Here is a 53187-nt window from a genome sequence, read left to right on the forward strand (position 1 = left end):
CGAGCCCCGGTCGGTGCTGGAGCTGGCCACGGTGTGGCTGCTGGTCGTGGCGCTCGCGCTGGTGGTGCTGAGCCTGCGGCGGGGGCCGGAGTGGCCGCTGGTCGTGTACGGCGTGGGCGTGCTCGCCATGGACCTCGGCTCGAACGGGCTGATGAACTCCAAGGCGCGGCTGCTGCTGCCCGCGTTCACCCTGCTCCTGCCCGTCGCGCTGGCGCTGGCCCGGCGGCGGACGGGCACCGCGGTGGCGGTGCTGGCCGGGGTTTCGGTGTTCAGCGCGTGGTTCGGGGCGTACGCCATCACGGCTTGGCAGTATGCGATCTGATGGAACCCCACGACCTGATCATGCGACGCTGGAGCCCCCGTGCGTTCGACGGCACGGCCGAGGTCTCCCCGGACACCGTGCGCGTGCTGCTGGAGGCGGCCCGCTGGGCGGCCTCGCACGGCAACACCCAACCCGCCCGCTTCCTGGTCGGCCACCGCGGCGACGACACGTTCGAGCGGATCTTCGCCGCGCTGCGGCCCGGCAACCGGTCCTGGGCCGGGCGGGCGTCCGTGCTGCTGGTGGGCGCGGTCGCCGAGGCCGACGAGCGCGGCCCGGTGCCGAACACCGAGTTCGGGCTGGGCCTCGCGGTGCAGAACCTGGTGCTGCAGGCCGTGGACCTGGGGCTGGTCACGCACCAGATGGGCGGCTTCGACCCGGACGCCGTGCGCGTCGCGTTCGGGCTGCCCGACCACGTGCGGCCGGTCGTGGTGATCGCGGTCGGCGTGCTCGGCGACGACGCGGACCTGCCCGAGGAGCTGCGGGCGCGGGAACGGCGGCCGCGGACGCGCAAACCGCTGAGCGAGACGGTGTTCACCGGCCGGTGGGGGCGGCCCGCCTTCGCGGACGACCCCGGCGAGGGCTGAGCGCGCCGGTTCCCCGCCGCGGGAGGAGGAGGTCGCGACGGGGAACCGAAGGGGGGTCAGCGGGCCACGACACGGGCCAGCAGACCGGCGACGACGAGCCAGAACACCGCCGCGAGGCCGTAGTTCAGGAGCACGTCGACGTTGTAGTTGCCCGTCTTGAACAACCCCGGGAAGAACAGCGCCAGCGGCTCGGCGAGCTGCTGGATGAAGCGGAAGAACGCGTTGCCGGCGTTCACCCCGATCAGGATCATGAGGATGTACAGCACCTCGATGGCCGCGAAAGCGGCACCGACACCGCGGATCACCCGGGCAGCGGTGTAGTTCCCGCTGCGCGTTGAGGTTCGCCATCTGGACATGTCAAGAAGGTGCCCGCCCCACGATCGAGTGAAACTCGAGCGGGTGAAGTTCCACCATCTGGGCGGTCGGTTCCACCTCGGCGCGGAATGTGGTTAACCTGTCCGACGTGGCACGTGCCCTCCTGCTTCGCCGCCGTGACGGGGTCTGATCAGACCGGCCCCCCGTCGCGGGATCGAGCGTTGCCGCCGGTCGTCCGATCCCCGGCAGCAGCAGGAGCACTCCCGATCATGAGCACCAGTCACGACGCGTACACCTCCGGCACGAGCCGCATCCGGCCCCCGGCCCGCCCCGTGCCCGGCCAGCCCGCGTGGAACCCCCAGCGCGGCACGTCCATGCCCGTGCACCGCTACCGGCCCTTCCACGAGCAGGTGGAGACCATCGACCTGCCGGACCGCACCTGGCCCGGCAAGCGGATCACCCAGGCGCCCCTGTGGTGCGCCGTCGACCTGCGCGACGGCAACCAGGCGCTGATCGACCCCATGTCGCCCGCGCGCAAGCGCAAGATGTTCGACCTGCTGGTCCGGATGGGCTACAAGGAGATCGAGGTCGGCTTCCCGGCCGCCTCGCAGACCGACTTCGACTTCGTCCGCGAGATCATCGAGGACGGCGCGATCCCGCCCGACGTGACCATCCAGGTGCTGACCCAGTGCCGCCCCGAGCTGATCACCCGCACGTTCGAGGCGCTGCGCGGCGCGGCCAAGGCGATCGTGCACTTCTACAACTCGACGTCCGTCCTGCAGCGGCGGGTCGTGTTCAAGTCCGACCGCGAGGGCATCAAGAAGATCGCCACCGACGCCGCCGCGTTCGCGCTGGAGCAGGAGAAGCTCTACCCGGAGACCGAGTTCCGCTACGAGTACTCCCCCGAGTCCTACACCGGCACCGAGCTGTCCTACGCGCTGGAGGTCTGCGACGCCGTGTCGGCGGTCATCCGGCCGACGCCGGAGAAGCCGCTGATCATCAACCTGCCGGCGACCGTCGAGATGGCCACCCCGAACGTGTACGCCGACTCGATCGAGTGGATGTCGCGCAACCTGGCGCGCCGCGACTCGATCATCCTGTCGCTGCACCCGCACAACGACCGCGGCACCGGCGTGGCGGCGGCCGAGCTGGGCTACCTGGCGGGCGCGGACCGGATCGAGGGCTGCCTGTTCGGCAACGGCGAGCGCACCGGCAACGTGTGCCTGGTGACGCTGGGCATGAACCTGTTCAGCCAGGGCGTCGACCCGCAGATCGACTTCTCCGACATCGACGAGATCCGGCGCACGGTCGAGTACTGCAACCAGCTGCCCGTGCCCGAGCGGCACCCCTACGGCGGCGACCTGGTGTTCACCGCGTTCTCCGGCTCGCACCAGGACGCGATCAAGAAGGGCTTCGAGGCCCTGGAGGACGCCGCCAAGGCCGCCGGGCAGCACGTGGACGAGTACCAGTGGGACGTGCCGTACCTGCCGATCGACCCCAAGGACGTCGGCCGCAACTACGAGGCCGTGATCCGGGTCAACTCGCAGTCCGGCAAGGGCGGCGTGGCGTACCTGATGAAGACCGAGCACCACCTGGACCTGCCGCGCCGGCTCCAGGTCGAGTTCTCCAAGGTCATCCAGGAGGTCACCGACACCCGGGGCGGCGAGATCGGCCCCAAGGACATGTGGGACGCCTTCGCCGAGGAGTACCTGAACGGAACGGTGCCGCTGAAGCTGCTGCGGCAGGAGGTGTCCGGCGACGGCAGCGGCCACGAGCGGATCACGGCCGTCGTCGTGGTGGACGGCGAGACGCAGGAGATCACCGGCAGCGGCAACGGCCCGATCGCCGCGTTCGTCGACGCGCTGGCCACCGTCGGCTACGACGTGCGGGTGCTGGACTACGTCGAGCACGCGCTGTCGTCGGGCGACGACGCCCGTGCGGCGGCGTACCTGGAGTGCGCCGTGTCGGACCGCGTGCTGTGGGGCGTGGGCATCGACAGCTCGACCGTGGTGGCCTCGCTGCGCGCCCTGGTCTCCGCGATCAACCGCGCCAACCGCTAGTGCCCGACGGGCCGCCTCGCCGCCGGACGGTCGGCGAGGCGGCCCCGGTCACCGCCCGGCGAAGAACCCGCGCACGTCCGCGACCAGCAGGTCCGGCCGCTCCAGGGCCAGGAAGTGGCCGCCCCGGTCCAGCTCGGTCCAGCGCACGACGCGGTGGTCGCGCTCGGCCCACCGCCGGACCGTCACGTCGCGCGCCGAGACCAGCACCCCGGTCGGCACGGTCGCCGGCGGCCGCTCGTCCCAGCCCTTGGCGGAGATCTCCTCGTAGTAGACCTGCGCCGCGGACGCGGACGTGCCGGTCAGCCAGTACAGCGACACGTCGGTCAGCACCCGGTCGCGGCTCACGCTGTCCTCGGGCAGGCCGTCCTCCGGGTCGGTCAGCTCCTTGAACTTCTCCACGATCCAGGCGAGCTGCCCCACCGGCGAGTCGTGCAACGCGTAGGCCACGGTCTGCGGGCGCTTGGCGTTGCACCGGAGGTAGCCGTCGTTGAAGTCCCGCATGGCCGCCCAGCGCCGCTGCTCGACCTCCGTGAGGCCGTCCAGCTCGCCCTCCTCGCCGACGGGGAACGCCAGCAGGGCGTTGAGGTGGATGCCGACCACGCGGTCCGGCGCGCGCCGGCCCATCTCGGGGGCGACCCACGACCCGGTGTCGTAGCCCTGCACGCCGTACCGCTCGTACCCGAGCGCCGCCATCAGCTCCACCAGCACGCCCGCCATCCGCGCCGCGCCCATGCCGGGTCCGGCCAGCGGGGTGGAGAAGCCGAACCCGGGCAGCGACGGGACGACCAGGTGGAACGCGCGGGACGGGTCGCCGCCGTGCGCGCGCGGGTCGGACAGGGGGCCGATCACGTCGAGGAAGTCCGTCACGCCGCCCGGCCAGCCGTGCAGCAGGACCAGCGGCAGGGCGTCCGGCTCGGGCGAGCGCACGTGCAGGAAGTGCACGGTCTGGCCGGCGACGTCGGCCAGGAACTGCGGGTGCCGGTTGATCTCCGCCTCGTGCGCGCGCCAGTCGTAGCGGGTGCGCCAGTGCTCGGCGAGGTCCTTCAGGTAGCCCACCGGCACGCCCCGGCTCCAGCCCACGCCGGGCAGCTCGTCCGGCCAGCGGGTGTTCGCCAGGCGCGCCTTCAGGTCGTCGAGCAGCTCCTCGGGGACGTCGACGCGGAACGGGCGGATGTCGTGCTCTGTCATGGCCGCGACGCTAGGGACCCGTTGGGACGGTGCCGGTCCTAACGATCGGGCAGGCTCGACGCCATGGTGGACACGTCCTCGCGGCTGCTCCGGCTGCTGTCGCTGTTGCAGACCCGGTGCGACCGGTCCGGCGCCGAGCTGGCCGACCGGCTGGGCGTCACCCCGCGCACCGTCCGCCGGGACGTCGAACGGCTGCGCGACCTCGGCTACCCGGTGCACGCCACCCGCGGCACGGCCGGGTACCGGCTCGGCGGCGGGGCCGCGCTGCCGCCGCTGCCGCTGGAGGACGACGAGGCGGTCGCCGTGGCGGTCGGGCTGCGCACGGCGGCGGGCGGCTCGGTCGCCGGGATCGAGGAGACGTCGCTGCGGGCGCTGGCCAAGCTGGAGCAGGTGCTGCCCGCGCGGCTGCGGCACCGGGTCGGCGCGCTGCACTCGGCGACCGTCCGGGTCGGCGCGGGAGGCCCCCGGGTGGACCCGGACGTGCTCGTGGCCATCGCCGACGCGTGCCGGCGGTGCGAGTCGCTGCGGTTCGACTACACCGGCGCCGGCGGCGTCCGCACCACCCGGTCCGCCCAGCCGCACCGCCTGGTCAGCCTCGGCCGGCACTGGTACCTCGTCGCCTGGGACACCGACCGCGACGACTGGCGCAGCTTCCGCGTCGACCGGCTCGCGCTGCGCACGCCGAACGGCCCGCGCTTCGCGCAACGCGAGCCGCCCGACGGCGACGTGGCCGCCTACCTGGAGCACCGGCTGTCGTCACGGGCCTGGCCGGTGCGGGCGACCGTCGCGCTGCACGAGCCGGCCGCCGCCGTGGCCGACCGGGTCTGGCCCGGCACGGGCGTGGTCGAGGCCGTGGACGACCGGAGCTGCCTGCTGCACGTCGGCGCGGAGAACGCCCGCGACCTCGTGTGGATGATCACCTCCGTGGACGCGGACTTCACCCTCCTCGACGGTCCGCCGGCCCTGGTCGACGCGCTGCGCGAGCACGCCGACCGCTGCCGGCGCGCGATCAGTCGAACCAGAGCGACCTGATCGTGTAATTCCCGGCCAGGTTTCCCTGGTCGCCCGCCACGGTGCTGCCGATCCGGCCCTCGTAGTTGTGCTCCCGGTAATAGTGCACCCGGTCGTTGGACCGGTTCCGCACCGATTTCGGGTTCACCAGGCCCCACGAGCAGATCTCGTTCGCCCGGGCGTTGCTCTGCGAGTACTGGCACCGGTCGCCCCGGCCGTCGCTGTCCCGGTAGAAGCAGATGTAGTGGTCGCTGCAGTCCCACGCGGCGGGCGCCGGGGCCGCCGCGGCTGCGGGCGTGGAGGCCGACGCGGCGCACAGGCCGATCGCGCAGAGCAGTTTCGCCGCGTGCGCGGCCGATCGGGGAACACGCATGGAGATCACCCTCCCGATGATCGCGAAAAGCATTTCCCACGAAATGTGGAATGCCCCGCGACCGCACCCCCGGGCGAGGAACGGGAACCAGTCGCACAAAAGCATGAAGAACGAAAAGCACTTACCACGGAATTCGGCGGAATCACCACCGCCACCGGAACGGGACCGGATTCGCACCCGGCCGGGTGGCGGGTGGTGGACGGCGCGTGGTCACCCGCGGAACGCCGAGGGCGCCGACGGGCCGGAGACGGTCGGGAGGGCCGCGCGGGCGGCTCAGCGCCGGGCGGGGGGCGCCGCGGCCACCTGGTCCAGCCGGGCCCGGACCGCCGCCCTGGCCCGCTCGTACGCGTGCGGGTCGTCGTGCAGCACCGACCGGGCGTTGGCCAGCTCCAGGAACGCGATCAGCTCGAACGCCAGCTGGTCGGGGTCGGCGACCGACCCGGTCGCGGCGATCGTGTCGCGGACGTAGGCGTGCCACTCGGCGCCGTACCGGGCGATCGAGTCGCGCACCCGACCGGGCCGGGCGTCGAACTCGGCCTGCACGGCGTAGAAGAAGCACCCGCCCGGGAACGTGCGCCGCTCCGAGTACGCGAGCCAGCCGTCCAGCAGCCGCTCCAGCCGGTCCAGCCCCGGCGGCGCGACCAGCGCGGGCTCGACGACCTCGGCCGCGAAGATCGCCGCCGCCGCGCGCACGGTCGCGAGCTGCAGCTCCTCCTTCGAGCCGAAGTGCGCGAACACCCCGCTCTTGCTGACCCGCAGCTCGGTGGCCAGCCGCCCGATCGACAGGCCCTCCAGCCCCTCGACCGAGGCGATCTCCGCCGCGCGCCGCAGGATCTGCCGCCGCGTCTGCTCGCCGCGCTCCACCCGTCCGTCGACCTTCACGGCCCCCACGCTAGCCCCCTTGACCCGACCCGAACTAATTGTACGATCGTTCGTACAACTTGAGGGGCGGAGGAACCGTGGATCTCCTGGACCTGAACCGGCAGTCGCTCGACCTGAACCTGGAGCTGATGGCCGGCCTGGACGAGTCGCACCTGGACCTGGCCACGCCGTGCGCCGGGTGGACGGTGTACGAGCTGCTGCGCCACCAGGTCGAGACGACGCTGTCGTTCGCCGCGGCGATCACCCGCACCGCCGTGGCCGAGCCGGCGAGCGACGACATGCCCACCGCCTACCGGGCGGCGGCCGACGCGGCCACCGAGGCGTTCCGCGCGGACGGGGTGCTGGAGCGCGACGCCGAGTTCCCCGGCTACGGCCGCCGGCCGGGCCGCGACCTGGTGGCCGCGCACTTCGTGGACGGCCTGGTGCACTCCTGGGACCTGCGCCGCGCGATCGGCGCGGACAGCGCGCTCGACCCGGAGCTGGCCACCGCCGCCTTCCGGATGGCCCGCCGCTACCCGACCACGCCGGACGTGCGCGGGCCCGGCGCGGCGTTCGCGCTGCCGGTCCCCGTGCCGGACGACGCGCCGATCACCGACCGCCTGGTCGGGCTGCTGGGCCGTTCGCCGCGCTGGCCGGCGTGACGGCCCCGGGCCGGGGGCGCGACCGCAGGGGGAGGCGCCCCCGGCCCGTACCACCCCGGTATGACGTCGGGGTCGGCACCGCGGACCGACGACCCGCGACCCGATCGCGCCTAGCGTTCGGTGCGTGAGAACGCCATTCGCCCGTCTCGGGATCCACCCGCGGCCCGGTGTCGCCCGGGCCGTCGTCGCGGCCGTGCCCGCGCTGCTCGCCCTGTACCTGGCCGCCCGCGGCTGGCTCTACCCGCTCTGGCCGGACACCGCCGGCGCCCTCGGCCACCCGTTCACCGCCGACCCCGGCCTCGGCGGCGCGTGGGGCGGTCCCACCCTCGCCGGGGCGTGGCTCGTGCACGCCCTGATCGCGCTCGGCGGCCAGGTGCTCTGCCTCGCCGCGCTGCGCGCCCTCTACCGGCCGCGGAACCGCTAGGCCGGCTCGGACCGCACGTCGCCGTCCGGCACGACCGCGCCTTCGTCGTCCACGAACCGCACCCGCACCGGGCGTCCGTCGACCGACCGGTACGCGACCCCCGTCGCGGTGCGCGGCAGGTGCTCGTCGCCCCACTGCTGGAGGGCGCACAGCACCAGGTTCAACCGCCGGCCCGCCTCGGTGAGGCGGTAGCCGTCGCGCGGGCGCTGCCCCGGCTCCCGGTAGCCCTGCCGGGCCAGCAGACCGGCGTCGACCAGCTTCGCGAGCCTGGCCGCGAGCACGTCGGACGCGATGCCGAGCCGCGCGCGGAACTCCGAGAAGCGGGTCGCGCCCACGAACGCCTCGCGCAGCACGAGGAGGGTCCAGCGCTCGCCGACCACGTCCACCGCCCTGGCCAGCGAGCAGGTCGACCCGTCGGGTTCCGTCACGTTCCCCAGTATGGCCCGGTCACGCGCCCGGAGCCGGTCCCGGCTAAGTTGGAAATACCAACTCACCTGGGAGACAGACCCATGAAGATCGCCAACTCGGTCGCGCTGGTCACCGGGTCCAACCGCGGCCTGGGCCGGCACTTCGCCCGCCAGCTGGTGGAGCGGGGCGCGGCGAAGGTCTACGCGACCGCGCGCGACGCCGGCGCGGTGGACCTGCCGGGCGTCGAGGCGCTGCCGCTGGACATCACCGACCCGGCGGCCGTGGCCGCCGCCGCGGCCCTCGCGCGCGACGTGACCCTGCTGGTCAACAACGCGGGCATCATCACCGGGGCGAACCTGGTCACCGGCGACCCGGCCGAGATCAGGCGGGAGATGGACACGCACTTCTACGGCACCCTGGAGGTGATCCGCGCGTTCGCGCCGGTCCTCGCGGCCAACGGCGGCGGCGCGATCCTGAACGTGCTGTCCTCGATGTCGTGGGTGTCCTACGACCGCGCCACCGCCTACAGCGCGGCCAAGGCGGCGCAGTGGAGCCTCACCAACGGCGTCCGGGTGGAGCTGGCGGCGCAGGGCACGCTGGTCACCGGCCTGCACCTCGGGCCGACCGACACGGACATGACGGCGGGCCTCGACGTGCCGAAGAACGACCCGGCCGACGTCGTCCGCGCCGCCCTGGACGGCATCGAGGCCGATCGGGTCGAGGTGCTGGCCGACCAGGGCGTCGTGGAGCTGAAGGCCGCGCTGTCCGCCGACCCGCGCGTGCTCTACCCGCAGGTCGTCTGACCGCGGGTCCGGGGGCGCCGGCGCGCGCCCCCGGACACCGGGCTCACGGGTTCAGCGCCTCCGTCACCGAGGCCGGGCCGCCCAGGGGGACGTCCGGCGAGATGCCGTCCTCCTCCACCAGCACGGTCTCCACCTCGTGCGGCCGCAGCGCGCCGGAGCGGATGTCCTCCGCCCAGTGGCACGCCACCTTGTGCCCCGGCAGCACCTCGCGCAGCTCGGGCCGCTCGGTGTCGCACCGGGTCGCCTGCCGCCACGGGCAGCGGGTGTGGAACCGGCAGCCCTTCGGCGGGTTCGCGGGCGACGGCAGGTCGCCGGTCAGCAGGATCCGCTCCCGCCGGTCCTCGACCAGCGGGTCCGGCACGGGGATCGCCGACAGCAGCGCCCGGGTGTACGGGTGCAGCGGCTCGGTGTAGAGGTCGTCCGAGGTCGCCTCCTCCACCAGGCCGCCCAGGTACATGACGCCGACCCGGTCGGAGATGTGCCGCACCACGGCGAGGTCGTGCGCGATCACCAGGTAGGTCAGCCCGAACTCGTCCTGCAGCTCCTCCAGCAGGTTCACGACCTGCGCCTGCACCGACACGTCCAGCGCGGACACCGGCTCGTCGGCGATGATCAGGTCCGGCTCGACCGCCAGCGCCCGCGCGATGCCGATGCGCTGCCGCTGGCCGCCGGAGAACTCGTGCGGGTACTTGCGCAGCGACGTGGACGGCAGCCCGACCGCGGCCAGCAGCTCGCGCAGCCGCTTGCCGGTCGCCTCGCGGCCCTTGTCCAGGCCGTGCGCCCGCAGGCCCTCGACCAGGATCGACTCCACCGACTGCCGCGGGTCCAGGGACGACATGGGGTCCTGGAACACCATCTGCATCCGGCGCCGCATCCGGCGCAGGCCCTCGCCCTTCAGCGTCGACAGGTCCGTGCCGTCGAACACCACGCGGCCCGCCGTCGGCTCGGTCAGCCGCAGCACCGCCCGCCCGAGGGTGGACTTGCCGCAGCCGGACTCGCCGACCAGGCCGTAGGTCTCGCCGCGGCGCACCGACAGGTCCACGCCGTCCACCGCGTAGACGTGGCCGACCGTGCGGTCGAGGACCACGCCGCGCTTGATCGGGAAGTGCACCTTGATGCCCTCGACCGAGACGAGCGTGTCCGTCGCCGTTCCCGGCTGGGGGGTCACGGCAGTGCTCACACCGACACCTCCTCGACCACCGGGGGCCGCACCGGGTTGTGGCAGCGCAGCAGCCGGCCGCCGCCGATGTCCTCCTGCTCCGGCGTCACCTGGACGCACACGTCCAGCTTGTTGGGGCACCGGGGCGCGAACGCGCACCCCTGCGACCACGGGATGTTGTCCGACACCGAGCCCCGGATGGGGTTCAGCTTCTCGCCGCGCGGCGCGTCCAGCCGCGGGATCGACGACAGCAGGCCGTGCGTGTACGGGTGGCGCGGCGCGGCGAACAGCTCGTGCCGGTGCGCCTTCTCCACCACGCGCCCGGCGTAGAGCACGTTCACCTCGTCGCACAGGCCCGCGACCACGCCCAGGTCGTGCGTGATCATCACCAGCGCGGTGCCCAGATCCCGCACCAGCTCCTTGAGCAGCGCCAGGATCTGCGCCTGGATGGTCACGTCCAGCGCCGTGGTCGGCTCGTCCGCGATCAGCAGCCGCGGCCGGCAGGCCAGCGCGATCGCGATCAGCGCGCGCTGCCGCATGCCGCCGGAGAGCTGGTGCGGGTACTCCGACAACCGCCGGGTCGGGTCGGGGATGCCGACCTTGTCCAGCAGCTCCGCCGCCTCCACCATCGCCTTCTTGCGCGGCATGTCCCGGTGCCGCTCCAGCACCTCGGTCACCTGGATGCCGATCGGGATCACCGGGTTCAGCGAGGACAGCGGGTCCTGGAACACCATGGCCAGGTCGCGGCCGCGCCGGTCGCGCATCTCCCGGTCCGACAGCGACAGCAGGTCCGCGCCCTCGTACCGCACCGAACCGGTCACCCGCGCGCCGCGCTTGGGCAGCAGCCCCATGATCGCGAGCGACGTCACGGACTTGCCGCACCCCGACTCGCCGACCAGGCCGACGGTCTGGCCCGGCTCCACGTCGAAGCTCACGTGGTCCACGGCGGTGAAGGGCTTCTCCCCCTTGCGCTCGAACACCACGGTGAGGTCACGCACTTCCAGTAGCGCCACCGCCGCTACCTCCGGTTCTTCGGGTCGAGGGCCTCGCGCAGCGACTCGCCGAGCAGCGTGAAGCCCAGCGCGACGACGATGATGGCCAGCGCCGGGTACAGGGCCAGCTCGAACTTCACGTCGATGTACGCCTGCGACTTGCTCAGCATCAGGCCCCACTCGGCCCGGTTCGGGTCGGGGTCGCCCAGGCCCAGGAACGACAGCGACGCGGCCTCGATGATCGAGGTCGCGAGGGTCAGCGTGGCCTGCACGATCACCGGCCCCAGCGAGTTCGGCAGCATGTGCCGGAACACGATGGTCCGCCGCTTCACGCCCAGGGACGTCGCGGCCAGCACGTGGTCGCTGTGCCGCTGGCTGAGCATCGACCCGCGCAGCAGGCGGGCGAAGATCGGCACGCTGACCACGGCCACCGCGATGATCACCGTGGTCTGGCTGCCGCGGCTGGCCAGCGCGGCGATGGAGATCGCCAGCAGCAGGCTCGGCACGGACAGCAGGATGTCGGTCACCCGCATCAGCAGGGTGTCCACCCAGCCGCCGAGCGCGCCCGCGAGGCCGCCGATCAGCATGCCGATCGCGGCGCCCACCAGCGTCGCCACCACGCCGACGATGAGCGACTGCTGCGAGGCGACCAGCAGCCGGCTGAAGAAGTCGCGGCCGAACTCGTCGCTGCCGAGCAGGAAGCCCGGCTGGGGGCCGGGGATCGAGTCGGCCCGCAGGTTCTCCAGCAGCTCCGGGTACCGGACGAACGGGTCCTTGGGCGCCAGGAACGGCGCGAAGATCGACAGCAGCACGAACGCCAGCACGATGACCGCGCCGGTGATGGCGACCGGGTTGCGCGCCATCCGCTTGAAGGCGTCCGCCGCCAGGCTGGTGCCCGCCGACTCGGCCAGGGCGTCGACCTTCTTCTTCTTGCGGTCCAGCAAGGAGGTCATGACGTCCGCACCCTCGGGTCGATGATGGCGTAGGAGATGTCGACCAGGAGGTTCACCAGCACGTACACCGCCGCGGCCAGCAGGATCAGCGCCTGCAGCCGGGGGTAGTCGCGGCGCTGGATGCCCTCGCTGAGCAGCGAGCCGAGCCCGCCCCACGCGAACACCTTCTCGGTCAGCACCGCGCCGCCGAGCAGCAACCCGGTCTGCAGGCCGATCGTGGTCGACACCGGCAGCAGGGCGTTGCGCAGCACGTGCCGGGTGCGCACCACGGTCGCCTGCAGGCCCTTGGCGTTGGCGGTGCGGATGAAGTCCTCGTTCAGCACGTCCAGCACGGACGCGCGGGTGATCCGGACGATCACCGCCAGCGGGATGCTGCTCAGCGCGATCGCCGGGAGCACGAGGTGCCACAGCGCGTTCGCGGTGGCGTCCCACTCGCCGGTGAGCATCCCGTCGAGGGTGGCGAACCCGGTGACCCGGGTGGCGTCGATGTCCGCGTCCTGGCGGCTGGACGGCGGCAGCAGCCCCAGCTCCTGCGCGAACACGTACTTGAGCACGATGCCCAGGAAGAACACCGGGACGGCGATGCCGGTCAGGGTGCCGACGATGGTCAGGTTGTCGAAGAACTTGCCCCGGTGGCTCGCCGCCAGGTAGCCGAGGGGGATGCCGAGCGCGATCGCGAACAGCAGGGCCACCACGGACAGCTCGATGGTGGCGGGCAGCGCGCGGCCGATCTCCTCCAGCACCGGGTCGGCCGAGATGATCGAGTTGCCCATGTCGCCGGTCAGCATCCGACCGAGGAACTTGAAGTACTGGAGGTACACGGGCTGGTCGAGCCCCATGACCTGCTCCAGCGCGGCGACTTTCTCGGGGGTGGCCTTGTCGCCGAGCAACGCCGTGGCCGGGCCACCGGGCAGTGACCGCAACCAGGCGAACACCAGCACCGACAGGACGAAAAGCGTGGGTATCGCTTGCAACAGGCGGCGAATGGTGAATCGCAGCATGGGGGAATCCTCGGAACAGCACGAGTGGTGGCGCCCGGGGTTCGAGCGCCACCACTCATGGGCTTGGACGGGTCAGTCCTTGGTCACCGTGTCGAAGCGCTCGTCGGTCAGCGGGCTCGGGATCAGGCCCTTGATCTTCTTGTTCACCACGATGCCGGGCGGCGAGTGCGAGATCGGCACGGCGGGCAGGTACTTGCTCAGCAGGTTGCGGTTGACCTGCTTCCACGCGTCGGCGTGCTGGTCCGGGTCGACCACGGCGTCGGCCGCGGCGATCTCGCCGAACAGGGCCGGGTCGTCGAAGCCGAACTCGGGCTTCGACCGGCCGAAGAACGTGCCCGCGAAGTTGCCGGCGTCGTTGTAGTCACCGGTCCAGCCGAGCAGGTGCAGGTCGTGCTTGCCGAACTTCTGCACGTCGTCCTTGTAGCCGCCGTTCCACGGGCGGGGCACCGTCTCGACGTTGATGCCGACGGCCTTGAGGTCCTCGGCCATCGCCGCGGCGTAGTCCACCGGGTTCGGCATGTACGGCCGGCTGACCTCGGTCGGCACGTAGAACTTCAGCGTCAGGTTCTCCGCGCCGGCCTGCTTGAGCAGGTCCTTCGCCTTGGCCGGGTCGTAGGCGTACTTCGTCACGTCGTCGGCGTAGCCCGCGACCGTCTTGGGCTGGTACTGCGTGGCGACCTCGGCGCCCTCGGGCAGCTTGGTCTTGACGAGCTGCTCGCGGTTGACCGCGTAGGCGATGGCCTGGCGCACCCGCAGGTCCTTCAGGGCCGGCGTGTTCGCCTGGTTGATGCCCAGGTACATGATGTTGAACGCGGGGCGGATCAGCACGTCGAAGCCGTCGCCCTCCAGGGACTTGAAGTCCGCCGGGCTCGGGTAGTCGTAGGCGTCGATCGTGCCCGCCTTCAGCTCCTGCTTGCGGGCGTTCTCGTCCTCGATGATCTTGAAGATCACCTTGTCGAGCTTGGCCTTCTCCCCGTAGTAGTCCTCGTTGCGGACCAGGGTGATGGTGTTGTTGGCCTTGTCGTAGCTCTCGAACTTGAACGCGCCGGTGCCGGTCGGGTGGTCGGTCGCGTACGCCGGGTAGCTGAACGACTCGCCGGACTGCGTGACCGCGTCCGCGTCGTACTTCTTCAGCGCCTCGGGGCTGGAGATCGAGAACGAGGTGAGGCCGAACGCGGCGGGCAGCGCGCTGCTGTAGGCGTTCAGGTTCAGGACGGCGGTGCTCTCGTCCTTGGCCTCGCACGACTTGTACAGCGGGTCGCCGGACGCGTCGCCCTCGTTCTTCGCGAAGCCCTTGAAGATGTCCGCGTAGTAGATCATCTGGCTCTGGGCGGCGGCGCCCTTCATGTTGAACCAGCGGTCGAAGTTGAAGCAGACGGCTTCGGCGTTGAACGGCGTGCCGTCGTGGAACTTCACGCCCTTGCGGAGGCTGAACGTGACCGTCTTGCCGTCCGGGGACAGCTCCCACTTCTCCGCGAGGCCGGGCGCCAGGTCGGCGGTGCCGCGCTTGTAGGTGATGAGCGTGTCGTAGATCTGCCGGGCCGGGCGGAGGCTCTCACCGTCGTCGTTGAAGATCGGGTCGAAGTTCTTCGGCTTGCCCGCCGCGCCGAAGATCAGCGTGCCCCCGGTCTTGCCGGCCGCGTCGTCCCCACCCCGCTGTGATTCAGCGCAGGCGGACAGTGCGAGCACGGCGACGCCGGTCAGGCCGATCGCGGCCGTCCATCGGCGTCGCGCCGTTCGGGAAAGAGCCATCAAACACCCCTAGTGGAAATCCGGGATCTCACGGTGTGGTCACGGACGATAACCGGTCCCCACGACCCTTCCGACGTAACAGAGGTCACGATCCGGCCACGTGGATCGGCCTTCGCCTGCGTCCGGCGCACCGCCGCTGACCCAACGTGACCACGGAAGATCGGGCGAACGCGCTCCGACGCTGTACAACGGACAACGGAAACCTGCACACGTGCGGAGGGAGGTCGCCGGTGAGCCCTGTGGTCGAGTTCCGCGTCCTCGGCCCGTTGCAGGTGCTGGTCGACGGCGAGCAGGTCCCGGTGCGGGCGGGACGGCAGCGCTCGCTGCTGGTGTCGCTGCTCATGCGCGCCGGCGCCGGGGTCTCGGTGGACGAGCTGGCCGAGCACATCTGGGGCGCGGAGCCCCCGGCGCGGGCCCGCGGCACGTTGCAGACCTACGTGATGCGGCTGCGGCAGGTGCTGGGCCCGGCGGTGCCGATCCGGACCGTGCCCGACGGCTACCTGATCGACGTCGACGAGCGCACCATCGACGTGACGCGGTTCGAGCAGCTCGTCGAGGAGGGCGAGCGGGAGCGGGCCGCGGGCCGGCTGGAGTCCGCGTCGGCGATCTTCACCGCCGCGCTCGGCCTGTGGCGGGGCCCGGCGATGGTGGACGTGCCGTCGGAGGTGCTGCACCGCGACGAGGTGCCCCGCCTGGGCGAGCGGCGGCTGCACGTGGAGGAGCGCCGGGTCGAGGTGGACCTGGAGCTGGGCCGCCACGCCGAGCTGATCCCCGAGCTGTCCCGGCTGACCAGCGAGCACCCGCTGCGGGAGCGGCTGTGGGCGCAGCTCATGGTGGCGCTGTACCGGTCCGGGCGGCAGGCCGACGCGCTGGGCGCGTACCGGCGGGTCAGCGGGCTGCTGGCCGAGCAGCTCGGCATCGACCCGGGCGACGAGCTGCGGCGGGTGCACCAGCAGGTGCTGGGCGGGTCGCCCACGCTCGACCCGGGGCAGGGCGCGGCGACGGCGGGCCGGCGGGACCGGGTGGTGCCCTCCCAGCTGCCCGCCGACATCGGCGACTTCGTGGGCCGTGAGCAGGCCGTGCAGCTCATCGAGGCGTTGTTGCGCACGGCGCAGGGCGTGCCGGTGGTGACGCTGGCCGGGCCGCCCGGCGTGGGCAAGACCGCGTTGGCGGTGCACGCGGCGCACCAGATGCGGCGATTCTTCCCCGACGGGCAGCTCTACGTGAACCTGCGCGGGTACGCCCAGGGGCCGCCGCTGAGCGCGGTGGACGTGCTGCCGCGGTTCCTGCGGGCGCAGGGCGTGCCGCCCGAGTCCGTGCCGCTGGACCAGGACGAGCAGGAGGCGATGTTCCGGTCGCGGCTCACCGGGCAGCAGGTGCTGCTGGTCCTCGACAACGCCGCCAACGCCGAGCAGATCCGGCCGCTGCTGCCCGGCTCGCCGGGGTGCGCGGTGCTCGTGACCAGCCGCGACACCCTCCGCGGCCTGGCGGTCAGCCACGCCGCGTCCAACGTGCGGCTGGACGTGCTCGACCGGTCCGAGACGCGGGCGTTGCTGGCCGGGATGCTCGGCGAGGACGTGGTGGCGTCGCAGTCCGAGGCGGCCGACGAGCTGGCCGAGCTGTGCGCGCACCTGCCGCTGGCGCTGCGGATCGCGGCGGCGAACCTGCTGTCCCGGCCGGAGATCACCATCGCGTCGTACGTGGAGGAGCTGCGGGCCGGCAACCGGCTCGCGGCGCTGGCCGTGGAGGGCGACGAGCGGGCGGCCGTGCACGCCGCGTTCGACCTGTCGTACACGGCGTTGAAGCCGGAGCTGGCCTCGCTGTTCCGGCTGCTCAGCCTCGCGCCGGGCGACATCACCCCGGACGTCGCGGCCGCGCTGGGCGGGCTGACCACGCAGGACGCGCGCCGCCGGCTCGACCGGCTGGCCACGGCAAACCTCGTGGACAACCACGCGCCCGGCCGCTACCAGTTCCACGACCTGCTGCGGGACTACGCGGCCGAGCGGCGCGAGGTCGAGGACGACCCGGCGGAGACCGCGCAGGCCTCGAAGCGGCTGCTGGACTGGTCGATCCGGTCGGTGGACAACGCCACGGACGCGTTCAAGAGCACGCTGCTGCGGCTGCCGCGGACCGACGTCGTGGCGGGCGTCACGCCGCGCCTGTTCTCCACCTCGGCGGAGGCGCTGGCCTGGCTGGACGCCGAGCGCGGCAACCTGGTCGGGCTCGTGGTGCACGCCGCCGACCGCCGGCCGGACCGGGACGTGTGGCAGCTCGCCGACGCGTTGCGGCGCTACTTCTACACGATCGGCCTGCCGGTGGAGTGGCTGGCGACCGCGAAGGCCGGGCTGGCGGTGGCGCAGGAGTCGCAGGACGCGCTCGGCGAGGTGGCGATGCTGTCGTCGCTGGGCACCCTGTACTGGGCGATCGGGCAGCACCGCGTGGCCGCCGACTACTTCCGCCGGGCGATCCCGATCCAGCAGCGCACCGGCGCCGCGCCCGCCGTGGAGGCCGCCGTGCTGGCGAACCTCGGCGCGGTCTGCATCGACGTGGGCGACCTGGAGCAGGCCGCCGGGCACCTGGAACGCGCGCTGGTGATCACCCGGACCATCGGCGCGCTCCAGCAGGAGGGCATCGCCCAGCTCAACCTCGGCGGCGTCTACATGCAGCTCGGGCAGCTCGACCGGGCGGTGTCGTCGTTCGAGGGCGCGCTGGACGTCGGCAACCGGCTGGGCGCGTGGATGACCCAGGCCGACAGCCACCGGGCGCTGGCCGAGGTGCACCTGTTCCTCGGGCAGCCGCAGCGGGCCGCGCAGCTCTACGAGAGGTGCGGGGAGCTGTACGAGCGGGCCGGCGCGCGGCGGTTGGCGCACATCGCGCACGAGGGCTTGGCGTTGACCTACGTGATGCGGGGGCGCTGGACCGAGGCGGAGCACGAGGCCGGGCGGGCGGTGGCGATCGCGCAGGAGCTGGGCAACCTGAAGGGGCTGTGCGACGCGAAGAACGCCCTCGGCGAGGCGTTGTGCGGGCTGGGCAGGCTGGACGAGGCGGTGGAGCACACGACCGAGGCGCTGCGGATCGCCGAGGAGACCGGCTACCCGCTGGGGATCTGCGCGGCCCGGCGCGGCCTCGCGCTGACCCACCGGGCGGCGGGCCGGTGGGACGAGGCGCGGTACTCGGCGAGCCAGGCGCTGGACAGCGCGGTCCGCTACCGGCTGCGGATCGCCGAAGTCGACGTGCTGGCCGTGCTGGGGCGGATCCGGCTCGACCAGGGCGACGTGGCGCAGGCGCTCGACCTGGCGCTGCGGTGCGCGGCGGCGAGCGCGACCACGGGGCAGCGGTTCGTGCAGGCCAGGGCCGCGCACCTGGCCGGTGACGCGCTGGCCGCCCGCGGGGACCTCGCGGGCGCGCGGCGGCACTGGCAGGGCGCGCTGGAGTGGTTCACCGCGATCGGGTCGCCGGAGGCGGACGTCGTCCGGGCATCGCTGGACCGGTGAGGCAGGCTTCCGCCGAGCCGCGCCGGGGACCCGGGCGTTCGGGCGTCGGTGCTCGGGCATCGGATGCCGGGCGTCGGCTGCCGGGGCGTCGGCGACTCGACCGCCGGGTGCTCGGCGTCGAGTGGTCGGACGTCGGCGACTCGACCGCCGGTGCCCGGGGTCGGGTCGTGGTCAGTCGGGCGTGATGATCCGGTCGGCGCGGGCCTTCGTGCCGTCCACGGCGAACCAGCCCCGTTCGAACGCCTGCCAGCGCCGCAGGTGCTCGCGGCTCGCCTCGCCGTCCCGGGCCACGGCCCGGCGCAGCCGTTCCTCCGGGTCGGGCACCTCGACCCAGATCGCCTCGTCCAGCAGCGGCGCGATCGAGCGGCGGGCCGCCGAGACGCCCTCGATGACCAGCACCTCCGGCACCGGCACGCGCACCAGGTCGCCGGGCTTCGGCGAGCCGCCCGTCCAGTCCATGCGCCGGTAGCGGGCCTCGCGGCCGTGCCGGAGCGGGTCGAGGACGTCGGCGACCAGGCGCGGCCACCACGACACCGGGTCGGTCCAGGTGGCGAAGTGGTCCGTGGGCACCACGACCGCGCCCGGCCGCAGGGCCAGGCGCGCCGCGTAGGTCGACTTGCCCGAGCCGGACGGCCCGTCGACCGCGACGATCCTCACATGCTGCGCCGGCCGGACAGGGCCCGGCCGAGGGTCAGCTCGTCGGCGAACTCCAGGTCGCCGCCCATCGGCAGGCCCGACGCGAGCCGGGTGACGGTGAGGCCCGGGAAGTCGCGCAGCATCCGCACCAGGTAGGTCGCGGTCGCCTCGCCCTCGGTGTTCGGGTCCGTGGCGATGATGATCTCCGACACCTCGGTGCCGATCCGGGTGAGCAGCTGCCTGATCCGCAGCTGGTCCGGACCGACGCCCGAGAGCGGGTCGAGCGCGCCGCCCAGGACGTGGTAGCGGCCCTTGAACTCGCGGGTCCGCTCGACCGCCAGCACGTCCTTCGGCTCCTCCACCACGCAGATCAGGCTCAGGTCGCGGCGCGGGTCGCGACAGATGCGGCAGGTCGCCTCGGCCGAGACGTTGCCGCACACGTCGCAGAACACCACGCCGTCCTTCACCTTCTGCAACGCGTCCTGGAGCCGGCCGATGTCGGCCGGGTCCGCGGCGAGCAGGTGGAAGGCGATGCGCTGCGCGCTCTTCGGACCGACGCCCGGCAACCGGCCGAGCTCGTCGATCAAGTCCTGGACGGGCCCCTCGTACATCAGCCGAACAGCTTCCCGAGGCCGCCCAGGTCGTCCATCCCGCCCATGCCGCTGGCCAGCGGGCCCATCTTCTGGGCCGCCAGCTCCTGCGCGGCGCGGTTGGCGTCGCGCACGGCCGCGACCACCAGGTCGGACAGCGTCTCGACGTCGTCCGGGTCGACCACCTTCGGGTCGATGCTCAGGCTCTTCAGCTCACCGCCGCCGGACACGACGGCGGTCACCAGACCGCCGCCGGCGGTGCCGGTGACCTCGGCCTCGGCCAGCTCCTGCTGCGCAGCGGCCAACTGCTGCTGCATCTTCTGCGCCTGCTGGAGGATTTGCTGCATGTTGGGCCCACCGGGTTGCACCGCGGGTTCCTCTCTTCGGGGTCTGCCGCCGTTCGCCAGCGTAGTCGCGTCGATCAGCCCTTCAACGGGCGAGCGCCCAGCTCGTCGGCGAGGAGCTTGAGCACCACGGCCTCCGGGTCGAGCCGCTGGTCGTCCGCGTCGCCCGGCAGGGCCGCCTCGGCCAGCATCTCCTCCTCGTCCACCGGCTCCGGCGGGAGGGGCTCATCGGGCTCCGGGGGCTCGGGGGGCGGCGGGATGTCGTCCGCCGGCGGGCGGCCGGCCGGCGCGGAGCGGTTCGGCTCCGGGCGGCGGGCCTGCGCCTGGCTCGGCCGGGTCGGCGCGGGGCGCTGCGGCTTCTGCGGCGCGGGCCGGGCCGGCGCGACGGCACTCGCCTCGCCGTGCACGCACCGGACCTGCCACGTGCCGCCCAGGACCTGCGCGAACGCGGCGGCGATGGCGTCGGCGTTGCGCGGTTCGGCGAGCCTGCGGGCCAGCGGGGCGGAGGTGTGGGCGAGGGTGACCGTCGTGCCGTCGACGTCGGCGACGGTGGCGTTGGTCAGCATCGCCTCGGTGCTGCGGCTCGCGCCGCGCACCACGCCCAACAGCTCCGACCAGCGACGACGCACCTCGACCGCGTCGATGCCACCGGAGGGCGCCGCCGCCGGGGCGGCGGGTTCCCGGTGCGTCGGCGCGGCGGCCGCCGGGGGCTGCGGCGCGGACGCGGGCCACGCGGCGCTCGGCGAACCGGCGTGCGGCGGCGCGGCGTGCGACGAACCCGTGGGCGCGGCACTCGCGGGACGGGCGTGCGGCTCGGGGGTGTGGGCGGGCGGGGCGCTCGGCGGGGCGGCGCTCGCCGGGGCGGGGTGGGCAGGTGGGGCGGTGTGGGCGGGAGCGCCGGCGTGCGGCGGCGGCGCCGCGTCCGGGGACGGCGCGGCAGCCGGTCGCCCGGTCGACGCCTCCCCGGCGGGCGGCGCGCCGACGGACCTCATCGCGGCCGACTTCAGCACCGGGGGCGCGGGCAGGCCGGCCGGCGTGGCCGGGGCGGGCGCGACCGGGGCCGGCGGCTGGGGCTGCGGCGCGGCCGGCTCGGCGGCGCGTTGGGACGGGCGCTGGAAGCGGGTCTCCGGCGCGGGACCCGCCGACCCGCCGGCGGGCGGACCGTGGCGTTCCAGCTGTTCGACGCGCTGGAGCAGGCCGGACTCGACGTCGCCGACCGACGGCAGCAGCATCCGCGCGGTCACCAGTTCGAGCAGCAGCCGGGGCGCGGTCGAGCCGCGCATCTCGGTCAACCCCTGGTGCAGGATCTCCGCCCACCGGGTGACGGTCGCGGGTCGCGTCGCGTCGCGCTGGGCGAGCATCTTGGCCAGCTCGTCGTCCGGCACGGACACCAGGCCGCGCTCCGCCGCGTCCGGCACGGCGTGCAGCAGCACGAGGTCGCGCAGCCGGTCGAGCAGGTCGGAGGCGAAGCGGCGCGGGTCGTGGCCCGCCTCGACCAGGCGGTCGATGGTGCCGAACACGGCCGAGCCGTCGCCCTGCGCCAGGCCGTCCACCACGTCGTCGATCAACGCCACGTCGGTCACGCCGAGCAGCGCGATCGCCCGGTCGTAGCGCACCCCTTCGGGGCCCGCGCCGGACAGCAGCTGGTCCATCACCGACTGCGTGTCCCGCGCCGACCCGCCGCCCGCGCGGATGACCAGCGGGAACACCGACGGCTCGACCGCCACGCCCTCCGCCGCGCAGTTGCGCTCCAGCAGCGCCCGCATCGAGCTCGGCGGGATCAGCCGGAACGGGTAGTGGTGCGTGCGCGAGCGGATGGTGGGCAGCACCTTGTCCGGCTCGGTGGTCGCGAAGATGAAGATGAGGTGCTCGGGCGGCTCCTCCACGATCTTCAGCAGGGCGTTGAAGCCCTGCGTGGTGACCATGTGGGCCTCGTCGATGATGAACACCCGGTACCGCGACTCGGCCGGCGCGTAGAACGCCTTGTCGCGCAGCTCGCGGGCGTCGTCCACGCCGCCGTGGCTGGCCGCGTCCAGCTCGACCACGTCCACGCTGCCCGGCCCGTTGGGCGCGAGGCCGACGCACGAGTTGCACTCGCCGCACGGGTCCGGCGTCGGCCCGTTCACGCAGTTGAGGGAGCGCGCCATGATGCGGGCGCTGGACGTCTTGCCGCAGCCGCGCGGCCCGGAGAACAGGTACGCGTGGTTGACCCGGCCCGCTGCCAGGGCGGTGCGCAGCGGCTCGGTGACGTGCTCCTGCCCGACGACCTCGCCGAAGGTCGCCGGACGGTACTTGCGGTAGAGGGCGAGCGCCACGTCGGCGACCTTACCGGGAGGGTCCGACAACGAAAGGGGACCCCGTGCACCCACCAGAGCCCGCTTATCCTTGCTGCCTTCCGGCCCTGGGGAGGTTCGCGAGATGTGTGCCGCACGAGGTCCGCGTCCAGTGTAGCCGGTCGCCTTCCGACCGTAACCCGGGCCTCACCTGAGCGGTCGGCGGCACCCCTACGATGATCGCCGCGAGAGCGCAAGGGGTGTCACCCGGACGTGCAGTTCCGTCGACGATGCCGGCGCGTTCCAACCAGGACTGCGCCCTCGCCGAATCGACCGCACGACAGGGAGGCGGGCAGTCCCGTGGCCGACCAGGCTTCGCAGGTGACCGCGAAGAGATCCGTGACCTACATCTTCCCGATCTACAACGAAGCGGAGAACATCGCGCTCCTGCACAGCACGGTCTCCGAGGTGGTCCGGCCCCTCGCCGATCGCTACGACGTCGGCTTCATCTACGTCAACGACGGCAGCCGCGACGACTCGCTCACGCGGTTGCACGAGGTGGCGACGCGCGACGACCGCGTCACGGTGATCGACTTATCGCGCAACTTCGGCCACCAGATGGCGGTCACCGCGGGACTGGACCTGGTCGACGCGGACGCGGTGATCATCATGGACAGCGACATGCAGGACCCGCCGCGGGTCAGCCTGGAGCTGATCGCGAAGTGGGAGGAGGGCTACGACGTCGTCTACGCCCAGCGCCGCTCCCGCCGGGACAGCTGGTTCAAGCGCGTCACGGCGAGCGCCTTCTACCTGGTCCTCCAGAAGATCGCCTCGATCGACATCCCGCGCGACACCGGCGACTTCCGGCTCATCGACCGCAAGGTGGTCGACGAGCTGCGCAAGTTCCGCGAGCGCGACCGCTTCCTGCGCGGGCTGGTGAGCTACGTCGGGTTCCGGCAGACCGGGGTGCTGTTCGACCGCGACGACCGGCACGCGGGCACGACCGGCTACCCGCTCGGCAAGATGCTGCGGTTCGCCGCCGACGGCATCCTGGGCTTCTCCGTGGCGCCGCTCAAGCTCATCAGCCGCATGGGCTACGCCATCTCGTTCCTCAGCTTCCTCGGCATCCTGTACGCGGCGGGGGTCAAGGTCCTCGCGCCGGAGACCGCCGTCCCCGGCTGGGCGTTCCTCACCATCGCGATGTTCTTCCTCGGCGGCATCCAGATCGTCATGCTGGGCGTGCTCGGCAGCTACGTCGGCCGCACGTACGCGCAGTCCCAGGGCCGACCGCTCTACACGGTGGCCAACGTCTTCACGGCGCCCTCGCGCGACCTGACCGAGCAGCCCTACGCCCTGACCGAGTCGAGCGGATCGCGGTGAAGGGGTCCACCGCGACCAAGCTCCGGTTCGGCGTGGTGGGTGCGGCGAACACGCTGGTCGACCTCGTCGGCTACACCGCCCTGGTGCTCGCGGGCCTGCCGGTGTTCGTGGCCAACCTGCTGTCCACCTCGGCCGGCATGGCGTTGAGCTTCACCCTGAACCGGTCGTACACCTTCCGGTCCGACGGCGGGGACGTGCGCCGCCAGCTGTCCCTGTTCGTCCTGGTCACCGCGTTCGGCCTGTGGGTCCTGCAACCCCTGGTGATCCTCGCCACCGGCGCGGCGCTCGACGGCCCTCCCGACCCGGCGGGCGTGGTCGCGCCCAAGCTGGCGGGTCTCGTCGTCGGTTTCGCGTGGAACTACACGCTCTACAGCAGGGTCGTCTTCAAGCGAGGGGATGCCGCGCCATGACCGCTCAGGTCGAGTCCTCGGCGACGTCGGCCGTGGACGCGGGATCACCGGAGGTGACGGTCGCCGCGACCGCGGGACCGGTGGCGGACCGACGCCCGTCACGGGCGCGCCGCGCGCTGTCCTCCGACTGGGCCCGGACGTTCGCGCTGGTCTTCGCCTGGCACGCGGTGCTCACCGCGGTCGCCGTGCTGTTCCAGGGCGCCCTGCCGGTCGACGAGGGGTACCCGGTCCGGGTCCTCGGACCGGACGCCACCCTGCTGTCGCACACGTTCCGGTGGGACTCGGAGAGCTTCGGCAACATCGCCGACGGCGGCTACGTCGACCCGCGGGCGCCGTGGCTGACGGCGTTCTACCCGGTCTTCCCGCTCCTGGTGTGGCTGGTGCAGGCCGCGACGTTCGGGCTGCTCGGCCCGCTCGCGGCCGGCATGGCGGTGAACGGCGTCGCGACGTGGCTCGCCGCCACCGCGCTGCTGCGGATCGCCCGCCACTTCCCCCTGCGCGAGAGCGCCGCCTGGCTGGTGGTCGTGGCGTTCCTCACCGCGCCCGCCGCGTTCTTCCTGCACGCGTTCTACAGCGAGGCGGTCTTCTGCGCCCTCGGGTTCTGGGCGTACCTGTTCGCGCTGCGCCGCCGCTGGGGGTGGATGGCCCTGTGCCTGGTGCCGCTGACCGCCACCCGGATCACCGCGGCCCTGTTCGTGGGCCTGTGCGCGCTGGAGTTCTTCCGCTCCCGCGAGTGGCGGCCGCGCGGGCTGCTGTCCTGGCGGTTGCTGCTGTTCCCCGCCGCCTTCCTGGGCTTCGCGCTGTACGCGCTGCACCTGTGGCTGGTCAAGGACGACGCGCTGGCGATGATGCACGCCTACGACGGGGTGGCTTCGTGGGCCTACCACGTGCTGAACCCGAACATCGTCGCGACGCTCTCCGACGAGGTGTCGACCTCGTGGCGGGCGCTCGCGTCCGGTCACCCGGACGGGTGGCAGCTGATGAGCCACATCCTGCCGCTGACCGGCTTGGCGGTGCTGGTGGCGGCCTCGGTCTACGTGGTCGTGGCGCTGCGCCGGGACGGCCTGCCGCTGGCGGGGTTCGGGCTCGCGTCGTTCGTGATGCTCACGCTGAACAGCAACGTGGTGTCGGTGCACCGCTACCTGGTGCCGTGCCTGGTGATCTACCTCGCGATGGTGCTGGCGGCCGAGCGGAGGCCCGCCCTCCGCCCCGTGCTGCACGGCTCGCTGTACGCGTCGACGCTCGTGCAGGGGTCGATCTACCTGCTGTTCGTGGCGGGGTTCTGGGCGGGCTGACCCCTCAGCCCGCCAGCGCGGCGGTGAACAGGGGGACCGCGTGGTCCAGGGCGTACGCCATGCCCAGCGACGAACCGCTGGAGAAGGCGTTGACCAGGTCCTCGTCCTCGAGCACCAGCGCGTTGGCGGGCACCAGCGGGTTGGCCTTCAGCGCGGACGCGTCGCCGCCGATCGGGAACAGCACCGTCAGGTCGGCGGCGAGCAGGTCCAGCCGCTCGGCGGAGATGTCGACGTAGAAGGTGCCGGACGCGAGGTCCTCGACGTCCTGCCGCGGCGTGAAGCCGATGGCCTTCATGAAGTCGGTGCGGGCGTCGCCGGACACGTACGCGCCGAACTTGCCGTCGAAGTACGCGCCGACGACGGTGGTCCTGCCCTCGAACTTCCGGTTCGCGGCGAACTTCGCGTCCAGGTCGGCGATGATCCTCTCGCCCTCGGCGACCTTGCCCAGCGCCTTCGCGACCATCTCCACCTGCTGCCGCCACGACGTGCCGTAGGGGATGACGTCCTTCGGCGCGCCGATCGTGGGCGCGATCTTGGACAGCGTCTCGTGCTTGCGCTCGTCGTTGTCCGACCGGGTGTTGAGGATGAGGTCGGGCTGGAGCGCGGCGACGGCCTCGTAGTCGATCTCCGTGGTGCCGAGCAGCGTCGGGGCCTGCTCGTAGAGGCCCTCCGCCCACGGCCCGACGCCCTTGCCGCCGAACCCGAGCCAGTCGCTCGCGCCCACCGGCCGCACCCCCAGGGCCAGCGCGGTCTCGGCGTCCGACCAGCCCAGCGCGACCACCCGCGTGGGCGGCTCCTCGACCGTCACGGGACCGAACCGGGTGTCGACCGTCACCCCGGCGGCGGCCGGTTCGGGTTCGGGTTCGCCCCCGCCGCAGGCGGCCAGGAGCAGGGCGGACAGCAGCACCACGAGACCACGCTTCATTAGGCAAGCCTAACCGAACCCATAGGCGACCGATGGAGCCGACCACCCGTTTTGGGAGCCGCACGGCACCTCCGTTAGACTCCGCCACGGAGGATTCGCATAGCGGCCTAGTGCGCACGACTGGAAATCGTGTTGGGTTAACCCCCTCACGGGTTCAAATCCCGTATCCTCCGCAGACCAGTGCCCCGGTCGCCCACAGGCGACCGGGGCACTGTCTCGTCCGGCCGTGCAACGTGCGCGCCACCCCGGGGCGTTCAAGCCAGTGATCGACCGATTACCGGGAGGAACGTCCATGAGGATCGTCAAGACGGTCGCGGTGGCGGCGCTGGCCGCTTCGGGTCTGCTCGCGGCCGGCGCCGCGGCGCTCGCCCAGCCGGCGGCCGAGGTCGGCGCGAGCGGGCCGCCGGCGTACGAGGCCACCGCGTGGCACGACGTCAACGTCCGGATCTGCCCCTCCACGGCGTGCCTGCCGGCGGCGGGCAGCCCGGTCCGCGCGGGCACGACCGTGGGCGCGTACTGCTGGGCGCACGGCGAGTCGATCACCGACTACGGCTACACCAACGACGTCTGGCTGAACATCGGCAGGCAGGACGGCGGCACGCAGTGGTCGAGCGCCGTCTACTTCGTCGGTGACGAGTACGCCGACCTGCCCGCGGACGCGGAGTGCGCCGACGTGCCCACGCCGCCGACGACCACCCGGCCCGCGCCCACGGCCACTCCCGCGCCAGCCCCGACGGCCACGCCCGCGCCGACCGTGACCGCAGCGCCCACGGTGTCGCCCGTGCCGACCGCGTCGCCGGCGCCCACCGCGACCGCCGTGCCCACGGCCGCGCCCGCGCCGGCCGTGCTCGCGCCCGCGCGGGGCTGATGCGCGGAAGCCCCCTCGGACTCGCGTCCGAGGGGGCTTCCCGCTGCCCGGGTCAGTGCCGGGGCAGGTGCTCCACGATGTCCTCCACGAGGAACACCAGCCGGTCGACCTGCGCGTTGCCCGTGCTCGGGCGCAGCTTCACGACCTGCGGGTCGTGGTCGCTGGCCTGGTCGGCGAACTCGGCGTTGACGTGCACCACGTCGTACCGGTACCGGGTGATGTTCGCGCTGATCAGGATGTGGTCGAGGGTCTGCGAGTTGCCCTCGAACACGTAGCTGTAGCGCTCGGCCGCGGGCAGGGTGTCCATCAGGGCCACCACGTCGCCGTTGCCGGTCAGGGCCCGGACCACCGGCGAGAACTGGTAGTCGTTGATGTCGCCCGCGAGGACCACGTTGGCCCCCTTGTCGACGGCCTTCACCTGGTCCACGAACCCGCGCAGCAGCGCGGCCTGCTGGGCGCGCTGCACCTCGGAGCTGCGCACCGGCTCCTGGTAGCGGCCGTGCATGGCCTGGTCGCCGCCCTTGGAGTTGAAGTGGTTCGCGACCACGAACACCGTGCGGCCGCGGAACTTGAACTCGCCGGCCAGCGGCTTGCGGCTGCTGTTCCACGCCGGGTCGGCGGGCGCGATACGGCCCGGCGACACCGACAGGGCGGCCCGGCCGTGCTGCTTGACGACGGACACCGCGGTGGTGGCGTCGCCGCCCGGCCGGTCCACGAAGGACACCCGGGCGGGGTTGAACAGGAACGCCACGCGGATGTTGCCGCCGGGCTCGCCGCCGTCGGCCTTGTTCACGGGGTCGATCTGGCGCCACTGGTAGCGGGGGCCGCCCGCGGCCGCGATGGCGTCGGTGAACCGGGTGAACGTCGCGTCCGCGGCCACCGTGCCGTCGTCGGTCGCGCCGTTGTTGTCCTGGATCTCCTCCAGCACCACGACGTCCGGGCTCCTGAGGTTCGCCACCACGGCCGCGGCGAGGCGGTCGAACTTGGCCTGGTCGTTGGAGGCGGCCAGGTTCTCCACGTTGTAGGTGGCCACCGACAGCTCGTAAGCGCGCTGCGGGTCCGTGACCTCGGGGGTGATGCCGCCGGGGACGTGCTCGCCGACCGACTTCGTGGCCAGGGTGTAGCCGCCGAAGTTGGTGTACTCGACGTTGCCCGCGGTCGCGCCGCGCCACACGTCGCCGACGTTGCTCACCGGCGGCGTGGCGGAGCCGGCCTTGACCTTGATCCGGCTGCTGTTGGGCTGGTCGTAGCCGAGGTAGATCGTGCCGCCGCGGGCGGTCGGGTTCTGGGTCGGGTTGGTGGTGATCCACGTCTCGCCGAAGCTGTTCGTGGGGCCGACCACGCGGGCGTCGGCCACCTGGACGTACATGCCCTCGCGGGACTCGTAGTAGTCCTGGCCGTAGGTCGCCGGGTCGAGCGGGAGGGCCTCGATGCTGCCGCCGTTCGCGGTGGGCAGGTAGCCCGCCGGCGGGTTCAGCACCTCCGGCGCGGGCAGGGCGTTGCCCTTGGACCTGACCGTGACGGTCGCGCCGGTGATCTCGGTGAGCGTCTGGTTGGAGTTGCTCGCCGCGTCGCCGCCCGGCCGGTACTCGGCGACGGTGCCGGAGACCAGCACCTCGTCGCCCGGCTCGACGGTCGGGACCAGGCCCGCGGTGTAGACGAACACGCCCTCGCTGGTGCGCGGGTCGTCGTCCGGGGCGGTGTCCTGGATCCAGAAGCCGCGGTCGCCGGTGTCGCGGGTCGCGGTGACGACGCCCGGCACGCCGGCGACCTTCTGGCCGAGCAGCGGCGAGACGCGGGTCGTGCCCTGGATGTCGCGGATGCGCTTGTCGCCGGGCTGGGGCTCCGGGTCCGGGTCGGGTCCGCCGGGGCCCTGGCCCTTCGAGTTGACCGGGGTCGGCGCGCCGACGGTGAAGTCGACCGAGTTGTTGTCGGTGTCGGTCAGCGCCGCGCGGGCCGCCGAGGTGGTGTTGCTCAGGTTGGCCGTCGGCGTGGTCTCCCGCACGACCGTGGCCGAGCCGTAGCCGACGAGGTCGCGCACGCGCGGGTCGGCGGCGCAGTCCGCGGCGGTCTTGCAGGTCAGCGGCGTGGTCGCGGTGACCAGGGCGATCGTGCCGCCCGTGCCGCTCATCGCGATCGTGCCGGCGACGTCCGGCGCGGGCAGCTCGACCGTGCCGCCCGCCCCCTTGGCCTCCGCGACGAGGAACCGCCCGCCGGCCGCGATCGACCCCGTCAGCGGCGTGACCTGCCACTGGCTCCCGGCGCCCGGGTTCGCCGGGAGGTACTGCACGCTCCAGCCGTTCACGGCGACCGGCGCGGCGCTCGCGTTGCCCAGCTCGACGAAGTCCTGGGTCAGGGTGGCGCCGGAGTTGCCGCCACCGCCGTAGACCTCGGCGATGAGGGCGTCCTGGCTCGGGGCCGCGTGGATCGGCGTCACGAGGGCGAACGACACGGCCGAGGCGGCGGTGACCGCCAGTCCGACGCGGAGCGGGGTAGGTCTCAACGGATCCTCCGTAGTGGGCGGGTGCGCGCATCCTCCCCGGATCGAGTGAACGGCGGAAGACACCGTCACTAACGGTTGACCATTACCCGTCCTCGAACGTGTGTTCGAACGTAGGGTAGGGTCATGGCCGTGCCTCCCGGTGGCCCTCCCAGCGCCGGTCCGGGCACGCCACGCACCACAGGGGCGCCGACCCGGACCTGACGAGGCCCGGCTCGGCGCCCGTGCGCGCGGTGGACGTGCCCGCGACCCGGACCACCCGTCTCGACGCGCGGAGCCGTCGTTCACACCGCAGCGGACCCGCCGTGCCGCACCGACGGGGCACCTTCGGGTTCCCGCACATGGCAACTCCGCGCCACGCCGACCGTTCCACCTGCGATCCGCCGCGCGACGGACCCACCGCCCGCACCGCTCCCGACGACCTGCCACCCGGACGTGGACCACGAGCCGCTTCCACCGCGTCGAGGGCCATGGCCACCGGGAATGCCGCCGAACGCCAGAGCCCCGGTTGCCGTGATCGGCAACCGGGGCTCTGAGCAGCGGTGGCGGTGGGATTTGAACCCACGGAGGCTTGCACCTCACACGCTTTCGAGGCGTGCTCCTTCGGCCGCTCGGACACGCCACCGCCGAGAACAATACAAGACCGCCGACTGGTCACCCAACGGGGGGCCGCGAACGGCGTCGGCGCTGGTCAGGGGCGTGGGTGGGTCAGAGGTCGGCGAAGAAGGACTCCAGCAGGGCGGCGCAGCGGCGTTCGAGGACGCCGCCGACCACCTCGGGGCGGTGGTTGAGGCGGCGGTCGCGGACGACGTCCCACAGGGAGCCCACCGCGCCGGTGCGGGGTTCCCAGCAGCCGAAGACGACGCGGTCGACGCGCGCCAGGACCAGCGCGCCCGCGCACATCGTGCACGGCTCCACGGTCACGGCCAGGGTGCAGCCGGTCAGGCGCCAGCCGTCGCCGTGGGCGGCGGCGGCCGCGCGGAGGGCCAGCACCTCGGCGTGCGCGGTCGGGTCGCCGAGGGCTTCGCGGGCGTTGCAGGCCCTGGCCAGCTCGGCCCCGTCCGGGCCGTAGACGACCGCGCCGATCGGGATGTCCCCGGTCCGGGGCGCCTCGGCGGCGACCGCCAGCGCGGCCTCGACCATCGCCTCGTCGGACGCGTGGCTGATCACGCCGGCCCGCCCGTCACGCCTGGATGCTGTCCAGGAGCTTGGTGAACTCGTCGCCGAAGCCGCACCGCTGCGCGATCATCTGCAGCTGCTCGTCCGGGTACAGGTCCACCTCGTCCACGATCACCTGCATCTCGTGCTGCGGCATGCCGAGGTCGGCCAGCACGGCGAGGTCGCCCTCCGGCCACAGCTCCTCGTCCTCCTCGTCCGGCGGGTCGACCCGCAGCAGGTCGAGGACGTCGGCGGCGATGTCGTAGTCCAGCGCCGCCGCGGCGTCGGACAGCAGCAGGGACACCCCGCCGGGCACCGGGCGCAGGATGATGAAGAACTCGTCGTCCACCGCCAGCAACCCGAAGACGGCACCCGTCGAGCGCAGTTGGCGCAGCTCCGTGATCGCCGCGTCGAGCTCGGACAACGCCGAGCTGTCCATCTTGCTGCACCGCCACCGGCCGTCCTCACGAACCACCGCGACAGCGAAGCCGTTGACCGGCTCCTGGTGTGCCATGTGCACACCGTAGGGCCACACCGACGCACCCGGTAGCACGGGGGCCTCGGCCGCAGGCACGCGGGGCCGGGCGATGCCACTATCGAGGGATGAGCACAACTCTGCCGAACGCACAGACGACCGCCCCCGAGCCCCGGTTCACGGGCCTGGTGGAGGCCGCCCGAGCCCTCCAGCCCAGGACAGTGGCGTTGCGACGGCAGGTGCACCGGCACCCCGAGCAGGGCCTGGAGCTGCCCGCGACCCAGGCCGCGATCCGGCACGCGCTGTCCGGCCTGCCGGTCGAGGTGACCACCGGGACGTCCAGCAGCTCGGTCACCGCGGTGCTGCGCGGCGGCAAGCCGGGGCCGACGGTCCTGCTGCGCGGCGACATGGACGCGCTGCCGCTGCGGGAGGAGACCGGCCTCGCCTACGCCTCCGAGGTCGACGGCACCATGCACGCCTGCGGCCACGACACGCACGTCGCGATGCTCGCCTCCGCCGCGCGCCTGCTCTCGTCACGCCGCGAGGCGCTGGCCGGCCAGGTCGTGTTCATGTTCCAGCCCGGCGAGGAGGGCCTGCACGGGGCCAGGCACATGCTCGACGAGGGCGTCCTCGACGCGGCGGGCACGCCGGTGGAGAAGGCGTTCGCCCTGCACATCACCTCCACTCTCCAGTCGGGGGTCGTCGTCTCCCGGCCCGGCCCGACGATGGCCTCGGCCGACACCTTCCACATCACCGTCCGGGGCCGCGGCGGGCACGGCGGCATGCCGCACGACGCGATCGACCCGGTGCCGCCCGCCGCCGCGATGGTCGGCGCGCTGCAGACGATGGTCGCCCGGCGGGTCAGCGTGCACCACCCGGCCGTGGTCACCATCGGCCACATCACCGCGGGCACGACGACCAACATCATCCCGGAGACGGCGCTGGTCGAGGGCACCATCCGGACGCTCTCGGAGGACACCAGGGCCCTGGTGCACCGCGAACTCCGGCAGGTCGTCACCCACGTCGCCGCCGCCCACGGCTGCACGGCCGAGGTCGACGTCGTGCCGGGCTACCCCGTCACGGTGAACGACGAGGTGGTCGGCCCGCACGTGCTCGACATCGCCGCGGCGGCGCTCGGCCCGCGCTGGGCGTCGTACATGGAAGACCCGCTGATGGGCGCGGAGGACTTCTCCTACGTGCTGCAACGGGTGCCGGGCGCGATCTCCTTCCTGGGGGCCTGCCCGCGCGGGGTCGAGCTGGCCGAGGCGGAGCCGAACCACTCGAACCGGGTGCTGTTCGACGAGGCGGCCATGGAGCACGGGGTCGTCCTCTACGCCGCGTTCGCGTTGGACGCCCTGCGGTAGGCCGAAGCCGGGAACGGGACGGGGTCGGGGCCGTGGTGGTGTTCACGGCCTCGACTCTCCTCGCGGGGACGGGGTCGGGCGAGGGTCGTTCCGCGATCTGTGGACAACTCCCGGGCCTGTGGACGGGTAGGGGGTCGGGGCCCGCGCCGGCAGGATGAGCGCCGTGCGAAGCGTCTGCGTGGTCGGGCTCGGGTTGATCGGTGGTTCGGTGTTGCGCGCGGCGGCCGCCGCGGGCCGCGTGACCTGGGGCGCGACCGCTTCGCCGGCCGACGCCGAGGCCGCGCGCCAGGACGGCCACGACGTCGTCGACCTCCCCGGGGCGCTCGAACGCGCGCGTGAGCGGGACGCGCTCGTCGTGGTCGCCGTCCCGCTGCCGGCTGTGGAGGAAGTGCTGCGGGCGCTCCCCGACGGCGTCCGGCTCACCGACGTGGTGAGCGTGAAGGGCCCGGTCGCCGACCTGGTCCGCCGGGTCGCGCCGCACGCCCGGTACGTCGGCGGGCACCCCATGGCGGGCACGTCCGCCTCCGGCTGGGCCGCGGGCCGCGCCGACCTCTTCGCCGACGCCGCCTGGGTCGTCACCGCCGAGGACGACGCCGACCCCGACGTCCTCACCGACGTCATGGAGCTGGCGCTGGCCGCGAAAGCGCACGTCGTGCCCACGAGCGCGGCGGAGCACGACGCCGCGGTGGCCCGCATCTCCCACCTGCCGCACCTGCTGGCCGCCGTGTTGGCGAGCGTCGGCGCGGACGGCGGACCGCTGGCCCTCGCCCTGGCCGCGGGCTCGTTCGGCGACGGCACGCGCGTCGCGGGCAGCCGCCCCGAACTGGTCCGCGCGATGTGCGAGGGCAACCGCGGCGCGCTGCTGGACGCCGTGGACGACGCGCTGGGCCGGCTGGGCGCGGCCCGCGGTTCGCTCGCGTCGACCGGCGGCCTGGCCAAGACCATCGAAGCCGGTCACGCCGCGCGCCGGGCGCTGGTCGACCGGCCCACGCTCACCGACCTGACCATCGACCTCACCGCCCCCGACGCGCGGCGGTCCCTGCGCGAGCTGGGTGCGCGCGGAGGTCGGATCGTTGCGCTGAACGGCTCAACCGCGCTCGCACTCACCCCATAGGGTGCAGCGGTGGAGCGTCGCAGACTCATCGCCGTGATCGGGGGCCTCGCCCTCCTGGGCGGCGCGGTGGTGCTGCTGCGCAACGAATCCGCTCCCCCGCTGCCGGAGACCTACGAGCGGTTCCTGGCCGAGGGCGTCGAGTACGTCCCCGACACCCAACGCGTGACCGCGCCCACCGACCTCCGGCTGACCGCGCTGGACCGCACGAGCCTGCGCGCGGGCTGGACGGCCGCGGACGGCCTCGGCCACGGCGGCTTCGAGGTGCGCTGGAACGGCCACAGCCGCCTGGTCCGCGGCACCGGGACCGAGCTGACCGACCTGGACGCGAACGCCGACGTGCGGGTCGAGGTGCGCGCCCTCGACGCGCTGGGCGGCCGGACCGGGCCCGCCACCGCCGAGGCCGTGCCGCGGCTGGCCTACGACGAGACCTGGATGGACGGCCTGGTGGTGCCGGTCGACGTGTTCGACGGGCCCGAGGCGCTCACCCCGCGCCGGTGGCGGGTCTTCGACGGCGGCGACCCCCGCTGCCTGGGCCTGCGCCCGTTCAACGGCCGGCGGGTGGAGGTCGGCTGCGACGCCGTGGACCTGCAGTCCAACGTGCCGCTGCGGTTGCGCCCGCCCGGACCGGACGGCGCGATCGGCCGGGTCCTGCTCACCACCGACGGCCCGATCGGGACGCGGTCGGAACAGGGCCAGGGCCAGGGCGAGATGCTGATCGCCCTGCTGCCCGAGCCCGCGCACGACCTCGGCCTGCTGGGCCGGTCGTTCCCGCCGGACGCCGTCGTCCTGCGGGTCACGCCGTTCGGCGCGCAGTTCGTCCGGGGTGACGACGAGAGCGTCGAGACGTTCGGCACCTACCCGCCGCCGACCCGGGGCGTCCGCCACCGCTGGGAGCTGCGCGTCATGCCCGACGCGGTCGTGGCGCTCCGCGACGGGATCGCGGTGGCGAAGGCGCCGGCGACGCTGCCCTGGCGTGCGGCCCGGGTGCGGCTGGCGTTCCGGCAGGCGTCCGGCACCCTGCTGGACTCGTTCGGCATCGGCGGCGCGGCCGGCCACCCCGAGCCGGGGTCCGTGGTCCCGCTCGGCCCCGGCACGGAGGAGGGCGGCGCGACCTCGCTGGGCAACGTGGCGGACTCACGGCTCGCGGGCGCGACCTCGGTGCGCGTGGTCGCGTCCGTGGTCGCCGAGCGCGCCGCGCCGATCACCGTCGAACTGGGCTCGCGGTCCGCGCCCGCGCTGCCCCTGCAACCCGACCGCGCGCTGGACTCGAACCGCCCGTCCGCCTTCTACGCCGACTTCCCGCTGCCCGCCCCGGAGCGCAACCCCGAGGTCAGGCTGCGCTCCGACGTCCGCGTCACCGCCTTCCAGGCGCACGCCGTGGTCGCCGACGGCCCGGACGCCCGCCCGCCCGTGCCCCGGCTCGCCGACCGCGCGTCGCCCGGTCCGGCCGTGCCGACGCCCGCGGTGTCCGTGGTGCACGAGACGTCCGAGGGCGCGGAGTTCCCGCGCGAGGGCAAGGTGCGGTTGACCGTGGAACTCGCCGACGCCGACGCCGGCGAGGTCGCCGCCGTGCGGGGGGTCGAGGTGGACCTCGACGGCGAGCGGATCGCCACCCTGCCCACGAACGGCTCGGCGGGCGGCCGGCACGAGTTCCTGGTCGACCTCGCCGACCTGTCGAGCGGGCGGCACGAGTTCGACGTGCGGGTGCGGCCGGTCGACGGAGGGCTCGGCGTGCGGTCGGCCCGGCAGGCGTTCCAGATCCGCCCGCTGTAGGGGCCGGCCGGCCGTTCTTGGTCTCGGCTCGGCAACGACGCGGTGATCCGCGTCACGACGACACCTAACTTGACCCCATGCGACGTCGTCGGATCGCCCTCATCGCCGCCGGGGTGGTGCTGTTCGCCGGGGTGATCGCCGCGCTGCGGTCCACCGGGATCGGCGACCCCGTCACCGCGACGAGCACGTCCGCGCCGCCCCCGACGTCGCTCGCCCCGTACGCGGCCGAGGGCGTGCTGGTCCCGACGGCGGGACCGCTGCCCGAGTCGCCGCGCGGGCTGACCGTGACGTCCGGGCCGCGCCGGCTGCAGCTGCGGTGGTCCGGCGACGCGCCGGGGTACGAGGTGCGCTGGGGCGACGGCCGCTCCCGCCTGATCACCGAGCCCGTCACCCAGATCGACGGGCTCGAGGACGAGCGGATGTACGAGGTCCAGGTGTCCGCGGTGGACGCGTTCGGGCAGCGTTCCGCGCCCGCGAAGGCCACCGGCACCCCGCACGCGTCGCCGGACCGCGACTACGCGCTGGAGGACCGGTTCGACCAGCCCGACGCGCCCGACCCGAGGCGGTGGCGGTTGGCGTCGCGGGGCAACTGCGCCCGCGCCACGCCCGGTCGGGACGACGACGGACGGCGCCTGGTGCTCGGCAACAACTGCGCGGCGGCCCCGGCGACGTTGCGGTCGCGCACGCCGTTCGTGCTGCGCGACGCCGACGAGCTGGGCCGGTTCGTGGTGGACACCGACGCGCCCGGCGGTGACGGCGAGCTGATGCTCGACCTCGTGCCGGGGCCGGTGTCGCTGGTCAGCGGCGACGCGCTGCCGCCGGACTCGGTGCGGCTGCGGGTGGCGACGGGCGCCGGGGCGACGTCGGTGCAGGTGGTCGTGCCCGCCGGGACGCCGACCTCGGTGGTGCGCCCGCTGCCCGCGTTGGAGACCGGGATCAGCCACCGGTGGGAGCTGGTGCTGCGGCGCGACGGGGTGCGGGTGCTGTTCGACGGCGACGTGGTGGCGACCAGCCCGGCGGTGCCGGCGTGGCGCGAGGCGACCGCGCTGGTGTCGGTCGCCGGGCCGACCGGGCAGCGCGCGGCGGTCGACCTGATCGCGTTCGACGCGGCGGCGGCGACCGCGCCCCCGTGGGTGCCGGGGCCGCAGGTCGAGGTGCTGGTGGCGGTCGAAGCGCCCGCGACCGCGGCGTCGACCCCGTTGCCGGGCGTCACGGGCGGGCAGTTGCGGATGGCGCTGCTGCACACCGACGCGTCACCGGAGGCGCCGCGGTTCAGCGTGTCGGTGGCCGGGGTCGTGGTGCCGCTGCGGGCCGCGATGGACGGTGCGCCGTGGCGGGCCGGCGTGGCCTACCCGGTGGTGGCGGACCTGCCTGCGGAGGCGCTGCGGGTCGGGCCGTCGGGGAAGCTCGCGGTCACCCTGCTGACCGGGCTGCGGGTGCAGGCCACGCACGTGGACCTGGAGTTGAGCGGGTCGTCCACCGGCACGCCGGGCCCGGCCCCCGCGCCGCCGCACGGCGACGAGCCCGAACTGGCCCGGGTGAACGGCACGGTGCTCGACGCGAGCGGCCGGACCGTGCCCGAGGGCGCGGCGGTGCAGCGCGGGCGGATGGTGTTCGACCTGGCGCTGGAGGGCCGGCCCGGCGTGGCGTTGGCGGGGTTGGCCGGGTTCAGCGTGCGGGTGGACGACGACCGGGTGGCCGTGGTGCCGACCGCGGCGGGCGGGCCGGGGATCGCCGGGAAGTACCGGTTCGCGCTGAACACCGGCGGCCTGTCGCCCGGGCCGCACATGATCGAGGTGCGGCTGTTCGGCACGTCCGCCGAGACCCGCCCCACCTCGGCCTACATCCCGTTCTTCGTCGGCCGGTGAGAGGATGGGCGCATGTCGCGCCCCCTCCTCCTCGACGCCGCCCGCACCCCGTTCGGCCGCTACCGCGGCGGGTTGTCGGGCGTGCGGGTGGACGACCTCGCCGCGCTGCCGATCGTGGAGCTGCTGCGGCGGCACCCGTCGCTCGACCCGGCGTCGATCGACGACGTGCTGCTCGGCAACACCAACGGCGCGGGCGAGGAGAACCGGAACATCGGGCGGATGGCCGCGCTGCTGGCCGGGCTGCCGACGTCCGTGCCCGGCGTGGCGGTGAACCGGCTGTGCGCGTCCGGCGGCGAGGCGATCGTGCAGGCCGCGCGGGCGCTGGCGCTCGGCGACGCGTCGCTGGTGATCGCCGGTGGCGTGGAGGGCATGACGCGGGCACCGTTCGTCGTGCCGCGGCCGGACCGGCCGTTCGCCGACCGGTTGGAGCCGGTGTCGACGGCGCTCGGGTGGCGGCTGGTGAACCCGCGGATGAAGGCGGAGTGGACCGTGCCGCTGGGGCGTGCGGCGGAGGACGTCGCGGTGGCGCTGGGGATCACCCGCGAGCAGATGGACCAGTTCGCGCTGCGGTCGCACCGGCGGGCGTCGGCGGCGTGGGACGCGGGCGTGCACGACGGGTTCGCGTTCCCCGTGCAGCTGCCGGAGGGCGCGCCCGTGCGGCGGGACGAGTCGGTGCGGCCGGAGACGTCGGCGGACAAGCTGGCGAAGCTGAAGTCGGCGTTCTCGGAGGGCGGGCCGGTGACCGCGGGCAACTCGTCGCCGCTGAACGACGGCGCGGCGGCGGTGCTCATGGGGTCGGAGGAGGTCGCGGCGTCGCTGGGCATCACGCCGCTGGGCGAGTTCCTGGGGTCGGCCGTGACGGCGGAGGACCCGCAGCGGTTCACGCTGGCCCCGGTGTCGGCGATCCGGAAGCTGCTGGGGCGGTTGCGGATCGAGTCGGCCCAGGTGGACCTGTGGGAGATCAACGAGGCGTTCGCGGCGATGGCGCTGTCGGTGCTGCACCACCTGCCCGAGGTGGACCGGGAGAAGGTGAACGTGCACGGCGGGGCGATCGCGTACGGCCACCCGCTGGGCGCCTCCCTGCCGCGCGTGATCGTGGACCTGTGCCGGCACCTGCGGGCGCGGGGCGGTGGCCTGGGCGTGGCGGCGGCGTGCGTCGGCGTGGGTCAGGGCATGGCGGTCGCCGTCCGGGTGTGAGGTCCGCCCGACCGGCCGTCCCGCGGGGCCTCAGATCCGGTAGGCGATGCGGGGGTAGTCGATCACCAGGCCGGTCCGGTCCACGGTGATGTCCTGCTCGAACTCGCCGTGCGTGAACGAGACGACCGAGCGGTCCTCGCCGACCGACACCGTGCGGTAGCGCTGGCGGACCAGCTGGACCGACAGGTCCGGCAGGGTCACGTAGACGACCGGGATCTCGTGGTCGCCCTCCTCCAGCTGGAGGTTGAGCCGACGGATCGGGATGGCGTTGAACAGGACCGCGAACTGCACGTCCACGTCCACCGCGCCGTCGAAGTCGGCCCGCTCCGCGCCCTGGCCGTGGTCGACCAGCCAGATGCCCTCCGGCGACCGGCTGACCGAGATCTGCCGCTCCTCCGACACCGTGGCGGTCCGCAGCAGCAGCCGCTTCACCGCGCCGGTCTCGCCGACCGACACCTCGAACGACCCGCTGAACTGCTCGGCCGGACCGGCGGTCACCAGGCGGCCCGAGGCGCGCAGCTTGCGCTCCGACAGCAGGAAGCGCACCTGCTCCAGCCTGGGCACGTCGTAGCCCTGCCAGGTCACCATCTGCGCGGTGGCGGCACGCGTCTCACCGCTCGGGGTGACCCGCTCAGCCGTGTTGAACGAGTTCACTCTCCACCCGGAAGGATGTTCTTGGCCTGCTCGGCCACCGCCTGGACCTGCTCCTCGTGCCCGATCCTGCCCGCGACGAACCCGGCGGCCCGGTCGATGCCCGCATCGACCGCCTCGTGGTGCTGCTCCAGCAGCTCGGACGCCTTGTTCTTGATCTCGTCGAAGTTCATCGCGCTCCTCACACACGGTCCTGGGGCAGGCTACCCGAATCGATCCCCCGACCCCAGACCCCCGAACGCGGGAACGGCCCCCGGGAGTTCCCGGGGGCCGTTCCGGTCGTTCAGGCTCAGGCAGCGCGCTTGCGGCGCACGAACAGCAGCGCACCCGCGCCGGCGCCCAGCAGGCCGATGCCGATCAGCAGCGGCACGAAGATCGACGCACCGGTGTTGGCCAGGTCGTCGTCGTTGCCGCCACCGGACGCGACCGCGGTGGTGGTCGTCGTCGGGGCCGTGGTCGTGGTGGTCGGCGAGGTGGTGGTGGTCGCCTCGGTCGTGGTGGTCACGACGGCGCCCTGGACCCACTCGGCCTTGGCCGGGACCTCGACGTTCACCGGCTCGGAGGTGGCGATGACCAGCGACTGGGTCTCCTGCTTCGGGTTCTCGGAGACGAACAGGCGGCCGGAGCGCAGGCTCGCGCCCGCCTTGACGACCAGCTCCAGCTCACCGGGCTCCACGCCCTCGTCGACCTTGACCCAGACCTCGGCCGCCTTGACCGTGGCGGCGGCCGACATCTGGCCCGCCTTCACGGTCTGGAACGGGTTGCCGTCCTTGTCCACCAGCGTCACGCCCTCGGGCAGGGCGGTGACCAGCTGGACCTCCTCGGCCGTGGTCGTGATCTTGAACGGGCCGAACGTGCTGCCGATCTCGCCCTTGAGCAGGTTCGGCTCGATGGCGAGGTCCGGCTTGACGTCCTTGATGTCCTGGGCCTTGGTCGTCAGGTACTCGTAGACCTTGTAGACCAGCTCGTCGACCGTGCCGCCGTTGACGTCCTCGGTCTCGGCGGTGGAGTTCTCCTTGCGGAGGTCGACGCCGTCGCTGAAGTGCCACACGGCCGCCTGCGCGCCGGCGATGAGGATGCTCTTCTTGTTGTCCGGGTCCAGGCCGTACAGCTTGTACGCGTCGGCCGCGTCGAGCGCCGGGTAGCTGTTCTGCAGCACCCAGTTGACCTTGCCCGCGTTCTCCTTGAACTTGGTGTGCGGGTTCGGGTGCTGGTCCCACGGCACCTCTTCGAGCTTGCGGCCGTCGTAGAGCGGCGTGGGCAGCTCGACGCAGTAGGCGCGGGCGATCTGGCCCTCGCCGCCTTCCACGATCTTGAGGCCGATGAGTTCCGCGTTGACCGGCTCGCCGGTCTTGTGGTTCGGCAGCTCGACCGGCTTGCCGTCGCGCTCGAGGTAGATGCCCATGCCGCGCTCGTCGGCATCCTTGTGCGGCTCCACCTTCACGTCGCCCGCGGCGGCCGCGGGAAGCGCCGACATCAGAACGAGGCCGGCGCCGAGGATCACAGCGCCGAGGCGCTTCACAGTCGACCGGGATGCCATTTGTCTCCTTGAGGCTCGCGAGGGTAGCCCGTTGGTGTGGTTCAAGGCGGCGGTCCGTGTCGATCGGGGAGCTACTCGGCAGCAGTGCTCCGGCACCGAATCGACAGGAATCAGCCGAACACTAGCGGATCGACCCTCACCCGATCGAGAAAGGTGCCCACTGGCGCAGAACGAGGTCCGACGTGCGGAAACATCATCCCGCAATCCACTGTGGATGATCGAAGGCCCTCGACGCGGCGTCGGGAACGCGGTGCGCGCGCCCGGTTCGACGGGGGTCGAACCGGGCGCGGATCGCCTTCACGTCGGCGTTTCCGCAGCTCACTTCCTCCACAGTGGAATGCACGTAATAGCCGGCGACCCGGTTTCGAGGCCACACCGTTGCCAAACGGTGATCTAGGCGACCAAAGCGGACGGTGTGACCGGGCGGATGTCCCCGACCCGCAACGACGTGCCGGGCAGGCACAGGTCGCGCGCCGTCGGCGGTTGGCCGGTCAACATCCACTTCACCAGGGCCGCGAGCTGGAACGAGATCAGCGGCGGCACGGCGTCGCCCAGGTGCCGGTAGGCGTTGCCGATCACCGACACGTCGAACCGGAACCGGCGCGGGAAGCCCTGCAGCAGCGCCATCTCCCGCACCGTGCACAGCCGGTGCTGCTCGGGGTGCGCGTAACGGCCGTTGCCGACGTGGCCGCACTCCCGCTTGATGGTGCGCGCCGGCTCGTCCCACCACATCCGGCCGTACACGTCCGGGTGCGAGCCCCACTTGCCCTCTTGGATGATCTTGCGCTGCGCCGGGTTGAGCAGCAGCTCGGCCGGCGAGCCGACCAGGTCGCCCCACGACCCGCCGTCCGCCGGGATGGCGCGCATCCGGTCCAGCGACCGGTCCCGCCGGAACGACGGCGACACGTGCATCGCGTCCTCGGGGTGCGCCTCGCCCGCCTCCACCGGCGGCAGCTTGCCGATCGCCCGCCGCACGGTCACCGCGCCCGGCCGGACCTCCCAGCCGTGCCACAGGTCCTCCAGCGTCCGCAGCGGCACGCCCGCGTCCACCGCGACGACCATCGCCCGCTCCCGCAGCTGCGGCAAGCCGAAGCGGGACAGCATGTGCGTGCTCGCGTCCACTTCGTACCCCAGCTCGAGCAGCTGCTCGGCCAGGCCGTCCAGGTGGTGCCGCTGCTTGCCCTTGACCAGCTCGCGCGCGTTCTCCAGCAGCAGCACCCGCGGCCGGAACTCGGCCACGTACGCGGCGACGCGGCCCACCAGCGAGTTGCGCGGGTCGTCGCGCAGGTGGTTGGCGGGCGCGATCCGGGTGAAGCCCGAGCACGGCGGGCACGCCACCAGCACGTCCAGCTCGCCGCGCCGCAGGTTCCACAGCTGCCGCAGCACGGCCGGGTCGAGCCGGCCCAGGTCCACCTGCAACGGGTCGACGCCGATGTTGTCCCGGTAGATCCCGTTGCAGCGCAACGAACCCAGCCGCGACGACGGCTTGCCGATCTGCGCGTCGGCCGCGCCGACGATGGTGAAGTCGCGGTGCGCCTGGAAGCCGAGGCTCATGCCGCCGGCGCCGGAGAACAGGTCGACGACCTTGAAGGTGGGTCCGCGCACCGGGTGATCGTACGGTGGCCGCGCCACCCACAGGCGAGTGATCCCACCGGTACCGGTCCGGGAGATCGCGTACGTTGCGCGCCATGGAGCTCCCACCTGCGTGGCGACGGCCGGATCCGTTGCGTGGACTGGAGGACGCACCCTGGTCGGTGCTCGCCCACGGGGCGGGCGTGGACGAGCTGATGCGCGGTGTCGTGCACGGTGACCGCACCGAGCGCGAGACCGCCTGCCGAGCTCTGGCCGACCGCCTGCTGGACGACGGCACGGTGTCCGAGGCGAGCGTGTGGGCGGTGCCCTTCCTGGTCGAGATGGGCGCGAGCTACCGGGTGCCCCCGGACACCCGCGATCGGGTGATCTTCCTGCTCGCCGGGATGGCGTTGGCCCAGGCGGGCTTCACCGACGACGGCAAGCGGACCCGCCGGCGGTGGAACGCGCTCGGGCGCGAGCTGCCCCGCCGCTCGCCGGACTGGATCACGCAGGCGCGCCACGAGGTGGCCAAGGGCGCGCCCAAGGTCTTCGACGCGCTCGGCGGCGCGGAGGTGGCGTGCTCCATGGCGCTGGCCATCGCGGTGCCCGAGGTGGCGCCGCGGCACGTGGTGCGGGTGGCGGAGGACCTCTCCACCGCGGACCGCGCGCCGCGGCTGCTCGCCCTGGCCGCCCGGGTGGCGCTGCACCTGGTCGGCGGCACGCCGGTCACCCCGGCGCTGCTGCGCGCCACCGCCCAGTGCCACCCGGAGCTGCTGCGCGCCTACCGGGGGCGGGCGTACCCGCCGAACCAGGCCCCGGACGTGACGCTGCAGCTCATGGGCTACCGCTACGCCCACCTCGCCGCCTACGGGGACGACCAGGCAGGCGTGACGATCACGCCGTGACGGCGGTCGGCTCCGCCACGACGACCGCGGCGGCGGCCTCGCCGTCGGCGACCGGCACGGCCGGCTCCAGCGGGCCCAGGGCGGTGCCCCACTCCTGGTCGGCCAGGGCGAACGCGGCCACGGTCAGCGCCACCACCGGGCGGCCGAGCGGCAGCTGGTCGGCGTAGAAGTCCAGCTCCAGCCGGGCGCCGAGCGGCGACGGGCGCAGCCGCAGCACGCCGTGCGGCGCCTCCTCCGGGTGGGCGAACCGGCACGACCACTCGGTGAACACGATCGGGCGTTCCACGACCTCGGTGGGGTGCACCGCGCGCACGTTCGCGCCGACCGAGCCGTGGCGGTAGTCGTCCGCGGCGGAGACCAGCAGCTCCTCGAACTCGATGGACGACACCCCGAGGTCGTGCCCGGCGACCAGCGCGACCTGCGCCAGCGCCAGCGGGAGCTGCGGCAGGGCGTCCTCGAAGCACACCATCGCGCCGCCGTAGCGGGTGTTGATCTCGGTGGGCAGGAAGCCGTCGGCGGTGGCGATGCCGTCGAGGGTGAACGTGCCGCGGTAGTCGACCGACTCGCGCAGCCGCTCGCCGACCCGGCGGGCCAGGTTGCGCATCTCCTCGCGGATCCAGGCGGGCGGGTCGTAGTACGACGCGCAGCCCGCGTAGAGGAACCGGGCCTGGCCCGCGCGGCGCGGCACGACCATCTCGATGGGCCGCAGCACGGCGGTGCCGTCCGGGAACACGATCCCGTGCACGCTCACCGGGATGCCCTCCAGGAACGGCATCACCCGGACGAAGTCGCACTTGGCCGCGAGCACGTCGAAGGCGTCCTGCGCCTCCTGCCGGTCGCGGACGCGGCGGACGAAGTTCGCGCCGCCGTTGATCGCCGGGCCGTCGCCGGACCAGACGACGCCCGCGCCGCGGTCGAGCCGCCGGGTGGCCGCCCACAGGCCCTCGAAGTCCAGGCCGAGCACGACGGCGGGGGCGCGGGGCGCGGACAGCTCGTCCCACAGGCCGTCGATCGTGGTCTTGTTCTCCAGCTCCACCCACTCCGGGCGGCGGGCGTTGAGCACCGGCCGGCCCGCGAACTCGGCGGTGTGCACGTACGGCGTGCTGATCACCAGGGCCTCGCCGCGCGGGTCGAACTCCTCCAGCACCTCGCGGACCTTGCGGCTGGGCGAGGTGAGCAGCTTGGTGAGCCGGTTCTGCTCGACCGCGACGAACCCGCCCGCGATGCCGAGCGGCACCCAGCGGGCGACTTCCGAGTCGTGCAGCGGCGCGTGGTCGTCCGTCGACAGCACGAGCGTATGGCGGGCGCCGAGCTGGTGCAGCTCGCCGGCGCGGCTACTCAGCCGGCTGCCGCCCGCGAGCACGACCAGCCGGTCGCCGAACAGGGTGCCGAGGCGCGCTTGGAGCGCGGAAAGGACGTGATCCATCGCCGAGAACTCGCTTTATGAGAAGCAGACGAGACAGCCGGCGAGCGCCGGGTGCCACGCACTGTAGAGGCAGGCGACGGGATCGGCCTAGCACGGTCCGGCAACGACCGCATGAAACTTGCCGATGGGCTCGGGGACGTCCCCGCGAGATCATCGAGCGGCGTCGCGAAGCACCTGGTCAACCCGGTTCAGGAAAGCACGCGGCCCGTGCGCCTTGGGGAACGGCAGCAGCAGGCCCAGCAGCGTCTCGTCCACCGATGGTGGGGCGGCGGCCACGATCGCCGCGGCGGTCTCCAGGAAGGTCTGCCGCTTGGCCTCGTGGGCGGCGTACTCGGCGAGCACGCCCTCGATGCTCGGGTGCATGGCTGGGTGGGGGTAACTCACTCGTGTTGTATCGGTCCCGCCGGTCCACACCTTTAGGGTGAATTTGCACCGAGTTCGAGAACGTGAACGACGCGGCGGACGTGCTGGGATGTCGGCATGCGGGTTCTGGTGACCGGATCAACCGGCTACGTCGGACGGGTGGTCTTGGCCGAGTTGGCCGCGGCGGGCCACACGCCCCTCCCCTTTTCGGGTGATGTCCGGTCGTCCGACGCGGTGGCGGGCCCCGGGGAGGCGGACGCGGTCGTGCACCTGGCGGGGCTCGCGCGCGTGCGCGACTCGTTCGACGACCCCGTGCGGTACTACGACGTGAACGTGGGCGGCACGGTCAACCTGCTCCGGTCGCCGCCGCGGCGGTTCGTGCTGGCGTCGACGGCGGGCGTGTACGGGGCGGCCGGGGTCGCGACGATCGCCGAGGACTGCCCGCGCGCGCCGGCCAACCCCTACGCGGCCTCCAAGGCCGCCGCCGAGGACGTGCTGGCGTGGGCGGCGGCGGCCGGGCGGGTGAGCGGGGTGGCGCTGCGGTTGTTCAACGTCGCCGGCGGCGGGGACGTGGACGACACGCGCGTGATCACGCGGGCGTGCGGTGCGGCGTCCGGGCGGCTGCCCGCGATGGACGTGTTCGGCGACGGGTCGGCGGTGCGGGACTTCGTGCACGTGCGGGACGTGGCGCGGGCGTTCGTGGCGGCGGTGGAGCGCGAGGAGGACGGGTACGCGGCGGTCAACGTGGGCGCGACACCCGCGAGCGTGGCCGACGTGCTGGGAGCGGTGGCGCGGGTGGCCGGTCGGGAGGCGCCGGTCGTGCGGCGGCCGGCGCACCCCGGCGAGGTGCGCGAGCTGCGCGCCGACACGGCCCGGCTGCGGGCGTGGGGCTGGCGGGCGACCGACTCGGACCTCGACGCGCTGGTGCGCGACCAGTGGGCGGCCGAGACCCGGCGTCACCCCTGAGCGGCACGCCGTTGGGGCAGGGGCACCCGGTCCAGGTCGGCGGCCACGACGATCTCGCCGGGGAACACCTCGGCGGCTTCGTCGTGGAACCGCCGCGGGTCGGGGTAGCGCTGCGAGAAGTGGGTCAGGACGAGCGTGCGGACGCCGCACTCGGCGGCGACTTGGGCCGCCTGGCGGGCCGTCAGGTGGCCGTGCTCGACCGCCGGCGCTTCGTCCTCGTGCAGGTAGGTCGACTCGATCACCAGCAGGTCCGCGCCGTCCGCCAGCTCGAACACCCCGTCGCACAGCCGCGTGTCCATGACGAAGGCGAACCGCTGCCCCCGCCGCGGCACGCTCACCTCGTCCAGCACGGGCGGTCGGAGTTCGCGGATCTCGCGGCCCCGGATGCCGCGCGCGGCCAGCCGCTCGGGGAGCATCGTGCGGCCGTCCGGCTCGACCAGGCGGTAGCCGAAGGCGGGCAGCGAGTGGTCGAGCCGGCGCGCCTCCACCCGGCCGAACGGGCCCTCCGCGATCACGCCAGGTCCGGTGACGGGGTGCGCGCGGACGTCCGCGACGTCGTGGAACGAGCTGGCGTGCCGCAGCCGCTCGAAGTAGTCCGCGCCCTCGGCCGGGAAGTGCGCGTGCACGGTGTGCGGCACGCGGTCCAGCGACAGGCGTTGCACGACCCCGGGCACGCCGAGGCAGTGGTCGCCGTGGAAGTGGGTGATGAACAGCCTGGTGACGTCGGTGGCCGCCACGCCCGCGCGGACCATCTGCCGCTGCGTGCCGTCGCCGGGGTCGAACAGGAAGCCCTCGGCGTCCCAGCGCAGCAGGTAGCCGTTGTGGTTGCGGGTGCGGGTGGGCACCTGGCTCGCGGTGCCGAGCACGACCAGCTCTCGTGGGGACACGTGGCAGAGTCTGCGGCATGGAGAGCTTGCAGGCGGTGTCGTCCTGGCCGGTCGGGACGGCGGCGGTGGCCGTGGTCGACGCGCGGGGCGAGGTGCTGGGCGCGCACGGACCGGTCGACCGGGTGTTCCCGCTCGCGTCGGTGACCAAGCTGCTGACGGCGTACGCGGTGCTGGTGGCGGTCGAGGAGGGCGCGGTCGAGTGGGACCAGCCGGCCGGGCCGGAGGGGTCCACGGTGCGGCACCTGATCGCGCACGCGTCGGGGCTGGCGTTCGACTCCGACGACGTCCAGGCCGCGCCGGGGACGAAGCGGATCTACTCCAACACCGGGTTCCAGGTCCTCGCGGACTTCGTGGCGGCGGCGACGGAGATCCCGTTCGCCCGGTACCTGGCGGAGGCGGTGTTCGAGCCGCTGGGCATGGCGTCGTCGGCGTTGGACGGCTCGGCCGGGGCGGGCGGGGTCTCGACGGTGTCCGACCTGCTGCGGTTCGCGGCGGAGGTGCAGGCGCCGAAGCTGGTGTCCGCCGAGCTGGTGGCGGAGGCGACCGCGGTGGCGTTCCCGGGCCTGCGCGGCGTGCTGCCGGGTTACGGGCTGCAGAAGGAGAACGACTGGGGGCTCGGGTTCGAGCTGCGGGCGCGCAAGTCGCCGCACTGGACGGGCGACACCAGCTCGCCGCGGACGTTCGGGCACTTCGGGCAGAGCGGCACGTTCCTGTGGGTGGACCCGGACCTGGGCGCGGCGTGCGTGGCGCTGACGGACCGGAAGTTCGGCGACTGGGCCGTGGCGGCGTGGCCGCCGTTCACCGACGGCGTGGTTGCCGAGGTGCGTCGCGCGCGGTAAGCCACCGCAAGCCATCGACAGTTTCACGTAATTTCTCGACAAACCCTTGTGATGCGGCCCACACCGCGCCTAGGGTCACGTCGCCCTGCCGACGCGAGAGAAACGAGTGGCCGATGGTGCGCAGCGCAGCCGGAACCCGGCGGTGGTCGGTGGTCGTCGCGGTGGTGGCCGCGGGCCTGGGCGTCCCGGCCCCGGCCGACGCCGCGCCACCCGCGGCGCCCGCACCGGTCGTCACGCGGGCCGCGCTCGACCCGGCGCTCGTCGCGGGCCGGGGCGCGGACGTCGCGTTCGTCGAGCAGGAGGCGGAGAACGCCACCACCACGGGCACGGTCATCGGGCCGGACCGCACGGCCTACACGCTGCCGTCCGAGGCGTCCGGCCGCACGGCGGTCCGGCTCGCGCCCGGCCAGCACGTCGAGTTCACCCTGCCCAAGGCCGCGAACGCGATCACCGTCCGCTACAGCATCCCGGACGCGCCGACGGGCGGCGGCATCACCGCGCCGCTCGACGTGACGGTGAACGGCGGGCGCCGCACGACCATGACGCTCACCTCGCAATACGCGTGGCTCTACAACCAGTACCCGTTCACCAACGACCCGAATGCCGACCTGCTGCACCCGGACTGGTGGATCACCGAGTGCGCGTGCGTGCCGTCGCAGACCACGCCCGCCCCGGTGATCGCGAAGCCGTTCCGCCCCAGCCACTTCTACGACGAGCAGCGCCTCAAGCTCGACCGGACGCACCGCGCCGGCGACCGCGTCCGCCTCACCGCGCCCGTCAACACGAACGCCGCGTGGACCGTGATCGACCTGATGGACTCGGAACTGGTCCCCCCGCCGCACGTCAACCCGTTCGCGGTCAACGTGCTGCTGTTCGGCGCGGACCCGACCGGCCGGCGGGACGCGGCCGACGCCTTCGACCGCGCCATCGCGTTCGCCCGCCGGCACCGCCTGCCGGTGTACGTGCCGCCGGGCACGTTCCAGGTCAACCGGCACATCGTCGTGGACGACGTCACCATCGAGGGCGCGGGCAACTGGCACACCAGGATCAAGGGCCGCGAGGTCGCGCTGCCCGCCCCCGCGCCGGACGGCTCCGTCCACACCGGCGTCGGGTTCTACGGCAGGCCGGCCGCCGAGGGCGGCAGCCGCAACGTCCACCTGCGCGGGTTCGCCATCGAGGGCGACGTGCGCGAGCGGGTCGACACCGACCAGGTCAACGGCATCGGCGGCGCGTTGAGCGACTCGTCCGTGCGCGGCCTGCACATCCGGCACACGAAGGTCGGGCTGTGGCTGGACGGTCCGATGTCGAACCTGTCCGTGATTGACAACATCGTGGTCGACCAGATCGCCGACGCGCTGAACTTCCACACCGGGGTCACGGACTCCCTGGTGCGCAACAACTTCGTCCGCAACACCGGTGACGACGGCCTGGCCCTGTGGTCGGAGCACCGGCAGAACGCGCGCAACCGGGTCGAGCGCAACACCGTGCAGTCGCCCGTGCTGGCCAACGGGATCGCGCTGTACGGCGGCACGGACAACGCCGTGGTGGGCAACCTGGTGGCGGACCCGGTGCGCGAGGGCAGCGGCATCCAGCTCGGGTCGCGGTTCGGCGCGCAGCCGTTCACCGGGCAGGCGCTGATCACCGACAACACCACCGCGCGGGCCGGGACGTACGAGCTGAACTGGAACATCGGGCTCGGCGCGATCTGGTTCTACGCGCTGGAGCGCGACATCGACGCCGACGTGCGGGTGGTGGGCAACCACTTCCTGGACAACACCTACAACGCGATCATGCTGGTCAGCGAGTGGTCCGTGAAGGACGTCCACTCGATCCGCAACGTGTCCTTCAAGGACGTCCGGGTGGACGGGACGGGCACGTCCGTGCTGAGCGCGCGGGCGGCGGGGTCGGCGACGTTCGAGAACGTGGACGCCCGCAACGTCGGCGCGGTGCCGGTGAACAACTGCGGCTCGTTCCACTTCCCGGCCACCGGCTCGGAGTTCTCGCTGACCGACCGCGGCGGCAACGACGGCTGGCTCGCGCCGTGGCTGCTGCCGAACACGATCACGTGCGACGACCGCCCGCCGGTGGTGCCGCCGCCCGCGCCGTCGCGCTGGTGACCACCCCGCCGCCGGGGAACCCCAGCACCGTCGCCGTCCGTTCCCCCGGCGCCGGCCGGCGGATCCCGGCCCGCTTCACCTCGGCCAGCATCGCCTCGACGTCGAGGGCCCGGCCGGTCGACGCGGTCAGGCTCGCGCAGGCCGCGGCCAGCCGGTCCTCGAACCCGGCTTCGTTCCCGTCGTCCATCGCGGGGGTGTCCTCTCATCGCTTGTCGAACAGGGTCTTGAGCGCGGTGCGGGCGTGGCGCAGGTTGGAGCGCACCGTCGTGGGCGAGGCGTCCAGCTGGTCGGCGATCTCGGCCTGGTCGAAGCCGTCGAGGAACCAGGCCATGACCAGCCGTTGGCGCTCGGGCAGGGAGCCGAGCGCCCGCAGCAGCCGCTCGTGCTCCTCGCCGAGTGCGGCGACGTCGGGGTCGTCGTGCGTGGACACCGTCCAGCCGCCGGAGACGGCGCGCAGCAGCCCGTCCCTGGTGCGCGCCGCCTCCACCACCGCCGTTCGGTAGGCCACCGTCCGGACCCACGCCCGGGGCCACCGCAGGCGGGACCACTCCTCGTAAGCCCTGGTCATCGCCTCCTGTGCCGCGTCCTTGGCCTGCTCCAGCCCGAAACCCGCGCGCCTCACGAACGCCACGAGCGGGGTCAGTTCCCGACGGAAGAACTCGTCGAAGCCTTCGCTGCTGACCACAACCCCTACCTCTCTCCCGACGGAGTGGAAGAGCAGCGAAGGCGTCCCGACGTGCAACGGCCACCCGATCGAGTGACCCGCTACGACTTCTTGCGCTCGGCGACCAGCACCGCGATCGCGAGCAGCGCGACCAGCGCCGCCCCGATCACGGTGACCGCGGTCGACCCGGTGCCGAGGTAGAGGCCGCCCACGCCGACGCTCACCACGTTCACCAGGACCGAGATCGACGCGGCGGCGCCGGACGGCCGCCCGACCGTCCGGTCACCGCCGAGGACCCGAGGTGGAACCCGTTCATCCATGACCCGTAGAGCGACGGGCCGCCGTCCGCGTGCAAACGCGCGGTCCGAGAGGATCGGGCAAGGGCGCGAGCGGATCGGTCTACCCCGGCCGGCGCCCCGCCGATGGGATGGGGGAAGTCCGATCCGACCTCATCGAGGAGCACCGAAGATGCCGCTCGACCACTACGTCACCCTCGGCCGCTCGGGTCTGCGGGTGAGCCCGTTCGCGCTCGGCGCGATGACCTTCGGCGACGACCCGGGAGCCGCCGGGACCGGTGTGGAGGAGTCCGAGCGGATCCTCGACGCCTACCTGGACCGGGGCGGCAACTTCGTCGACACGGCGAACTTCTACACCAACGGGCACTCGGAGAAGATCCTCGGCGACTGGTTCGCCGCCCGGCCCGGACGGCGCGACCGGGTGGTGCTGGCCTCGAAGTTCTTCGTCAACCTCTTCCCCGGCGACCCCAACGGCGGCGGCGCGGGCCGCGGGTCGGTCGTGCGCCAACTGCACGACACCCTGCGCCGCCTGCGGACCGACCACGTGGACGTGTACTGGCTGCACAACTGGGACCGCAACACGCCGATCGAAGAGACCATGCGCGTCCTGGACGACCTGGTGCGCGCCGGCAAGGTCCGCTACATCGGGTTCTCCAACACGCCCGCGTGGGTCACCGCCCAGGCCCACACGCTGGCTGTGCTGCGCGGCTGGACGCCGCTGATCGCCCTGCAGGTCGAGTACTCGCTGCTGGCCCGCGCGGTGGAGGCCGAACTGGCGCCGCTCGCGCTCGACCAGGGGCTCGCGCTCGTGCCGTGGAGCCCGCTGAAGAACGGCTTCCTGTCCGGCAAGTACCGGCGGGGCGAGGCGGTCGACTCCGCGCGGGCGGCGTTCGTCGGCGGTCCGACCGAGGAGCAGCACGCGGTCATCGACGTGGTGCGGGCCGTGGCGGAGGAGATCGGCGCCTCGCCCGCCGCGGTCGCGCTGGCGTGGCTGCGGACCCGGCCGGGCACCGTCGTGCCGATCATCGGGGCGCGGCGGCCGGCGCACCTGGAGGACAACCTCGCGGGCCTGGACATCGCGCTCGACGCGGAGCACGTGCGCGCGCTGGACGAGGTCTCCCGGCCCGAGCCGCCCTACCCGGCGTCGATGCACGGGGAGCTGCGCGCGATGCTCCAGTTCGCCGGCTCCACCGTGGACGGTGAGCCGTCCACCGTCTACCCGCCGCTGCTGCTGAGCGACGTCCGCTACTGAGCGAAGTCGTACCCGAGGAAGTCGGTCACCGGCACGTACCCGAGCCGCTCGTAGAGGGCGGTGCTGGTGGGGTTGACGGGGTCGGCGAACAGCACCACGTCCGTCGCGCCGCCGTCCAGCGCGGCCCGCGCCACCGCGGCCGTGACCGCACCGGCGTACCCGCGTCCTCGCAGGTGGGCCGGGGTGTAGACCGGGTCCACGCGGACCATGCCGGCGACCATCGACGTCCAGCCGGCCAGGGAGGCGGGCGTGCCGCCCGGCGTCTCCCAGAACGTGAAGTGCTTGTCGGCGAACCGCGAGGCGGCCCAGGACCCGGCGGGCGCCTCCCCCACCGCGGCCATGAACTCACCGCACCAGCGGACGACGTCCTCGTGGTCCCGCGCGGCCGGTCCGCCGGACGGCATCGGATCGGGCGGGGTGAGCGTCCCGAGCCGGTAGAGGCGGACCCTGACGCCGGGCGTGGCCGTGCCGCCGGTGCGTTCCCGCCACGCCTCGGCGAACGCAGCGGACGTCCCCTGGTCGGCCGTGACGCCGGCGATGTCGTCCCCGGCCAGCCGGGCGGCGAGCCCGTCGGCGCCCTCGGCGTCCTCGGCGTCGAGGAGGCTGAGGGTCAGGCGACGGTTCGACCGGAGATAGCAGAGCCCGCGCACCTCGTCGTCACGTTCGAGCCACCCGAAGACCGTGCCGTCCGTGCCCCGGTCGCGCAGCCTTCCGACCGTGGTCAACGGCATGGTGTGGAGGGCGGGGCGGGAGCGGAGGAAGTCCCCGGCGCGGGCGAGGAAGCCGTCGACGTCGTCGGTGAGGTGCCAATCGTTCGAACGCATGCTTCTCCGTGGACCGAGTCGGCAGAGGCCCTGTGGAACCTAGTCCACAGGCCCTCGCGTCCCCTGAGCAGTTCACGAGACAGCCGCGCGACGAGTGCAACCGTTGAGGGCGGGGCGTCATCGGCCGAGCAGCGTGTCGTGGATGTGGTCGTCCAGCTCGGCGACGAAGGACTCCGCGCGCCACGGGCCGAGGTGCCTACGTGCGCGGCCGATGCGTTGGGCCGGTACCCGGCCGCCTGTGTTGGCCGTGATGTCCACGGGCCCTGACCCTTGATGTTGGACACCAGACACACTTGGATCCTGACGATCCGGGTGGACAGGAGTCCCGTTCAGATGGTGATGAAGCACTACCC

52 protein-coding genes, 2 tRNA genes and 1 other RNA gene (1 of these 55 running past the window's edge) are annotated in these 53187 nt (G+C 73.3%); 23 read left to right on the forward strand and 32 right to left on the reverse strand.

Annotated features, from left to right (window positions below; genetic code table 11):
• Positions 1–322, forward strand: partial view of a hypothetical protein gene (locus ACWEFJ_RS12485; protein WP_378082924.1) — the end only. It extends 878 nt beyond the left edge of the window; 322 of the gene's 1200 nt are visible here — the last part of the coding sequence; its start codon lies off the left edge, out of view; the stop codon is at positions 320–322.
• A complete protein-coding gene (locus ACWEFJ_RS12490; protein ID WP_378082926.1) occupies positions 322–906 on the forward strand; it encodes a nitroreductase family protein in 585 nt (194 codons plus the stop codon). Before ACWEFJ_RS12485 ends, ACWEFJ_RS12490 begins: the two co-directional genes overlap by 1 nt.
• 56 nt (positions 907–962) lie before the next feature.
• Here the strand turns inward: ACWEFJ_RS12490 and ACWEFJ_RS12495 are convergent, their stop codons facing one another.
• The gene (locus ACWEFJ_RS12495; protein WP_378082929.1) at positions 963–1262 is read right to left on the reverse strand and encodes a hypothetical protein; all 300 of its coding nucleotides are present in this window, start codon (positions 1260–1262) and stop codon (positions 963–965) included.
• Positions 1263–1490: 228 nt separating this feature from the next.
• On the opposite strand from ACWEFJ_RS12495, the gene leuA reads away from it, so the two are divergent.
• Positions 1491–3281, forward strand: coding sequence for a 2-isopropylmalate synthase (leuA, locus tag ACWEFJ_RS12500; protein WP_378082931.1), 1791 nt, complete (start codon positions 1491–1493; stop codon positions 3279–3281).
• A 48-nt stretch (positions 3282–3329) separates the two neighbouring features.
• Here the strand turns inward: leuA and ACWEFJ_RS12505 are convergent, their stop codons facing one another.
• A complete protein-coding gene (locus ACWEFJ_RS12505) occupies positions 3330–4469 on the reverse strand; it encodes an epoxide hydrolase family protein (protein ID WP_449713810.1) in 1140 nt (379 codons plus the stop codon).
• 63 nt (positions 4470–4532) lie between these two features.
• On the opposite strand from ACWEFJ_RS12505, the gene ACWEFJ_RS12510 reads away from it, so the two are divergent.
• Complete coding sequence (locus tag ACWEFJ_RS12510) at positions 4533–5501, forward strand: helix-turn-helix transcriptional regulator (protein WP_449713811.1); 969 nt, start codon at positions 4533–4535, stop codon at positions 5499–5501.
• Here ACWEFJ_RS12510 and ACWEFJ_RS12515 read toward each other — a convergent pair.
• Positions 5479–5853: a peptidase inhibitor family I36 protein gene (locus ACWEFJ_RS12515; protein ID WP_378082935.1), complete on the reverse strand. Its 375-nt coding sequence runs from the start codon at positions 5851–5853 to the stop codon at positions 5479–5481. The genes ACWEFJ_RS12510 and ACWEFJ_RS12515 overlap by 23 nt on opposite strands.
• 273 nt (positions 5854–6126) lie before the next feature.
• A complete protein-coding gene (locus ACWEFJ_RS12520; RefSeq protein WP_378082937.1) occupies positions 6127–6744 on the reverse strand; it encodes a TetR/AcrR family transcriptional regulator in 618 nt (205 codons plus the stop codon).
• A 68-nt stretch (positions 6745–6812) separates the two neighbouring features.
• On the opposite strand from ACWEFJ_RS12520, the gene ACWEFJ_RS12525 reads away from it, so the two are divergent.
• Together ACWEFJ_RS12525 and ACWEFJ_RS12530 are read left to right on the forward strand one after the other, a co-directional pair.
• Entirely contained in the window at positions 6813–7376 is a 564-nt protein-coding gene (locus tag ACWEFJ_RS12525; RefSeq protein WP_449713812.1) for a TIGR03086 family metal-binding protein, read from the forward strand.
• A gap of 124 nt (positions 7377–7500) precedes the next feature.
• Positions 7501–7800 (forward strand): hypothetical protein, encoded by a 300-nt coding sequence (locus tag ACWEFJ_RS12530; protein WP_449713813.1) that lies wholly within the window; start codon positions 7501–7503, stop codon positions 7798–7800.
• Here the strand turns inward: ACWEFJ_RS12530 and ACWEFJ_RS12535 are convergent.
• On the reverse strand, positions 7797–8228 hold the full coding sequence (locus ACWEFJ_RS12535) for a winged helix-turn-helix transcriptional regulator (protein ID WP_449713814.1): 432 nt from the start codon (positions 8226–8228) through the stop codon (positions 7797–7799). The genes ACWEFJ_RS12530 and ACWEFJ_RS12535 overlap by 4 nt on opposite strands.
• A gap of 81 nt (positions 8229–8309) precedes the next feature.
• On the opposite strand from ACWEFJ_RS12535, the gene ACWEFJ_RS12540 reads away from it, so the two are divergent.
• Positions 8310–9011 (forward strand): SDR family oxidoreductase, encoded by a 702-nt coding sequence (locus ACWEFJ_RS12540; protein WP_378082944.1) that lies wholly within the window; start codon positions 8310–8312, stop codon positions 9009–9011.
• A gap of 43 nt (positions 9012–9054) precedes the next feature.
• Here the strand turns inward: ACWEFJ_RS12540 and ACWEFJ_RS12545 are convergent, their stop codons facing one another.
• The 5 genes from ACWEFJ_RS12545 to ACWEFJ_RS12565 form a co-directional block, all read right to left on the reverse strand.
• Positions 9055–10179, reverse strand: coding sequence for an ABC transporter ATP-binding protein (locus ACWEFJ_RS12545; RefSeq protein ID WP_449713839.1), 1125 nt, complete (start codon positions 10177–10179; stop codon positions 9055–9057).
• Between the two features lie 8 nt (positions 10180–10187).
• Positions 10188–11183 carry an ABC transporter ATP-binding protein gene (locus tag ACWEFJ_RS12550; protein WP_378082947.1) on the reverse strand — a complete coding sequence of 332 codons (996 nt, stop codon included), beginning with the start codon at positions 11181–11183 and terminating at the stop codon, positions 10188–10190.
• Between the two features lie 5 nt (positions 11184–11188).
• On the reverse strand, positions 11189–12115 hold the full coding sequence (locus ACWEFJ_RS12555) for an ABC transporter permease (RefSeq protein ID WP_378082948.1): 927 nt from the start codon (positions 12113–12115) through the stop codon (positions 11189–11191).
• The gene (locus tag ACWEFJ_RS12560) at positions 12112–13116 is read right to left on the reverse strand and encodes an ABC transporter permease (protein ID WP_378082949.1); all 1005 of its coding nucleotides are present in this window, start codon (positions 13114–13116) and stop codon (positions 12112–12114) included. The genes ACWEFJ_RS12555 and ACWEFJ_RS12560 overlap by 4 nt, the downstream gene beginning before the upstream one ends.
• Positions 13117–13188: 72 nt before the next feature.
• Positions 13189–14868 (reverse strand): ABC transporter substrate-binding protein, encoded by a 1680-nt coding sequence (locus ACWEFJ_RS12565; RefSeq protein WP_378082950.1) that lies wholly within the window; start codon positions 14866–14868, stop codon positions 13189–13191.
• A gap of 230 nt (positions 14869–15098) precedes the next feature.
• Between ACWEFJ_RS12565 and ACWEFJ_RS12570 the strand changes: the two genes are divergently transcribed.
• Positions 15099–18362, forward strand: coding sequence for an AfsR/SARP family transcriptional regulator (locus ACWEFJ_RS12570; RefSeq protein ID WP_449713815.1), 3264 nt, complete (start codon positions 15099–15101; stop codon positions 18360–18362).
• 171 nt (positions 18363–18533) lie between these two features.
• Here the strand turns inward: ACWEFJ_RS12570 and ACWEFJ_RS12575 are convergent, their stop codons facing one another.
• The 5 genes from ACWEFJ_RS12575 to ffs form a co-directional block, all read right to left on the reverse strand.
• Positions 18534–19019 carry a uridine kinase family protein gene (locus ACWEFJ_RS12575; RefSeq protein WP_378082956.1) on the reverse strand — a complete coding sequence of 162 codons (486 nt, stop codon included), beginning with the start codon at positions 19017–19019 and terminating at the stop codon, positions 18534–18536.
• Positions 19016–19609 (reverse strand): recombination mediator RecR, encoded by a 594-nt coding sequence (recR, locus tag ACWEFJ_RS12580; RefSeq protein ID WP_378082957.1) that lies wholly within the window; start codon positions 19607–19609, stop codon positions 19016–19018. The genes ACWEFJ_RS12575 and recR overlap by 4 nt, the downstream gene beginning before the upstream one ends.
• Complete coding sequence (locus ACWEFJ_RS12585) at positions 19609–19935, reverse strand: YbaB/EbfC family nucleoid-associated protein (protein WP_378082958.1); 327 nt, start codon at positions 19933–19935, stop codon at positions 19609–19611. The genes recR and ACWEFJ_RS12585 overlap by 1 nt, the downstream gene beginning before the upstream one ends.
• A gap of 74 nt (positions 19936–20009) precedes the next feature.
• Entirely contained in the window at positions 20010–22247 is a 2238-nt protein-coding gene (locus tag ACWEFJ_RS12590; RefSeq protein ID WP_449713816.1) for a DNA polymerase III subunit gamma and tau, read from the reverse strand.
• A gap of 31 nt (positions 22248–22278) precedes the next feature.
• An RNA gene (gene ffs / locus ACWEFJ_RS12595) (signal recognition particle sRNA small type) lies at positions 22279–22373 on the reverse strand.
• Between the two features lie 213 nt (positions 22374–22586).
• Between ffs and ACWEFJ_RS12600 the strand changes: the two genes are divergently transcribed.
• Genes ACWEFJ_RS12600 through ACWEFJ_RS12610 form a run of 3 tightly spaced genes read left to right on the forward strand, consistent with a single transcriptional unit; the run spans position 22587 to position 25290 of the window.
• Positions 22587–23585 carry a glycosyltransferase family 2 protein gene (locus ACWEFJ_RS12600; protein ID WP_378098003.1) on the forward strand — a complete coding sequence of 333 codons (999 nt, stop codon included), beginning with the start codon at positions 22587–22589 and terminating at the stop codon, positions 23583–23585.
• Positions 23582–23995 (forward strand): GtrA family protein, encoded by a 414-nt coding sequence (locus ACWEFJ_RS12605; protein WP_449713817.1) that lies wholly within the window; start codon positions 23582–23584, stop codon positions 23993–23995. The genes ACWEFJ_RS12600 and ACWEFJ_RS12605 overlap by 4 nt, the downstream gene beginning before the upstream one ends.
• Entirely contained in the window at positions 23992–25290 is a 1299-nt protein-coding gene (locus ACWEFJ_RS12610) for a mannosyltransferase family protein (protein ID WP_449713818.1), read from the forward strand. The genes ACWEFJ_RS12605 and ACWEFJ_RS12610 overlap by 4 nt, the downstream gene beginning before the upstream one ends.
• A gap of 4 nt (positions 25291–25294) precedes the next feature.
• Here ACWEFJ_RS12610 and ACWEFJ_RS12615 read toward each other — a convergent pair whose 3' ends face one another.
• Complete coding sequence (locus ACWEFJ_RS12615; protein WP_449713819.1) at positions 25295–26215, reverse strand: iron-siderophore ABC transporter substrate-binding protein; 921 nt, start codon at positions 26213–26215, stop codon at positions 25295–25297.
• An 88-nt stretch (positions 26216–26303) separates the two neighbouring features.
• Here ACWEFJ_RS12615 and ACWEFJ_RS12620 point away from each other — a divergent pair.
• Together ACWEFJ_RS12620 and ACWEFJ_RS12625 are read left to right on the forward strand one after the other, a co-directional pair.
• Positions 26304–26388: transfer RNA gene (locus ACWEFJ_RS12620), tRNA-Ser, on the forward strand.
• A 119-nt stretch (positions 26389–26507) separates the two neighbouring features.
• Positions 26508–27083, forward strand: coding sequence for a hypothetical protein (locus tag ACWEFJ_RS12625; protein WP_378084083.1), 576 nt, complete (start codon positions 26508–26510; stop codon positions 27081–27083).
• 52 nt (positions 27084–27135) lie between these two features.
• Here ACWEFJ_RS12625 and ACWEFJ_RS12630 read toward each other — a convergent pair whose 3' ends face one another.
• The 4 genes from ACWEFJ_RS12630 to ACWEFJ_RS12645 form a co-directional block, all read right to left on the reverse strand.
• Complete coding sequence (locus ACWEFJ_RS12630; protein WP_449713820.1) at positions 27136–29586, reverse strand: endonuclease/exonuclease/phosphatase family protein; 2451 nt, start codon at positions 29584–29586, stop codon at positions 27136–27138.
• 537 nt (positions 29587–30123) lie between these two features.
• Positions 30124–30208: transfer RNA gene (locus ACWEFJ_RS12635), tRNA-Ser, on the reverse strand.
• An 83-nt stretch (positions 30209–30291) separates the two neighbouring features.
• Positions 30292–30726: a nucleoside deaminase gene (locus ACWEFJ_RS12640; protein WP_378084178.1), complete on the reverse strand. Its 435-nt coding sequence runs from the start codon at positions 30724–30726 to the stop codon at positions 30292–30294.
• Positions 30727–30766: 40 nt separating this feature from the next.
• The gene (locus ACWEFJ_RS12645; protein WP_378084086.1) at positions 30767–31255 is read right to left on the reverse strand and encodes a tRNA adenosine deaminase-associated protein; all 489 of its coding nucleotides are present in this window, start codon (positions 31253–31255) and stop codon (positions 30767–30769) included.
• A gap of 89 nt (positions 31256–31344) precedes the next feature.
• Between ACWEFJ_RS12645 and ACWEFJ_RS12650 the strand changes: the two genes are divergently transcribed.
• The 5 genes from ACWEFJ_RS12650 (at position 31345) to ACWEFJ_RS12670 (ending at position 38532) form a co-directional block, all read left to right on the forward strand.
• Positions 31345–32580: a M20 metallopeptidase family protein gene (locus ACWEFJ_RS12650; RefSeq protein ID WP_378084087.1), complete on the forward strand. Its 1236-nt coding sequence runs from the start codon at positions 31345–31347 to the stop codon at positions 32578–32580.
• A gap of 163 nt (positions 32581–32743) precedes the next feature.
• Positions 32744–33694 (forward strand): prephenate dehydrogenase, encoded by a 951-nt coding sequence (locus ACWEFJ_RS12655; RefSeq protein WP_449713821.1) that lies wholly within the window; start codon positions 32744–32746, stop codon positions 33692–33694.
• A 9-nt stretch (positions 33695–33703) separates the two neighbouring features.
• The gene (locus ACWEFJ_RS12660; RefSeq protein ID WP_449713822.1) at positions 33704–35467 is read left to right on the forward strand and encodes a fibronectin type III domain-containing protein; all 1764 of its coding nucleotides are present in this window, start codon (positions 33704–33706) and stop codon (positions 35465–35467) included.
• A gap of 77 nt (positions 35468–35544) precedes the next feature.
• Entirely contained in the window at positions 35545–37335 is a 1791-nt protein-coding gene (locus ACWEFJ_RS12665; protein WP_449713823.1) for a hypothetical protein, read from the forward strand.
• Positions 37336–37347: 12 nt separating this feature from the next.
• Positions 37348–38532 (forward strand): thiolase family protein, encoded by a 1185-nt coding sequence (locus ACWEFJ_RS12670; RefSeq protein WP_378084093.1) that lies wholly within the window; start codon positions 37348–37350, stop codon positions 38530–38532.
• A 30-nt stretch (positions 38533–38562) separates the two neighbouring features.
• Here the strand turns inward: ACWEFJ_RS12670 and ACWEFJ_RS12675 are convergent, their stop codons facing one another.
• From ACWEFJ_RS12675 to ACWEFJ_RS12690, 4 genes are all read right to left on the reverse strand, one after another.
• Positions 38563–39186, reverse strand: coding sequence for a putative glycolipid-binding domain-containing protein (locus ACWEFJ_RS12675; RefSeq protein WP_378084095.1), 624 nt, complete (start codon positions 39184–39186; stop codon positions 38563–38565).
• Complete coding sequence (locus tag ACWEFJ_RS12680) at positions 39183–39356, reverse strand: antitoxin (protein ID WP_378084097.1); 174 nt, start codon at positions 39354–39356, stop codon at positions 39183–39185. The genes ACWEFJ_RS12675 and ACWEFJ_RS12680 overlap by 4 nt, the downstream gene beginning before the upstream one ends.
• A gap of 116 nt (positions 39357–39472) precedes the next feature.
• Positions 39473–40660 carry a thioester domain-containing protein gene (locus ACWEFJ_RS12685; RefSeq protein ID WP_449713824.1) on the reverse strand — a complete coding sequence of 396 codons (1188 nt, stop codon included), beginning with the start codon at positions 40658–40660 and terminating at the stop codon, positions 39473–39475.
• Positions 40661–41116: 456 nt separating this feature from the next.
• Complete coding sequence (locus tag ACWEFJ_RS12690) at positions 41117–42328, reverse strand: DNA cytosine methyltransferase (RefSeq protein WP_378084101.1); 1212 nt, start codon at positions 42326–42328, stop codon at positions 41117–41119.
• 83 nt (positions 42329–42411) lie between these two features.
• On the opposite strand from ACWEFJ_RS12690, the gene ACWEFJ_RS12695 reads away from it, so the two are divergent.
• The gene (locus ACWEFJ_RS12695; protein WP_378084103.1) at positions 42412–43200 is read left to right on the forward strand and encodes a hypothetical protein; all 789 of its coding nucleotides are present in this window, start codon (positions 42412–42414) and stop codon (positions 43198–43200) included.
• On the opposite strand, the gene ACWEFJ_RS12700 is transcribed toward ACWEFJ_RS12695, so the two are convergent.
• Together ACWEFJ_RS12700 and ACWEFJ_RS12705 are read right to left on the reverse strand one after the other, a co-directional pair.
• Positions 43190–44626, reverse strand: coding sequence for a hypothetical protein (locus ACWEFJ_RS12700; RefSeq protein ID WP_378084105.1), 1437 nt, complete (start codon positions 44624–44626; stop codon positions 43190–43192). The genes ACWEFJ_RS12695 and ACWEFJ_RS12700 overlap by 11 nt on opposite strands.
• 150 nt (positions 44627–44776) lie before the next feature.
• Positions 44777–44989 (reverse strand): hypothetical protein, encoded by a 213-nt coding sequence (locus ACWEFJ_RS12705; RefSeq protein ID WP_378084106.1) that lies wholly within the window; start codon positions 44987–44989, stop codon positions 44777–44779.
• 129 nt (positions 44990–45118) lie between these two features.
• Here ACWEFJ_RS12705 and ACWEFJ_RS12710 point away from each other — a divergent pair, with 129 nt between their 5' ends.
• The gene (locus tag ACWEFJ_RS12710) at positions 45119–45955 is read left to right on the forward strand and encodes an NAD-dependent epimerase/dehydratase family protein (RefSeq protein ID WP_449713825.1); all 837 of its coding nucleotides are present in this window, start codon (positions 45119–45121) and stop codon (positions 45953–45955) included.
• Here the strand turns inward: ACWEFJ_RS12710 and ACWEFJ_RS12715 are convergent.
• Positions 45946–46842: a ribonuclease Z gene (locus ACWEFJ_RS12715; RefSeq protein WP_449713826.1), complete on the reverse strand. Its 897-nt coding sequence runs from the start codon at positions 46840–46842 to the stop codon at positions 45946–45948. The two genes, ACWEFJ_RS12710 and ACWEFJ_RS12715, sit on opposite strands and share 10 nt — an antisense overlap.
• A gap of 17 nt (positions 46843–46859) precedes the next feature.
• On the opposite strand from ACWEFJ_RS12715, the gene ACWEFJ_RS12720 reads away from it, so the two are divergent.
• Together ACWEFJ_RS12720 and ACWEFJ_RS12725 are read left to right on the forward strand one after the other, a co-directional pair.
• A complete protein-coding gene (locus ACWEFJ_RS12720; protein WP_449713827.1) occupies positions 46860–47681 on the forward strand; it encodes a serine hydrolase domain-containing protein in 822 nt (273 codons plus the stop codon).
• 113 nt (positions 47682–47794) lie between these two features.
• Positions 47795–49798 (forward strand): glycosyl hydrolase family 28-related protein, encoded by a 2004-nt coding sequence (locus tag ACWEFJ_RS12725; RefSeq protein WP_449713828.1) that lies wholly within the window; start codon positions 47795–47797, stop codon positions 49796–49798.
• On the opposite strand, the gene ACWEFJ_RS12730 is transcribed toward ACWEFJ_RS12725, so the two are convergent.
• The 3 genes from ACWEFJ_RS12730 to ACWEFJ_RS12740 all read right to left on the reverse strand — a co-directional run bounded on the left by ACWEFJ_RS12730 (position 49743) and on the right by ACWEFJ_RS12740 (position 50782).
• The gene (locus ACWEFJ_RS12730) at positions 49743–49985 is read right to left on the reverse strand and encodes a hypothetical protein (protein ID WP_449713829.1); all 243 of its coding nucleotides are present in this window, start codon (positions 49983–49985) and stop codon (positions 49743–49745) included. The two genes, ACWEFJ_RS12725 and ACWEFJ_RS12730, sit on opposite strands and share 56 nt — an antisense overlap.
• Positions 49986–50000: 15 nt before the next feature.
• Complete coding sequence (locus ACWEFJ_RS12735) at positions 50001–50483, reverse strand: RNA polymerase sigma factor (RefSeq protein WP_449713830.1); 483 nt, start codon at positions 50481–50483, stop codon at positions 50001–50003.
• Between the two features lie 80 nt (positions 50484–50563).
• Positions 50564–50782 (reverse strand): hypothetical protein, encoded by a 219-nt coding sequence (locus tag ACWEFJ_RS12740; protein WP_378084117.1) that lies wholly within the window; start codon positions 50780–50782, stop codon positions 50564–50566.
• Between the two features lie 148 nt (positions 50783–50930).
• On the opposite strand from ACWEFJ_RS12740, the gene ACWEFJ_RS12745 reads away from it, so the two are divergent.
• Complete coding sequence (locus ACWEFJ_RS12745) at positions 50931–52010, forward strand: aldo/keto reductase (protein ID WP_449713831.1); 1080 nt, start codon at positions 50931–50933, stop codon at positions 52008–52010.
• Here the strand turns inward: ACWEFJ_RS12745 and ACWEFJ_RS12750 are convergent.
• Together ACWEFJ_RS12750 and ACWEFJ_RS12755 are read right to left on the reverse strand one after the other, a co-directional pair.
• Entirely contained in the window at positions 52004–52834 is an 831-nt protein-coding gene (locus tag ACWEFJ_RS12750) for a GNAT family N-acetyltransferase (protein ID WP_449713832.1), read from the reverse strand. The two genes, ACWEFJ_RS12745 and ACWEFJ_RS12750, sit on opposite strands and share 7 nt — an antisense overlap.
• A gap of 117 nt (positions 52835–52951) precedes the next feature.
• Entirely contained in the window at positions 52952–53092 is a 141-nt protein-coding gene (locus tag ACWEFJ_RS12755; protein WP_449713833.1) for a hypothetical protein, read from the reverse strand.
• Between the last annotated feature and the right edge of the window lie 95 nt (positions 53093–53187).

The sequence above is a fragment of the Actinosynnema sp. NPDC004786 genome (genome assembly GCF_053601135.1).

Coding starts and splice junctions, on each gene's coding strand:
- ACWEFJ_RS12585 (WP_378082958.1), bottom strand. CDS start 19,935: ATGCAGCAAATCCTCCAGCAGGCGCAGAAGATGCAGCAGCAGTTGGCC.
- ACWEFJ_RS12560 (WP_378082949.1), bottom strand. CDS start 13,116: ATGCTGCGATTCACCATTCGCCGCCTGTTGCAAGCGATACCCACGCTT.
- recR (WP_378082957.1), bottom strand. CDS start 19,609: ATGTACGAGGGGCCCGTCCAGGACTTGATCGACGAGCTCGGCCGGTTG.
- ACWEFJ_RS12700 (WP_378084105.1), bottom strand. CDS start 44,626: ATGGATCACGTCCTTTCCGCGCTCCAAGCGCGCCTCGGCACCCTGTTC.
- ACWEFJ_RS12565 (WP_378082950.1), bottom strand. CDS start 14,868: ATGGCTCTTTCCCGAACGGCGCGACGCCGATGGACGGCCGCGATCGGC.
- ACWEFJ_RS12705 (WP_378084106.1), bottom strand. CDS start 44,989: ATGCACCCGAGCATCGAGGGCGTGCTCGCCGAGTACGCCGCCCACGAG.
- ACWEFJ_RS12495 (WP_378082929.1), bottom strand. CDS start 1,262: ATGTCCAGATGGCGAACCTCAACGCGCAGCGGGAACTACACCGCTGCC.
- ACWEFJ_RS12540 (WP_378082944.1), top strand. CDS start 8,310: ATGAAGATCGCCAACTCGGTCGCGCTGGTCACCGGGTCCAACCGCGGC.
- ACWEFJ_RS12645 (WP_378084086.1), bottom strand. CDS start 31,255: ATGGCACACCAGGAGCCGGTCAACGGCTTCGCTGTCGCGGTGGTTCGT.
- ACWEFJ_RS12555 (WP_378082948.1), bottom strand. CDS start 12,115: ATGACCTCCTTGCTGGACCGCAAGAAGAAGAAGGTCGACGCCCTGGCC.
- ACWEFJ_RS12740 (WP_378084117.1), bottom strand. CDS start 50,782: ATGGATGAACGGGTTCCACCTCGGGTCCTCGGCGGTGACCGGACGGTC.
- ACWEFJ_RS12720 (WP_449713827.1), top strand. CDS start 46,860: ATGGAGAGCTTGCAGGCGGTGTCGTCCTGGCCGGTCGGGACGGCGGCG.
- ACWEFJ_RS12515 (WP_378082935.1), bottom strand. CDS start 5,853: ATGCGTGTTCCCCGATCGGCCGCGCACGCGGCGAAACTGCTCTGCGCG.
- ACWEFJ_RS12680 (WP_378084097.1), bottom strand. CDS start 39,356: ATGAACTTCGACGAGATCAAGAACAAGGCGTCCGAGCTGCTGGAGCAG.
- ACWEFJ_RS12730 (WP_449713829.1), bottom strand. CDS start 49,985: ATGGACGACGGGAACGAAGCCGGGTTCGAGGACCGGCTGGCCGCGGCC.
- ACWEFJ_RS12685 (WP_449713824.1), bottom strand. CDS start 40,660: ATGTCGGCGCTTCCCGCGGCCGCCGCGGGCGACGTGAAGGTGGAGCCG.
- leuA (WP_378082931.1), top strand. CDS start 1,491: ATGAGCACCAGTCACGACGCGTACACCTCCGGCACGAGCCGCATCCGG.
- ACWEFJ_RS12625 (WP_378084083.1), top strand. CDS start 26,508: ATGAGGATCGTCAAGACGGTCGCGGTGGCGGCGCTGGCCGCTTCGGGT.
- ACWEFJ_RS12745 (WP_449713831.1), top strand. CDS start 50,931: ATGCCGCTCGACCACTACGTCACCCTCGGCCGCTCGGGTCTGCGGGTG.
- ACWEFJ_RS12750 (WP_449713832.1), bottom strand. CDS start 52,834: ATGCGTTCGAACGATTGGCACCTCACCGACGACGTCGACGGCTTCCTC.
- ACWEFJ_RS12505 (WP_449713810.1), bottom strand. CDS start 4,469: ATGACAGAGCACGACATCCGCCCGTTCCGCGTCGACGTCCCCGAGGAG.
- ACWEFJ_RS12610 (WP_449713818.1), top strand. CDS start 23,992: ATGACCGCTCAGGTCGAGTCCTCGGCGACGTCGGCCGTGGACGCGGGA.
- ACWEFJ_RS12490 (WP_378082926.1), top strand. CDS start 322: ATGGAACCCCACGACCTGATCATGCGACGCTGGAGCCCCCGTGCGTTC.
- ACWEFJ_RS12650 (WP_378084087.1), top strand. CDS start 31,345: ATGAGCACAACTCTGCCGAACGCACAGACGACCGCCCCCGAGCCCCGG.
- ACWEFJ_RS12615 (WP_449713819.1), bottom strand. CDS start 26,215: ATGAAGCGTGGTCTCGTGGTGCTGCTGTCCGCCCTGCTCCTGGCCGCC.
- ACWEFJ_RS12725 (WP_449713828.1), top strand. CDS start 47,795: ATGGTGCGCAGCGCAGCCGGAACCCGGCGGTGGTCGGTGGTCGTCGCG.
- ACWEFJ_RS12670 (WP_378084093.1), top strand. CDS start 37,348: ATGTCGCGCCCCCTCCTCCTCGACGCCGCCCGCACCCCGTTCGGCCGC.
- ACWEFJ_RS12640 (WP_378084178.1), bottom strand. CDS start 30,726: ATGGTCGAGGCCGCGCTGGCGGTCGCCGCCGAGGCGCCCCGGACCGGG.
- ACWEFJ_RS12510 (WP_449713811.1), top strand. CDS start 4,533: ATGGTGGACACGTCCTCGCGGCTGCTCCGGCTGCTGTCGCTGTTGCAG.
- ACWEFJ_RS12665 (WP_449713823.1), top strand. CDS start 35,545: ATGCGACGTCGTCGGATCGCCCTCATCGCCGCCGGGGTGGTGCTGTTC.
- ACWEFJ_RS12695 (WP_378084103.1), top strand. CDS start 42,412: ATGGAGCTCCCACCTGCGTGGCGACGGCCGGATCCGTTGCGTGGACTG.